Genomic DNA, 57671 nt, shown 5'->3' with positions numbered 1-57671 from the left:
GTGGACCATATATGGCGTGCTGCCGACGCACCTCTCGGTGTCCAGCCTGACCCCGGCCAGCCTGTACGGCTCGCTGGCCGGCTTCATCGGCTTCTACAGCTTGCTGCTGGTGGTGGAAATGTACCTGATGATCCGCTTTGCCCGACTAGGCCCCGCCAGCCTGGGCACTGGCCGCTACAGCGGCGAACGGACCGACACCGTCCTGCCGGCCAACGGCTGAACCGAGGAAGCGAACATGATCGACTACATCACTCTGAAACTGATCTGGTGGGCGCTGGTGGGCGTCCTGCTGATCGGCTTCGCCATCATGGACGGCCATGACATGGGCGTGGGTACCCTGTTGCCCTTCGTCGGTCGCTCCGACGCCGAGCGGCGGGTGGCGATCAACACCGTGGGGCCGCACTGGGACGGCAACCAGGTCTGGTTCATCACGGCGGGTGGTGCCATCTTCGCTGCCTGGCCGCTGGTCTATGCCACTGCTTTCTCGGGCTTCTACTGGGCCATGCTGGCGGTGCTCTGGGCGTTGTTCTTCCGCCCGGTGGGGTTCGACTATCGCTCGAAGATCGCCAATCCGCGCTGGCGTCAGACCTGGGACTGGGGCCTGTTCGTCGGCGGTGCCGTGCCGCCGCTGATCTTCGGCGTGGCCTTTGGCAACCTGTTGCAGGGTGTGCCCTTCCATTTCGACGAAAGCCTGCGGCCGTTCTACACCGGCAGCTTCTGGGGTCTGCTCAATCCCTTCGCGCTGCTCTGTGGCCTGGTCAGTACGGCGATGATCAGCACCCATGGTGCGCACTATCTGATGTTGCGTACCGACGGCGAGGTATTCCGCCGTGCCAGGCTCGCGGCAATCGGCTTTGCGCCACTGTGCCTGCTGTGCTTCGTCGCTGCCGGTTTCTGGGTCGCCCGCCTGCCGGGCCAGGTGATCGTCGCTGGCGCCGACCCGGCCGCGCTGCCTGACCCGTTGGCGAAGAGCGTAATGCTGGTGGCCGGTGGCTGGATGCGCAACTTCGAGCACTGGCCGCTGCTGTGGTGCGTTCCGCTTCTGGGTTGCCTGTGCCTGCTGCTTGGCCTGCTGCTGGCGCTGCTCAGGCGCCCGGGGCTGGCTTTCATCGCATCGTCCCTGTCGATGACCGGCATCATCGCCACCGCGGGCGTCGCCCTGTTCCCCTTCGTGATGCCCTCGTCCACCCACCTGAACTCCGGGCTGACCGTGTGGGATGCGGTGTCCTCGCGCCTGACCCTGCAGGTGATGCTGGTGGCGACGCTGATCTTCATGCCGCTGATCGTCATCTACACCAGCTGGGCCTACAAGGTCATGGCCGGCAAGGTGACCCTGGCGTTCATCCGTGAAAACGACAAGAAAGCCTACTGAGGAGGTTCGCCATGGCCCTTATCGCTATCGCTTGCCAGAACGCGGCGGCCGTTGCTGCGCACGCCGGACGTTGCCGTCGCTCCATGCTCTCAGGTCGCTACGGCCACCGGGTGCCGGATGAGATCGTGCAGCACTGCCTCGGTGGCGCACCTGCTTCGCTGGAGGCGCGGACCAGCCGTTGCCTGTGTGGACAACCGGACTAGAGGACAGATCATGTGGTATTTCGCTTGGATTCTCGGACTGGGCCTGGCGCTGCTGTTGTCGGTGCTCAATACCCTGTATTGCGACGCCAGAGAGTCGAACGACGAGCCGTTCCGCTAGCTCCTGTGCGAGCCGGCTGGGGTGCGTCCCGCGTCCCAGTGTCGGACCGTGAAGTCAGACCCGCTCCCACACCTCGAACGCATACGCCGGCGTCTCGCCTTCCGCCTCGTGCTCGATGCTCGACGCCAGGTGCCACTGGCGCTCGTTGACCTCGGGGAAATGCGCATCGCCGGCCGGGCTCAGGCCGACGCGGGTCAGGTACAGCCGCTCGGCGCGCTGCAGCGCTTCGCCGTAGAGCTGCGCGCCGCCGATCAGCATCAGTTCCTCGGCGTCCTCTTCCTTCGCCCACTGCGCGGCGCGTTCCAGCGCGGCGTCGAGGCTGGTGAAGACTTCAGCGCCCTCCAGCTTCAGGCCCTGCTGGCGGGTGACCACGATGTTCAGCCGGCCCGGCAGCGGGCGGCCGAGGGAGTCCCAGGTCTTGCGGCCCATGATCACCGGCTTGCCCAGGGTCATGGCCTTGAAGTGCTTGAGGTCCTGCGGCAGGTGCCAGGGCAGGCGGTTGTCGACGCCGATCACGCGGTTCTCGGCAAGGGCGGCGATCATCGCCAGGGGCAGGGCTTGGGACATCGTGGCTCCAGGGGTGAACATCAGCGGGAACTCCCGTTGCCAGAGGATACCAGCCGCTCGCCCGCGGCGGGGCCGGGCGACGGCGGAACGCGCATGAAGAAGGTGCCGTCCTCGTTGACCTGGGTGATGCCGGTGGCCAGCACCCTGCGATAGTCCTTGAGGTTGAAGGCCAGCGTCTGCTCCGGGCGCTCGGCCTTGAGCAGCACCTGGGCGTAGGTGATGAGGATCTCGAAGATCTTCAGGTCGCCCGATTGCAGCCAGATGTACGACGGCCCGGCCTGGCGCGGCGGCTCGAAGGCCAGCGCGGCGGCGCCCGGTTCCGGCGCGAATTTCAGGTGCAGGCCGCTGGCGTCCAGCCAGCTGGATTCGACGCGCCCGCCGATGCCCACCAGCGGGAAGACCTTGTGGTAGTCCAGGTGCATCACGTTGCCCCGCAGCAGCGCGCCGGGGCGCTCCAGCGTCACCAGCGAATCCAGGTGCAGGCCCACCAGGCCCATGGCGCCGTAGCTGGGCACGCCGAGCACCTTCACGCTGTCGGGCCGGTAGTCGAGGCTGTCGCCGTTCAGCGTCAGCGTGCCGGACAGCCGCAGCGGCAGCCACGGCCCGACACCCAGCGGCTGCACCTCGCCGGCCACCAGCAGGCGGTCGCCTTCCACGCTCAGGACGAAGTTGCGCAGCATGCTGTCCGGGTAGGCGAGGATGTGCTGGTTGAACAGGCTGGCCAGTTGCGCGGGATCGAGGATCACCTCGCCCTCGGAGACTTCGATGCGCATGTCCTGCGGGCGGTCGAAATCCACCGGCTCGCCGGCCCTGAGCGGCACCAGCCAGCCCTTGAGCCGCGGGCTGTGGAAGCCGATATCGCCCTGGAAGTACATGTCCACGTCGTTGAGCAGGATGCCCACGCCGTCCTGGCCGGAATCGCGCACGCCGCCAGGGCGCGTGGCCCGGTAATCGGCGGCCGGCGGCGTCTGCTGGAACCAGCCCTGGCGCAGCACGCCCAGTTCGCGCTGCTGCCTGTCGATGGCGCTCTCGGCGGCGGCGGTGCCGGCGAGAGCCAGGCAGAGCAGGGGGACGAGGAGGATTTTCATAGGGCTTTCTCCTCCGGCACGGGCGCCTTCACCGGCGCTTTTGTGGGAGAAACGGCGATATGCACCATGCCGTCCTCGCGCAGGCGGATTTCGCCGTACTGCAGCTGGCGGCGGTAGTCGTAGAGGTTGAACAGCAGCGGCGCGTCGGGGCTGAGGCTGGTGAACAGCGCGTAGGCCTTGACCAGAATGGTCCGCGTCATCTTGATATCGCCGCCCTCGATGAACATGTAGCTCTCCGGCGCCTTCAGCTGTGGCCACTCGAGGTCGGCCAACTCGCCGCCCAGCAGCAGGTCCATGCCACCGTCGGCGAGCTTCAGGCTGCGCACGCTGAAGTCCAGCCGTGGCGGCGGGAACAGCCCGTCGAGGTCGACCAGGATGCGGTTGCCGAGCAGCTGCATGTGCGCGGTGTGCAGCTGCAGCACCTCGGACATCTCGATGGACGCGGCGCTCAGCGACGGCGTGACATCCACCCCGTCGACGAAGATGCGCTGCGGCACCAGCGCCACCTTCAGCGGGCCGGCCTGCTCGATCCCGGTGAGCATCCGCAGCGGCCGCCAGCGGCCCTTGCGCAGCAGCTCGCCGCGGACTTCCTGGCCGTCCTTGCGGGTCTTGAGGGCGAGGTTGCGCACCGGCGCGCCGGCGTTGCGCAGCTCCTCGTTGAGCAGCGTGGCGAGGGTGGCGTCGGCGACGAAGATATCCCCGGCCTGGATGCGCGCGACCATGGATTTCGGGTCGTCGAGCATCAGTGGCGTGCCGGCGCCTGCCAGCGGGCTCATCCGGATCAGCATCCGGCGGATGAAGAAGCCGATGTCGTCGTGCAGGCGGAAGTCGGTGTGGCTGATCCACAGCTGCGAGGTGTTGCTGTCGGACTGCCGCGCGCGGACGCTGGCGTCCAGCACCCGCGGCGGCACGGCCCGCATCAGCGGGGTGTCCGGGCCCCAGTCGGAGGGGCGCACCGGGGGCGTTTCCACGGCCGCCGCGGTGGCGGCGGCCAGCAGCAGGGGCAAGGCACTGAGCATCGGGCGCAGCATGGCGAGGTCTCTTTATTTTTCTTGTCCGGCGAGTCTGAGGCCGTGGCGGCCCGCCGCGAGCCCCTCCTTGGTTGGGTTGGCGCCGCCGGGTGTTACCGGCGGTGCCGGGACGCCACCGCACGCAGCGGTTATGCTTTGCCCTCAGTACCGATTGTCGGAGAACCCGTGAGCGAAACTCCCGCTTCCGCCCTCGAATCCCTGTGGCTGTGCGAGGCCGTGCGCCTGCGCGAGGAACAGGTCGGTCCCCTGGAAGACAGCGAAGCCAACCGCCGCGCCGTCGTCGCCGGCGGCAATCTCGCCCGGCGCCTGCAGCACCGCGCGTTGCTGCTGGCCGAACGCGACGGCCAGCGCGCCGCCCTGCGCACCTGGGTGCAGGGCTCGCGCCTGGCGCTCTACCTGCTGCTGGCGCTGGCGCTGTTCACCGGCGGCGGACTGGCCATCGCCGCGCTGGGCGACGGCCTGCGCCCGGTGAACGTGTTCTGGGCCCTGGCCAGCCTGCTCGGCCTGCACCTGATTACCCTGCTCGGCTGGGCGCTGGCCTTCTGCGCCGGCGGCGAGGCGGCCGGCGCGCTCGGGCGTTTGTGGCTCTGGCTGAGTGGCAAGCTGGCCCGCGATGCCCAGGCCGCGCAGCTCGCACCGGCGCTGCTGGTGCTGCTGGATCGCCAGAAGCTGACCCGCTGGGCGCTCGGCCTGCTGGTCCACGGCCTGTGGTTGGTGGCGCTGGGCAGCGCGCTGGGCGTGATGCTCGCGTTGCTGGCGACGCGGCGCTACGGCTTCGTCTGGGAGACCACCATCCTCGGCGGTGACACCTTCATCGGCCTGACCCACGCTCTCGGCACGCTGCCCGCGCTGCTCGGCTTCCCGCAGCCGGACGCCGAGCTGGTGCGCGCCAGCGGCGATGCCCTGGTGGCCAGCGAAAACGCGCGCCACGCCTGGGCCGGCTGGCTGGTCGGCATCCTGCTGGTCTACGGCGTGCTGCTGCGCGGCGCGCTCTGGCTGCTCTGCCTGTGGCGCTGGAGGCGCGGCCGCGCGCAGCTGGCGCTGGACGTCTCGCTGCCCGGCTACGCCCTGCTGCGCGAGCGCCTGATGCCCGCCAGCGAGCGCCTGGGCGTCAACGACGCCGCGCCGGACGCGCTGCTCGAACCCCAGGCGCAGGCCCCGGCGGCCGCCGCCGAGGGCGCGCTGCTGGTCTCCATCGAGCTGTTCGACCGGCCCCACTGGCCACCGAAACTGCCGGCGAGCATCGCCAATGCCGGCGACCTGGACGACGGCGCCCAGCGCCGCCACCTGCTGGAGCAGCTGACCCGCTACCCGCCGGCGCGCCTGGCGATCGCCTGCGACCCGCGCCGCTCGCCGGATCGCGGCACCCTGGCGCTGATCGCCGAGCTCTCGCGCTGCGCCGCCGCCACGCGCATCTGGCTGCTGCAGGCGCCGCCGGGCGAAGCGCTGGACGCCGAGCGCCTGGGCGACTGGCACGCCGCCATCGAGCGCCTGCACCTGCCGCACACCTCGGCGTCGCCGCTGGGCTGGCTGGAGACCGGGCATGACTGATGCGCTGAAACTGGCCGTGGTCGGCCACACCAACGTCGGCAAGACCTCCCTGCTGCGCACCCTGACCCGCGACGTCGGCTTCGGCGAGGTCTCCCATCGCCCGAGCACCACGCGGCACGTGGAAGGCGCGCGGCTGTCGGTGGACGGCGAGCCGCTGCTGGAGCTCTACGACACCCCCGGCCTGGAGGACGCCATCGCCCTGCGCGACTTCCTCGACGGCCTGGAACGCCCCGGCGAACGCCTGGACGGCCCGGAGAAACTGCGCCGCTTCCTCGACGGCAGCGAGGCCCGTGGCCGCTTCGAGCAGGAGGCCAAGGTGCTGCGCCAGCTGCTCGCCTCCGACGCCGGCCTCTACGTGATCGACGCCCGCGAACCGGTGCTGGCCAAGTACCGCGACGAACTGGCGGTGCTCGCCGCCTGCGCCCGGCCGCTGCTGCCGGTGCTCAACTTCGTCGCCAGCCCGCAGCACCGCGAGGAGCAGTGGCGCGAGGCGCTGTCCCGCCTCGGCCTGCACGCGCTGGTGCGCTTCGACAGCGTGGCGCCGCCGCTGGACGGTGAACGGCGCCTGTACGAAAGCCTCGCGCTGCTGCTGGAGCGCGCGCGCCCGCAGCTGGACCGCCTGGTGGCCGACCACGAGGCCCAGACCCTGGCCCGCCGCGAAGCCGGCGCGCGGCTGATCGCCGAACTGCTGGTGGACGTCGCCGCCTGCCGCCAGCTGGTGCCCGCCGGCAACGCTGCCGTGCGCGCTGCCACCGAGACGCTGCGCGATCAGGTGCGCAAGCGCGAGGACAGCTGCGTGAAGGCGCTGCTCAGCCTCTACGCCTTCCGCAAGGACGACGCCCGCGCCGCCGACCTGCCGCTGCTGGATGGCCGCTGGGGCGACGACCTGTTCAACCCGGAAACCCTGCGCCAGCTGGGCATCCGTCTCGGCGGCGGCGTCGCGGCCGGCGCGGCGGCGGGCGCGGGGATCGACCTGCTGGTGGGCGGCATGACCCTCGGCGCGGCGACGGCGCTCGGCGCCATCGCCGGCGGCGCCTGGCAGACCGTCGGCCACTACGGCCAGCGCCTGCTGGGCAAGCTCAAGGGCAGCCGCGAACTGTCGGTGGACGACAGCGTCCTGCGCCTGCTGGCGCTGCGTCAGCGGCAACTGCTGGCGGCGCTGCAAAGCCGGGGGCATGCGGCGGTGGAAGCGATCCAGCTGCGCTCGCCGGAAGACCGGCAGTGGCGCGAGGGCAAGCTGCCCGAGACCCTGCGCAGGGCGCGGGCGCATCCGGAGTGGTCGAGCCTGAATGGCGGCAAGCGGGTCGAGAAGAACGAGCGGCAGGAGGCGGTGGCGCAGCTGGCGGCGCAATTGCTGGAACCATAATTGCGTGCCCTGCACGCCTTTCGCGGACAAGGTCCGCTCCTACAGGGAGTGGGGCGCTGCTTTCGTAGGAGCGGACCTTGTCCGCGAAACCGCCGATAGGCGGCGCTCGCACAAACCCAATCGCGGACCCGCCGTAGGATGGGTGGAGCTTGCGATACCCATCAGCCGAGCCTGCCGGAAAAACGATGGGTATCGCTTCGCTCCACGCCATCCTACGAAAAGCCGCGCGCCTGCAGGCGCGGACTCCGCCGCGATGTTCGCCCTTTCCCGTTGGCTCAGGTGGCGGGCTTTTGATCCCGTAGGAGCGGACCTTGTCCGCGAAACCGCCGATAGGCGGCGCTCGTGCAAACCCAATCGCGGACCCGCCGTAGGATGGGTGGAGCTTGCGATACCCATCAGCCGAGCCTGTCGGGAAAACGATGGGTATCGCTTCGCTCCACGCCATCCTACGAAAAGCCGCGCGCCCTGCAGGCGCGGACTCCGTCCGCGATGCGCCTAGACCAGCGAAACTCTCTCCACCACCGGCCGCCCCGCGCGAATCTCCAGAATCGCCAGCGCAACCGGCAACTTGAACCGCCTTGGCCCGGCGCTACCGGGATTCAGGTACAGCACCCCGTCGCGCACCTCGTTCAGCGGCTTGTGCGAATGCCCGGCCAGCACCACGTCGATGCCCTCGGCCGCCGGATCGATGGCCAACCGCTTGAGATCGTGGATCAGGTAAAGCCGCAGCCCGCCCAGCTCCAGCAGCAAGGTTTCCGGCAGCGCGCCGGCCCAGTCGTCGGTGTCGTTGTTGCCGCGCACCACCTCCAGCGGCGCCAGTTCGCGCAGGCGGTCGAGCAGCGATTGGGGGCCGATGTCGCCCAGGTGCAGGATGCGCTCGCAGCCTTGCAGCGCCGCCAGCGCTTCGGGGCGCAGCAGGCCGTGGGTGTCGGCGATGACGCCGATGCGCAGGGAAGTGTTCATGCCGGGAGCATAAACGACGACGCCACCCGGAGGTGGCGTCGTGGCGGGGTCAGGCGTTGTGCGAGGCCCTGGCGGCGTCGGACTCGGGCAGGAACCAGTTCAGCAGCAGCGCGCAGATGCCGCCGGTGGCGACGCCGGACTCCAGCACGTTGCGCAGCGCGCCGGGCATGTGCGCGAGGAACTCCGGCACCTGCGACACACCCAGGCCCAGCGCCAGGCTGACGGCGATGATCAGCAGGGCGCGGCGGTCCAGGTGGGTGCCGGCGAGGATGTTGATGCCCGAGGCGGCGACCGCGCCGAACATCACCATCACCGCGCCGCCGAGTACCGGCTCCGGCACGGCCTGGATGACCCCGGCGACGCTGGGGAACAGGCCCAGCACGACCAGCATCGCGGCGATCCACAGGCCAATGTGGCGGCTGGCCACGCCGGTCAGCTGGATCACCCCGTTGTTCTGCGCGAACACCGAGCTTGGGAAGGTGTTGAACAGGCCGGCCAGCAGCGAGTTGGCGCCGTTCACCAGCACGCCGCCCTTGATCCGCTGCATCCACAGCGGGCCTTCCACCGGCTGGCGGGAGATCTTGCTGGTGGCGGTGATGTCACCGATGGCTTCCAGCGAGGTCACCAGGTAGATCACCAGCATCGGGATGAACAGCGCCCAGGAGAAGCCCAGGCCGAAGTGCAGCGGCACCGGCACCTGGAAGGCCGGCGCTTCGTGCATGCCGGTGAAGTCCAGGCGGCCCAGGTAGCCGGCCAGCGCGTAGCCCACGGCCAGGGCGATGACGATGGCGCCGCTGCGCATCCACACCACCGGGATGCGGTTGAGGATGACGATGATCGCCAGCACCAGGCCGGACAGCATCAGGTTCTCGCCGTTGGCGAAGGTGCCGTTGCCCATCGCGGAGAAGCCGCCGCCCATGCTGATCAGGCCGACCTTGATCAGCGTGAGGCCGATCATCAGCACCACGATGCCGGTCACCAGCGGGGTGATCAGGCGCTTCACGAACGGCAGGATGCGCGACACGCCCATCTCCACGAAGGAGCCGGCCATCACCACGCCGAAGATCGCCGCCATCACCGCTTCCACCGGCGTGCCGTTCTTCACCATCAGCGCACCGCCGGCGATCAGCGGGCCGACGAAGTTGAAGCTGGTGCCCTGGACGATCAGCAGCCCGGCGCCGAACGGGCCGAAGCGCTTGCACTGGACGAAGGTGGCGATGCCGGAGATCACCAGCGACATCGATACGATCAGGTTGGTGTCGCGCGGCGACACGCCCAGCGCCTGGCAGATCAGCAGGCCGGGGGTGACGATCGGCACGATGATCGCCAGCAGGTGCTGCAGCGCGGCGAGCAGGGCGACGGGCAGGGACGGGCGGTCTTCCAGGCCGTAGACCAGGTCGGGCTGGTTCTTCTCGGCGAGGACGGGGGTTTCTTGGGAACTCATGGCGGCGGTCCGGGAAAAAGAGCGCGATTTTACGGGGATGTGACGCGATCGCACAGTGCCATGGGGCGGTTCGCCGCGGTTTGCGCGGGGGCGGGCTTTTCGCAGGAGCAACCGTCCCGAGGGCCCCGTAGGATGGCGTGGAGCGCAGCGATACCCATCGTCCGGGCATCGACCACCGCGCCGGCAAGGCCGGGTCGGCACCAACTACGCCTGATCAGCGCGTGAACGCGCGGTAGGGTGGAAGTCGATTTTCACTTCCACCATTGGCACCCGCGTGGAGGTCGAAGGTGGATCGGTGAGGCGTGATCCACCCTACAGGCTACACAAGCTTCTTGCGCGGAAGACGTGGCGAAAATACGGAAAAAGATATCCGCAAAAAAATCCGCAAATAGAAGCGAGATTTTCTACCAGGCTAGCCGCGTAACCCTTGATTCATGTGGTTTACAGAGGTAAACGTTTCCGCAAAAATTTCCGCAGAAAACCAGGCTATGCTGTCAGCCAAACGCCCGTAGAAGCCTCCGATGATCACATCCAAAAGCTATCTCGATCCCGTTCTGCCGGAGAACCTGCCTGACTCGATCATCCAGGCGGCAGACCAGTTGCCACGAAAGGCGGAATTCCTGGCCGGACGGCTGGCCGCGGAAACCAGCGATCAGCTGGCGGGCCTCTTGAGGCTTACCAACACCTACTACTCGAACCTGATCGAGGGGCATCGCACCGAGATTGCAGACCTTCAAGCTGCCCGTTCAGTAACCAAACGGACCAGAAAGCAGCTCACGGATCTCGCCGTCCATCACATGTATGTGCAGGAGTTTCTTGAGCGGTTATTGCGCAAACGCCCGCCAGAGAGCTTTGCGAGCCTCTTCGATCCAAACCTCATACGGATGATCCACTACGGACTGTTCAAGGACGCGACTGAGCAGGACCTCACCCTGGATGATGGTCGCCAGATGACTCCGGGAAGGCTGCGGGGCGAGGAGAATGAGCAGGTGCAGGTCGGCGCACACATAGCGCCGGCGGCGTCGGCTGTGCTTCCGATGCTCAAGCATCTGCAGGAGCACTTTGGCAGGATCAGGGACCCCAGGCGGCAACTGATTGCAGTGTTGGCGAACCATCACCGCTGTGCCCTGATCCACCCATTCCTGGATGGCAACGGGCGCGTTGTCCGCCTGCTCACCCATCTGCAACTGGTGCAGTTGGGCATGCGGCCCATCCTCTGGTCCCTTTCCCGTGGTCTGGCTCGCCGGCAGGAGGACTACTACCAGTTCCTGGCCTTGGCCGACAGACCGCGAGAGGGCGACTACGATGGTCGCGGCCAGCTTTCCCAGCACCACTACTTCAGCTTCATCGAATTCATGCTGGACGTCTGTCGTGATCAGATCGACTACATGACGCAATCGCTCAACCCGGCGGAGCTGCGCGAACGGCTCACCCATGCGTTCGCAACCGATCTTGAGCTGCGGCGAGCCGGGATCAGGCCGACAAGCGCGCCCGCGGTGCTCGCGCTTTTGACGCAAGGCTCGATGCCCCGGGCCGAGTTCAAGGTGTTTACTGGCTTGAAAGATCGCTTGGCAACCGAGGAACTGGGCCGCCTTATCGAAGCGGGGATTGTGATCAGCGAATCCCCTCGCTCTCGCTCTGTTAAGGCGGGTCTGCCGGCCCGCTTCGCTGGCCTGATCTTTCCCAACCTTCACTTCCAGATGGCCACATGAATTAGGCATCAGGGGGCAGTTGGGGACTCACCTTGCAAATCTAAGATCAGCTTTTGGCCGCTCCCTGCCTGCCGCGACCAGCAGAAATCGACCCAATGCGGAAATTCAGGCTTTCGGCTTGTTGGACTTTCTCAAATTCCGATCGAGATAAAGGCGCAAGCGAGTGTCTTCTTGAGCCGCGCATAACATCGAAGCCGTTGGCGGGCTACAGATCGATGCCGGTCAGAACACGCGTCGGGAACGCATTGCAGAGATACTCCACGAAGGCGCTGATCTTCGAGCTGACCAGGCGGCGGGAAGTATGCAGGACCCACAGTTCGATGGGGCGATCGAGCATGCGGCCCCAGACGACGAGGTCACGCCTGCCCACCGCGGTTTCCGCCAGCGACCTGGGAAGCAATGCCGCGCCCGCGCCCGCGATCACCGCATCACGTATCGAAAGCATCGACGACATGCGGATCTGCACGTCGGGCACGACGCTGTTCAGCGTGTCGCCATCCTGATAGCGCCACACGCCGCCGTCATATCTGCTTGCGTATACGACGGCGGGCACGGATGGCGCCTCCCCGCCGGGCGCAGCAGTCGGGCGCTTGAGCGAAGGCGCCGCGACCAGCAGCATTTCGTCCCGTGCGAAACAGCGTCCTACCAGTGTCGCATCGGGGCTCGGGTTGATGCGTATCACCACGTCGTAGCCGTCCTCCACCAGGTCCGTGACGCGGTCGTCGGCCGTGATCTCCAGACGCACGTCGGGATAGGCCCTGGCAAAGCCGGCCGCCAGGCGACCGAGCAGGGTGGACGAGAACAGCACGGGTGCGCTGACGCGCAACCGGCCGCGCGGCGTTGACAGGCCGGCGGCCGCCATTTCGCCGGCCTCGACAATTTCCCCCAGCGGGCCCTGGATGCGCTCCAGCAAAGCCTGCCCTTCCTCCGTCAGGCGCAGCGAGCGCGAACCGCGCTCAAGCAGCCGTATCCCGAGGCTGTGTTCCAGGTCCATGACCCGTCTGGACAAGGTGGCCTTGGGCCGTCCGCTGGCGCGGCTGGCTTTGCCAAAACCGCCTTGAGAGACGACCAGATGAAAATCAGCCAGCGCGGACAGGTCCATAAAGTGATCCATATTTGAGACATGCTGTCCAAACAATACCGTCTTTACCGCTAAAACTGGAACAACCTATTGTGTGGTCCATGCGCTTCACGCGCTATTTCCCGACCTCTTGATAGCGGAGTACGACAAGATGACCACGCTTTGGGACCCAATTCGAATCGGCCGCATGAACCTTCCGCATCGCCTGGCGATGTCCCCGCTGACCCGTAGCCGCGCGCTGCCCGGCGGCACGCCGAGCGAGTTCGCTGCCGAGTACTACTCGCAGCGTGCCTCGCTGGGCCTGCTGATATCCGAAGGCACCCAGCCGTCCGAGGATGGCCAGGGCTTCCTCAACTCCCCGGGCATTCATTCCGACGCCCATGTGGCTGGCTGGCGCGAAATCACCGACGCGGTGCATGCCAAAGGCGGGCATCTGTTTATCCAGGTCATGCACGCGGGGCGCATGTCCCACCCGGACAACACGCCGCATGGGCGTCGGGCGGTCGCGCCGTCCGCCATCGAGCCCGATGCGCAGATCCACACGCCCACCGGCCTGAAGCAGGTTCCCGAACCGCGGGCGCTGTCCCTTGAGGAAATCCGCGCCACCGTCGCCGATTTCCGCCAGGCCGCCGCCCGTGCGATCGAGGCGGGCGCGGACGGCGTGGAAATCCATGCCGCCAATGGCTATCTCATCCAGCAATTCCTTTCGCCCAATGCCAATACCCGCGACGACGCCTACGGCGGGTCGATTGCCAACCGCATGCGCTTTGCCCTGGAGGTCGCGACGGCGGTGGCTGAGGAGATCGGCGCCGACCGCACGGGCATCCGCCTGTCGCCGGGCTCGCGCCTGGGCGGCATCGATGAAGGTTCGGGCTATGGCGAGCTGTACCGCACCTTGGTGGCGGAGCTTGCGAAACTGGACCTGGCTTACCTGCACATCGCCCACAACGGGGACGAAGCGCTCCTGAAGGACATCCGCGCCCTGTGGCCCAATGCCCTGCTGGTCAACCGGGTGAACCGGCCACTGGAGCTCATCGGGCAGGACGTCGAGACCGGCTTGGCGGACGTGTCTCCGGTCGGCAGGTGGGCGCTCGCCAACCCTGACTTCGTGCTGCGCCTGCGCGCCGGCCACCCGCTGAACGAACCTGATCCGCAGACCTTCTACGGCGGTGGCGCGCGCGGTTACACGGACTATCCCCAGCTGCAGGATCAGATGCAGGTTGTTGATTGATCTTCTGCGCAGTCTGCCGCTGGGCTGTTGGTTCGATGAGTGCCGGGCGGCAGGGCGAGTGGCCTTCTAAAACGATGGAAGGCCACCCCCGGAAAGCAATCAAAGGTTTTGTCCTCTGTATATGGCCCCGGCTTCGCCGGAATCTTGCTTTCGTTTTTCATCGGTGTTGCTCTCCTTTTCAGAGACGAAAGGGTAATTTCATTTTTGAGTTTCCCCCCCGCACTGAATTTGAAAACGAAGCCATAGTTTCGTTTTCCTCAACTTTGTAAACATCATTCTTGTAATCGAAAACAAAACTTAGATTTTCAGAGGCAGACCATGGCCAGCTACGTTCAGGTGCGCACTGCCGAAGACATCGGCAACGTCGTGAGAAAAACCAGAAAAGCGCAGAAAATTCTTCAGGAAGACATGGCTGACATAATCGGAAAAAGCCATGTTCATCTGCGCGACATCGAAAAGGGGAAGGGTACCGTTGCACTGAGCAGCGTGCTGAAGCTGTTTGAGGAGTTGGGTATCCGTGTTTACCTGGATGTGCCGAATCCATGAGCAGTAGTAGGGTGGAAGTCGTTTTTTACTTCCACCATAGGCACCCGTGTGCGGAGCTAATGGGATTTATTTTTCTACTCTAAAGCCAGCCGCGCTGGTCAGGGTTAGAGCGCTCAAATGAATTTGTTTCAATTCCTGCGCTTTTGCTCAAGCCTTGGTGTTCCAGGCAATTGCGCACAGGGCGATGCCGGCAATATTGAGTGAGACGGGATTGAAGGCATCAATCAGCATTGCTGGATTGAAAATCGCAACATCCAGCAACAGAGCAAGTAGCGCTGACGCAGCGACTGCAAGTGGCCAGTAACTGCGTGGTGCGAGTAATAGACAAAAGGCCAGGGCAATTTCTGCGGCTCCGGCAAGATTGGCGAAGAGCTCAACCTGGGTGATCCCGTGAGACTGGATCATGGTCCGCTCGCCTGGGCTTAGCCATAGCAACTTGGGAACGAGGCCGTGGTAGGCGAACATGAATGCCAGAGTTCCTCGGGCGATCCAGTTAATGCGCGCCAAGGTCCTCACTTTGGGGCCTTCAAAAAACGTTGCTCGTGATCGGGATCAGGCAAGAGGCACGTGTCGTATTTTCCGAAGAGCCGATAACGATTCAGCGCAATGCGATCGTACGCCCAATCTCGAAGCGTGCGGGGGACGCAGCGGAGAAGTTCCACTGGACGCCAAGTGGCAGGCAGTTGAGCGATGACTTCGAAAAATGCGTCCGAACGCACCCAATAGTGGTGGTCGCGGATTACCGCCATGGTGTCGAACTGATCCACGGGCAAACCTGCCCAGGCAAGCAGTGCCTGCCCTTCGGGGGACTGCACTGCCGCCAACCGGACTCGCCGGTGGCGGTCATGACGGATCAGGAACTTCGCCCAGCCATTGCACAGCTTACATACGCCGTCGAACAAGACGACCGTTTCGCCTTGCATGAGTAATGGCGCGGGTGAGGGGCGGATTTGGGATGCTGGCATAAGCGTGGGTCCGATGATGCCCGGATAGCTCGGATCATACTCACGTATCAGCCATGAGGTCAGCTTTTGGCCGATCTCTGTCGGTCGCGAAGGGCAGAGATCGACCCTGAGCGGTCCGTCGGCTCGCCCGAGAGCAACATTCGACGTAATATCGTAGTTCCTCATTGTTCGAGCTTTCGCATCATGGCCAGATCCGATCTTATTAAGGTTGCAAACGCGTTCCTAGATTGGGAAAAGCCATGGACGTTCTATTCGGCCGTATTGAATCAACTATCCCATGACCCCGAGACCCCGGCCATTTTCTTGCAAATCTGGGCCGAGGTATGCCGCTCCGACCACTGGCAGCAAGTGGACATATCGAAGGGCTGTGATGCTTGCGATTGTGGGCTCAAGAAAGAGTTTTCATGGTTGCCGGAGGACGCCCGTGCGCAGTTCGTGCGGGCTGCATCGTACCAATGGAAATAATTCGCCCCAAAGCGGACATTGAATCTAACTTGACCAATGCTTGAGCTAGCCCTGACTACCTTTTCAGTTGTAAGCGGTAGCTACCGCAGTCGCCCCTTTTAACTGATAGGGGGGGATGGATCTACTTTACAGCTGCTTGCCCCTCACTGAATTGATCAATTATCTCTTTTACTTTTTCGCTATCCCATGCACCACCATCAACAAGAAAGAACTGGCCGGATTGGTTTAGGCGGTCAGCTATATGGCTGTTGGACAGCCCTGCCTCATGCATGGAAAGAATCTTTGTGACCTGTCGGTTTGCTGATATATCCTCCACGTACGCCGGAGATGTTTTTGCATTACAGAAAGAGCACTTTACAGTCCTTAGGCCTATTAATCCCTTGCATTTAGGGCATTCTCTAATGCCTCTCTTCCAGTATATTTTTGCCGACCTGCGTTTGCTCTTGTAATATATTTTTGCGTAAATCATCCCCATTACGTGTGAGTTTGGGATTGAAACCAGAGTACAGATTAATGCAATAGTCTCTCCTGCTCTTCCTAAAAATGCAAAATAAAACCCGATCAAGAATAGTATAAGCGAACCTGGGAGGGTCAATATTCCGATTGCTAGTAATATCGGTAATTGTAATTCCCCTGTCCCTCCTGAAAACATGAATGCAAGTGATATTGCTGTTGGAATACTTAAATAGAGCCCGGAAGGGAAAAAATCTTTCAGTTCGTCCTTTTCCATTTCTTCCATGCCTAGATGTAAAAGTCATAATTCGATTCGGATCTAAAAGGGAGCATGACCTTTGGCTACATCATGGAGTTTAGCAGCGTGCCCTTGGTCTGCTTTTGGCGATTCATTGCCAGCCCTCGCAGGCAGCTATTGGCCGGTCTGTGCCCATTGAAACCGGCAGAAGTCGACCCACTGCGGACATTGGCTACTCAAACTGAAACGATCCATTTTGAGAGTAGCCCGAAGCCGTCAGCGCTTCTGTTCTACGAAATGATTGGACTGCCATGCAAACCGACGTTGGACTGAGCGCTTTTCTCCATTCGGGCAGGTCTGTTCTGTGATTTTAAAGACCAGTGTTGTTTGGGGAGTCCCTTCGTTCTCAACGTTGATGGAGTCAATATTGGCTGCCACACCGTCTAGCATGCGTTCACCGCACATGCCGCACCCAGGGTCCTGGTTCACATAGAACAAGGATTCAAGCTCAAATGCTTTGCCTCCTTCTTTAGGCTTGAGGTAGAGCACTTCGTAGATAGCGTCCCAAATTCCGCCATGCAGATTATTGGTCAGCAAGAGAGCAAAATGCTTCTTGTTGGGGCCGTTGAACTCAAGCGGGACTGAAAGGTTGGCTCTGTAGTACCTATCCGGGAAAGCGTATGTGCCATCGGTTGCGTTGAAGTAATACAAACCCTGTTCGATCCGACCGGTGTCGATCTGTGTGACCAAGAACTCTCTGTCGTTAAGACGGAAGCAGAGTGTGGGTTTACGCACATCTGAATGGGAGAGATAGAAGTCATTCAGTTTGCTAAAGAGGCGCGTAGTCAGTGCCGCCTCGCACGGCTGGAACCAGGAACCGGCATTAGCGGTACTTGAAAGCAGCAACATCAAAAAGGTCGCCGCTTGAAGAAATCCTTTCATGGTCATTCGCCCTTGACCCCATCTCACTGATCTGAACGCCCAACGAGCAGAACATCGATTTTCGCACCGCAGAGAGCCGACCAAAGGATCATAGCTGTAATGGGGAAACAGAGAGAAAAGAGGCGAATCTGCTCCAACTCCGAACGTCCGCTCCTGGCCGATCTCTGCCAGCCACATCGCTGCGCCACGCCATCGTATGAAGAATACCCACAGTCCCAGGCGCCTGCGGAGTCTCGTCAGGTCGGTGGGGTGGAAGTCGCTTTTTACTTTCGCCATTGGCATCCGCGCGTAGGTTCTATGGTGGATCGGTGAAGCGTGATCCACCCTACAAGAGTTGGAAGGCGACATAAGTTGTCAGTTTCTGCTGTTGGTTGGGGCACTTTTTGTTATTGAGGGGTAGTTGGAGTGTGGGGGATTGCGGCTTGTTGAGTCGTTTTTGTTTGTCAGGAAATTTCTGAAGGCATAGGAGGATTTGGACTACATATCTGCTGTATCCGTGGGTCATTTAATCCACATCACCGGGAGTTCCGGGTGGAACTTTCTGGATTAATTGAATGATCCTCGGAGATAAAATCGTGAGTACATCACAAAAGGGTTTCACACTTATCGAGTTGATGATCGTCGTGGCGATTATTGGCATTTTGACGGCGATTGCTATTCCGGCCTATCAGGACTACACGGCGCGTGCGCAACTATCTGAAGCTCTGTCTCTTGCTGACGGGCTAAAAGTCGCAGTTAGCGAGACCTTTTCCCAGGACGGCAGTTGCCCCGACAATAGCGGCGGGGCAGCGGATGGGCTTTCTGCTGCTGGTGATATCAATGGAAAGTACGTTGACAAAGTAACGGCGGGCGGTACTGCTGCAGCAACTGGGGGTTGCACCATCGAAGCAACCATGAAGTCGACAGGTGTGGCGTCAGGTATTGCTGGTGAAACTCTTACGCTGACGTTGATTAATGCTGATAAAGGCTCCTATGTTTGGACCTGTGCCTCCAGCGCAGATGATAAATATGTACCGAAGGCTTGCCAGTAATTGATATTTAAAAAAGCCCGGCATGTGCCGGGCTTTTTTATTGGCTCAAGAATATCAGCCGTCGAGCAACGCCTTATTCCGCACCGCACCCTTGTCGGCGCTGGTCGCCAGCAGGGCATAGGCCTTCAGCGCGGTGCTGACCTTGCGCGCACGCGGCTGGGCCGGTTTCCAGCCCTTCTTGTCCTGCTCGACACGGCGGGAGGCCAGTTCTTCATCGCTGACCAGCAGGTTGATGCTGCGGTTGGGGATGTCGATCAGCACCTTGTCGCCGTCCTGCACCAGGCCGATGGCGCCGCCCGCGGCGGCTTCCGGCGAGGCGTGGCCGATGGACAGGCCCGAGGTGCCGCCGGAGAAGCGGCCGTCGGTGAGCAGGGCGCATTGCTTGCCCAGGCCCTTGGACTTCAGGTAGCTGGTCGGGTAGAGCATTTCCTGCATGCCCGGGCCGCCTTTCGGGCCTTCGTAGCGGATGATGACGATGTCGCCGGGCTTCACTTCGTCGGCGAGGATGCCTTTCACGGCGGCGTCCTGGCTTTCGAAGATCTTCGCGCGGCCCTCGAAGACGTGGATGGATTCGTCCACGCCGGCGGTCTTCACCACGCAGCCGTCGAGGGCGATGTTGCCGTACAGCACGGCGAGGCCGCCTTCCTGGGAGTAGGCGTGCTCGACGCTGCGGATGCAGCCTTCGGCGCGGTCGTCGTCCAGGCTCGGCCAGCGGGTGCTCTGGCTGAACGCGACCTGGGACGGGATGCCGGCGGGGCCGGCCTTGAAGAAGGTGTGCACGGCTTCGTCGCGGGTCTGGGTGATGTCCCACTGGGCGATGGCCTCGGCCATGCTCGGGCTGTGCACGGTGCTGACGTCGGTGTGCAGCAGGCCGCCACGGGCCAGCTCGCCGAGGATGGAGAAGATGCCGCCGGCGCGGTGCACGTCTTCCATGTGGTACTTCTGGATGTTCGGCGCGACCTTGCACAGCTGCGGCACCTTGCGCGACAGGCGGTCGATGGCGCGCAGGTCGAACGGCACGTCGGCCTCCTGGGCGGCGGCCAGCAGGTGCAGGATGGTGTTGGTGGAGCCGCCCATGGCGATGTCGAGGGTCATGGCGTTCTCGAACGCCTTGAGGGTGGCGATGTTGCGCGGCAGGACCGAGTCGTCGCCTTCGCCGTAGTAGCGCTGGCACAGCTCGACGGCCAGGCGGCCGGCGCGCAGGAACAGCTGCTCGCGGTCGGCGTGGGTGGCCAGGGTGGAGCCGTTGCCGGGCAGGGACAGGCCGAGGGCTTCGGTCAGGCAGTTCATCGAGTTGGCGGTGAACATGCCGGAGCAGGAGCCGCAGGTCGGGCAGGCGCTGCGCTCGTATTCGGCGACTTTCTCGTCGGAGCAGCTGTCGTCGGCGGCGACGACCATGGCGTCGACCAGGTCCAGGCCGTGGCTGGCCAGCTTGGTCTTGCCGGCTTCCATCGGGCCGCCGGAGACGAAGACCACCGGGATGTTCAGGCGCAGGGCGGCCATGAGCATGCCGGGGGTGATCTTGTCGCAGTTGGAGATGCAGACGATGGCGTCGGCGCAGTGGGCGTTGACCATGTATTCCACGGAGTCGGCGATGATTTCGCGCGACGGCAGGGAATAGAGCATGCCGTCATGGCCCATGGCGATGCCGTCGTCCACGGCGATGGTGTTGAATTCCTTGGCCACGCCGCCGGCTTTCTCGATCTCGCGGGCGACCAGTTGGCCCAGGTCCTTGAGGTGCACGTGGCCGGGGACGAACTGGGTGAAGGAGTTGGCGATGGCGATGATCGGCTTCTTGAAGTCTTCGTCCTTCATCCCGGTGGCGCGCCAGAGGGCGCGGGCGCCGGCCATGTTGCGGCCGTGGGTAGAGGTTTTCGAGCGGTAATCGGGCATGACACGTTCCTGCGGCTGATCAGGTATCGGTGGGAGTCGCTGCGGTGGCGGCGTGCTGCGGATGGCGCTGGCCGGCAAGAGCGCGAGCGGACTCGACAATTCGTATCGTGAGCACGGTATGCACCGGATGCAAACGGCAGGTGGCGTCGCATGGGCATCGGGGCGCGGAGCGTGGCGGGGTCGCCGCCTGCTTGGCCGGGGCTCACTGGCCCGCCTGGGGATAGGTGGCAGGAATGCCCGGATTCTACGACGGCCCTTGCCGCCAGGGAAAGGCTGGCGGTCGATGCCGGCGGGAGCAGGCGTTGGATTGATGCGTAGCCCGTAGGATGGCGTGGAGCGAAGCGATACCCATCGTTCCCGGCAGGTTCGGCTGATGGGTATCGCAGGCTCCACCCATCCTACGGGCGCCGGGCGGTGTTCGGCTCGTCTGTGCGGGGGGATTAGGGGCGCGTCACCCATCCTGCGCGCTGGACGCTTTTCGTAGGATGGCGTGGAGCGAAGCGATACCCATCGTTTCCCCGACAGGTTCGGCTGATGGGTATCGCAGGCTCCACCCATCCTACGGGCCCGCGCGGTGTTCGGCTTGTCTGCGCGGGGGATGAGGGCGTCATCCACCCTATGCGCTGCCGGCTGGCGCAGGCCGCGACGGGTGTCAGCCGTTGGGCAGCAGGCGGACGGTGAGGCTCTTGATGTAGCGGGTTTCGGGGATGGCCAGATGGACGGGGTGGTCCGGGCCCTGGCCGCCGCGTTCCAGCAGCTGGATGTTGCGGTCGAGGTGGCGGGCGCTGCCGAGCAGGATGTTCTGCAGGTCGTCCTCGGGCAGGTGCATGGAGCAGGAGGCGCTGACCAGGATGCCGTCCTTGGACAGCAGGCGCATGGCCTGTTCGTTGAGGCGGCGGTAGGCGGCCTCGCCGTTCTTCAGGTCCTTCTTGCGCTTGATGAAGGCGGGCGGGTCGGCAACGACCACGTCGAAGCGTTCGTCGGCGGCCTTCAGCTCGCGCAGGGCTTCGAACACGTCGCCTTCGACGCAGGCGACCTTCTCGGCGACGCCGTTCAGCGCGGCGTTGCGCTCCACACCGTCGAGGGCGAAGCCGGAGGCGTCCACGCACATCACTTCGCTGGCGCCGAAGGCTGCGGCCTGGATGCCCCAGCCGCCGATGTAGCTGAACAGGTCGAGCACGCGCTTGCCCTGCACGTAGGGCTGCAGGCGCGCGCGGTTCATGCGGTGGTCGTAGAACCAGCCGGTCTTCTGGCCGGCCAGGACCGGAGCCTCGAACTTCACGCCGTTCTCTTCCAGGGCGACCCATTCCGGGACTTCGCCGTAGGCGTTGGCCACGTAGCGCTCCAGGCCTTCGGCGTCGCGGGCGCTGGAGTCGTTCTTCCACAGTACGGCGCTGGGCTTGAGCACTTGCAGCAGGGCGGCGAGGACGTCGTCGCGGTGCTTTTCCATGGTCGCCGAGGCGAGCTGGACCACCAGCACGTCGCCGAAGCGGTCCACCACCAGGCCCGGCAGCAGGTCGGAGTCGCCGTAGACCAGGCGGTAGAAGGGCTTGTCGAAAAGGCGGTCGCGCAGGCTCAGCGCCACGTTCAGGCGGTGAACCAGCAGGGATTTGTCGAGAACATGCTTGGTATCGCGGGAGATCAGGCGGGCGCAGATGAGGTTGTTCGGGCTCATCGCGACGATGCCCAGCGGCTTGCCGTTGGCCATTTCGAGGATGGCCTGCTCGCCGGCGCCGAAACCGTTCAGCGGGGTGGCGGCGACGTCCACCTCGTTGCTGTAGACCCACAGGTGGCCGGCGCGCAGGCGGCGCTCGGCGTTGGCTTTCAGACGCAGGCTGGGCAGGGTCATGGGAAGGGCTCCGGCAAAAGTGCGCGATTATAACGCAGCGGCGCGCGCCGCCGGAGCGCGGCGCGTGCCTTTCCATCGGCTGTTCAGGCGGCGAGGCTTTCGATCAGTTGCCTGCTGAAGACGGGGATGTCGTCCGGCTTGCGGCTGCTGATGAGGTGGCCGTCCTTGACCACCGGGCGGTCCACCCAGTGGCCGCCGGCGTTGTTGATGTCGTCCTTGAGGGAGTTCCAGCTGGTCAGGGTGCGGCCGTTCACCAGCCCGGCGGAGACCAGCAGCCAAGCGCCGTGGCAGATCACCGCGATGGGTTTGCCGGCCTGGTCGGCGCGCCGCACCAGTTCCTGGGCCTTGGGCAGGCTGCGGATCTGGTCGGAGTTGATCACGCCGCCGGGCAGCAGCACGGCGTCGTATTCGTCGATGTGGGCGGTCTCGAAGGTGCCGTCGACCTTGAAGTTGTCGGCGGGGTGGTCGTGGTTCCAGCCGCGGACCTTGTCGGTGTTGTCGGAGAGTATGCGGACCTTGGCACCGGCCTGTTCCAGGGCGTTGCGCGGGCCGGTCAGTTCCACTTGCTCGAAGCCGTCGGTGACCAGGATGGCGATCGTCTTGCCGTTGAGGGTGTGGTTCATGGTGGATCTCCCGTTTCGTCCTTTCTGGGCGTAAAGATTCCGACACTGCCGCCGATGAAAGTTCAGTCAAAAGAGCCGGTCCCAGAACGTTGCGCTCTGGGTAGACTGTGCGCTCCGTCAACTTTCAGCCATGTCCGCCATGTCCCAGGAACTTTCCGCCGAACAGATTCGCCAGGTCTTGCAGGGCATCAGTGTGCCGCCGCAGCCGCAGATCATGGTCGACCTGCAGATGGAGCAGGTCATGCCCAACCCGGACCTGAAGGCGATCGCCCGGTTGATCGGCCAGGACCCGGGGCTCTCCGGCGCGTTGCTGAAGCTGGTGAACTCGCCGTTCTTCGGCCTGGCCAACCGCATCACTTCGATCCAGCGCGCGGTGAACCTGCTGGGCAGCCGTTCGGTGATCAACCTGATCAACGCCCAGTCGATCAAGGGCGAGATGAGCGACGCCACCATCGTCACGCTCAACCGCTTCTGGGACACCGCGCAGGACGTGGCGATGAGCTGCCTGACGCTGGCCAAGCGCATCGGCTACGAGTCGGCGGACGAAGCCTATGCGCTGGGGCTGTTCCACAACTGCGGCATTCCGCTGATGCTCAAGCGCTTCCCGCACTACATGGCGGTGCTGGAGGAGGCCTACGCCAGCGCCAGCGACGAGCGGCGGGTGGTGGATACGGAGAATCGCGTGCTGAACACCAATCACGCGGTGGTCGGCTATTTCACCGCGCGCTCCTGGCGGCTGCCGGAGCATGTCTGCGAGGCGATCGCGAACCATCACAATGCGTTGTCGATCTTCAGCGACGACAGCGCCCGCGACACGCAGTTGAAGAACCTGCTGGCGATCCTGAAGATGGCCGAGCACATCTGCGGCTCATATCGGGTGCTGGGCAACCAGCCGGAAGACCACGAGTGGCAGAGCATCCGCGCCAGGGTGCTGGATTACGTGGGGCTGTCGGAGTACGACTTCGAGAACCTCAAGAGCAGCATTCTCGAGTTGGGCGTGGGGCAGGGGACGTACTGAACCGCCACTCTCCGTAGGATGGCGTGGAGCGCAGCGATACCCATCGATTACTGGATTGGTGGCTGGGACGCTTGGCCCTGGCTCCGTAGGGTGAATAACGGCTAAAGCGTTTCCGCCGTCTTGGTCGGTGTTTTTGCGCCGCTTCGGCGTGTGCTGGGACTTCTTGTTTCGCCCCCTCGGGCGACCCACTTTGGCAAACGACCCAAAGTGGGCAAAGGTCTGTGCCCCTGCATCCGGTTTTTCGCTTAGGCGAAAAATTCCCTCGTTCCATCGAAGTTTCAGGGGCCCGCGTTGACGGGCCATCCCTGGCCCGACAACGCTCTCGCGGCATCCATGCCGCTCGACCCCTGAAACTCCGATTCCACTCGGCCTCCTGAAGGGGCGCTCCGGAGTGTGCGGATATTTCTCTGGAAGTCTTCAAGAGCCAAAGCCCAAAGCCCAAAGCACAGCGCGCCCGGGATTTGCTCGTGTAGGAGCGGACCTTGTCCGCGATCAGCCCGGCTCAAGAGCTTCGCGGACAAGGTCCGCTCCTACAAAAGCCGCACGTTCCGTAGGAGCGGACTCCGTCCGCGATGCTCTTGCTTTGCGCAGCGTTATCTACCTGATGGGTATCGCTTCGCTCCACGCCATCCTACGACGCGCAAATCCTTCAGCCGCAGCTCTGCCTGTCACACCGAAACATCCGGCGCGCGCAGAGTCCCGTCAGGAGGCCGAGTGGAGGTATTGCGCAGAGGGGCGAGCGGCATGGATGCCGCGAGAGGCTTGAAGGGCCATGGATGGCCCTTGCAAGCCGACCCTCGGAGCGATACCGGAAGGAGGGCAGTCTGAGCGAAGCGAAGACCCGGATGTCGGGACGGGCCTTTTTGGTTCCTTTTGGGGCCCCAAAAGGGACTCGCCCGGGAGGGCGAAACCAAATATTCCAGTACACGCCGAAGCGGCGCAGAAACACTGAACAAGACAGCGGATTAGTCACTCAGCAAACCACAGGTGCGGGTTCGGTGGCGAAGGCCGGCGGTGCGCAGGCATGAAAAAGCCGGGCATCTGCCCGGCTTTTTCGTTCAACGTCGGTGATCAGTCGAGCATGTCGCTGAAGCGTTCATCCTTCTTGTAGGCGATGGCCTGGCTGAAGCCGGGGACCTGCACGCCCTTGTCGCTGATCTCGATGCCGTGCTCGTCGATCATGTCGTTGCCGAAGTTGTAGATGATGTCGAAGCGGCCCTGGGTCGCGGCTTCGTCGTACTGGCGGGCGGCGCTGCGGGTGGCTTCGCGGCGGGCCTGGTAGGCGGCGAAGGCGGCATCGCCGTGGCGCTTGCGCAGCATCTTCTCGGTGACGGCGGGGGACAGCAGCACGCCGGTGGCGTTGTTGCCGCCGAAGCCCTTTGAGTTGATGAAGCAGACTTCCAGGTCGTCGCGGCGCACGTCGGTGTTGGACAGGCTGATGTGGTCCTTGAACACGTCGTCGGCGAAGGTCTCGACGGTCTTGATGCCGGGGATCACGCCGTAGCGGAAGGTGCCGAGGGCGGAGATCAGCTGGTCGGCGCTGGCGGTGGCCAGGGAGTGGCCGACGAAGGCCTTCGCCGCGGCGATCGGCCAGTCGCTGATGCCGAAGGCGGTGGCGACGCGGTCGAGGATTTCCGATTCGGTGACGCGGTTGGCCGGGGTGCTGGAGCCGTGGGCGTGGACGAAGCTGTGCTGGCGCACGCTGTCCGGGCCGACGATCTGGCTGGCGGCGGCCACGGCCTTGGCCATGGTCAGGTAGTTGCCCGGGCCGGGGGCGGAGATGGATTTCTTGAAGCCGTCGGCGTTGATGAATACGTCCGGCACCGAGCCGTGGATCTCGGCGCCCAGCTCCAGGGCCAGGGCGTCGTCCATCAGCACCACGTACTGCGCGGATTCGGCCAGGGTGAAGCCGCAGTTTTCGCCGAACGGGCGGCTGGCGCGGCGGAAGTCGACGTCGTCGCGGCCTTCGATGTGGCGCAGGCCTTCCTCGGTGGCCAGCGCGCCCATGGCGGCGTAGCCCTCGATGATCTCGGAGGTGAGCGGGGCCTCGGCGTTGCCGACGATGACCACGCGGGCCTGGCCGCTGGTGATGACGTCGAGGCCCTTCTGCAGGTTGTAGAGGAAGGTGGCGCAGGCGCCGGTGATGCTGCCGGTCATGCCGACGCTGCCGAGCACGTAGGCGTTGATGAAGTCGGTGGGCATGCTGTTGAAGCCCAGCGGCAGCTGCTTGGCCGAGACGCGGTGGCCGCGCAGGCGCGATTGCAGCAGGCCGCCGTAACCGTTCTCGTCCAGCTGGCTCATGATGCTGCTGGAGAATACGGCGATTTCGTCGGGCTGCACGTGATTGCAGATGGTCTGCCAGTCGATGCCGACGGAGCGCACCGCGTCGGTGGCGGCGACCACGGCCATCTGCAGGCCGCGCGGGTGGAAGCGCGAGTTGTACAGCTCGCCCGGCTCGAAGCCGGTGGGCAGCTGGCCGGCGGATTTCACCGGCAGCGCGCGGTGGCTGTCGACCTTGAATTCGCAGCTGTCGTGTAGGGTGACGCGGACTTCGCCGTCTGCGAGTTCTTCCACCGACCAGTTGGCCGGCAGCGGCTCGGGCAGTTGCTTGCGCAGGGTGCTGAAGGTGACGGGGCTGCCGGCGGCGCTGACGGTCAGGCTCTTGTGGCAGTGCGCGGCATCGACGTCGAGGTATTGCAGTTCGATGCGGCGGATCAGGGTGGACTGGCAAATCTGTCCGGCGAAGCGCTGTTCGATTTCGGCGAGGGTCAGGGCCCGGCCGTCGGCGTCGAGGTATTGCCCGGCGTCGAACTTCACCAGTTTCATCATCACCGCGAGGCCGGCGAGGGTTTCCTGGCGGGCGGTGTCATCCATGGATTCGAGGACGGTGCGGCGGAACCCATGGTGGAACGAGCTGCGGCCCGCAGCGTTATACCCACCAAAACCAACGATGACCGGTAGTCGAGACATCTCTCGGAAACTCCTTCAGCAAGTCCATCTTGTACGTCGGGGCGGCGGTTGCCCGTGGCGGGTCGGCCCGGCGGCACAAAGCCAGGGGTGGCTTCTAGCGATTCAATGCTTTAGCTGACGAGAATGATGACCGCCGAGTCACGCCAACGCCAGGAATTGGCGGAAGAAGTCGACGAATTTCCAGTGGGATCGTGCAGGAATTTCGGAAGGGAACCGGGAGCCGGCAGGGGCCCCCGGGGGTATTGCGGGTGTCGCTCAGCGGTACTCGATGCCGGCTTTCTTGGTGCTGACGCGGGTGCCGGACTTGCCTTCGGTGATCGCCACGATGTTTTCCAGCGAGCCGATCACCGCGTCCTTGCCGGTGTTGCGGGCGAACTCGATGGCCGCCATGACCTTCGGGCCCATGGAGCCGGCGGCGAAGCCGAGGCGTTCCAGTTCGTCCGGGTGGGCCTGGGCGATGGCCTTCTGGGTCGGCTTGCCCCAGTCGACGTAGGCCGCGTCGACGTCGGTGGCGATGATCAGGATGTCGGCGGCGAGCTCCTGGGCCAGCAGCGAGGAGCAGAGGTCCTTGTCGATCACCGCTTCGACGCCGGAGAGTTTCTTGCCGGCTTCGTCATACATGGTCGGGATGCCGCCGCCGCCGGCGCAGATGACGATGGTGCCTTTCTCCAGCAGCCATTTGACCGGGCGGATTTCGAAGATGCGCTTGGGCCGCGGGCTGGCGACCACGCGGCGGAACTTGTCGCCATCGGGGGCGATGCTCCAGCCTTTTTCCTTGGCCAGGGCTTCGGCTTCTTCTTTCGAGTAGACCGGGCCGATGGGTTTGGTCGGGTGCTGGAAGGCCGGGTCCCTGGCGTCGACTTCGACCTGGGTGAGGATGGTGGCGAACGGCACTTCGAACGGCAGCAGGTTGCCCATTTCCTGTTCGATCATGTAGCCGATCATGCCTTCGGTCTCGGCGCCGAGGACGTCCAGCGGGTAGGGGGAGACCTTTTCATAGGCTGCGCCCTGCAGGGCCAGCAGGCCGACCTGCGGGCCGTTGCCGTGGGCGATCACCAGTTCGTTGCCCGGCGCGACCTTGGCGATCTGCTCGGCGGCGATCCTCACGTTGGTGCGCTGGTTGTCGGCAGTCATGGGTTCGCCACGACGCAGCAGGGCGTTGCCGCCCAATGCGACGACGATACGCATATTCATTTCCTCCGAAAGGGTGGAAACGCCCCCGGACCGGCGACGGCGTCGCGGTCCGGGGGCGCCCGGCGTTACATGTCGGCGAGGGTCGAGACGAGGATCGCCTTGATGGTGTGCATGCGGTTTTCCGCTTGCTCGAAGGCGATGTTGTAGGGGGACTCGAAGACGTCCTCGGTGACCTCGATGCCGTTCTTCAGCGCGGGGTACTGCTCGGCGATCTGCTTGCCGACCTTGGTTTCGCTGTTGTGGAAGGCGGGCAGGCAGTGCATGAACTTCACGCGCGGGTTGCCGGCGGCCTTCATCATGTCCATGTTGACCTGGTAGGGCAGCAGTTCCTTGATGCGCTCGCCCCAGGCTTCCACCGGCTCGCCCATGGAGACCCACACGTCGGTGTGGATGAAGTCCACGCCCTTGACCGCGACTTTCGGGTCTTCGGTGATGGTGAGGCGGGCGCCGCTTTCTTCAGCGAACTTGTTGCAGGCGGCGATGTGCTCTTCGGTCGGCCAGAGTTCCTTGGGCGCGGCGATGCGCACGTCCATGCCGAGCTTGGCGCCGATCAGCAGCAGGGAGTTGCCCATGTTGTTGCGGGCGTCGCCCAGGTAGGCGTAGCTGATGTCGTGCAGCGGCTTGTCGCTGTGCTCGCGCATGGTCAGCACGTCGGCCAGCATCTGGGTCGGGTGGTACTCGTCGGTCAGGCCGTTGAACACAGGTACGCCGGCGAACTTGGCCAGTTCCTCGACGATATCCTGCTTGAAGCCCCGGTATTCGATGGCGTCGTACATGCGGCCGAGTACGCGGGCGGTGTCCTTCATGGACTCCTTGTGGCCGATCTGCGAGGAGTTCGGGTCGATGTAGGTGACGTTGGCGCCCTGGTCATAGGCGGCCACTTCGAAGGCGCAGCGGGTGCGGGTCGAGGTTTTCTCGAAGATCAGCGCGATGTTGTTGCCCTTGAGGTGCTGCTGTTCGGTGCCGGTGTACTTGGCGCGCTTGAGGTCGCGGGACAGGTCGAGCAGGTAGCGCAACTCGCGGGTGCTGTGGTGCATCAGGCTGAGCAGGTTGCGGTTGTGCATGTTGAAAGCCATGTTCTTTCTCCTGGTGGGATGGAAGCCTTGGCCCCGTCAGTACAGCTTGTGGCTGGCGAGGAGGGCGGCCGGGTCGGGCCGCCCCTGAGGTCTGTGCGCTCGGTTGGGCGATCAGTAGTCGATCGGGTCGCGGATGATCGGGCAGGTCATGCAGTGACCGCCGCCACGGCCCCGGCCCAGTTCGCTGGCGCTGATGGTGATGACTTCCACGCCGGCCTTGCGCAGCAGGGTGTTGGTGTAGGTGTTGCGGTCATAGCCGACCACCACGCCCGGTTCCAGGCAGACCACGTTGTTGCCGTCGTCCCACTGCTCGCGCTCGGCGGCGAAGCTGTTGCCGCCGGTTTCCACGACGCGCAGTTTCTTTAGGTTCAGGGCTTCGCCGACCACGCTGATGAAGTCCTTCTCCTCGCGGTGGATGTTGAGGCCGTAGGGGCTCGAGGTATCCGGGCGCAGGCTGAAGGGCACGATCTCCTTCACCACTTCCGGGAAGACGGTGACCAGGTCGCGGTCGCAGAAGCTGAACACGGTGTCCAGGTGCATCGCGGCGCGGGACTTGGGCAGGCCGGCGACGATCACGCGCTCGGCCGCGCCCTTGGCGAACAGGTTCTGCGCGACCTGGCCGATGGCCTGGCGGGAGGTGCGCTCACCCATGCCGATGAGGACGACGCCGTTGCCGATCGGCATCACGTCGCCACCTTCGAGGGTGGACATGCCGTGGTCCTTGTCCGGGTCGCCGTACCAGATTTCGAATTCGGCGTTGATGAATTCCGGGTGGAACTTGTAGATCGCGGTGGTCAGCAGGGTTTCCTGACGTCGCGCCGGCCAGTACATCGGGTTCAGCGTCACGCCGCCGTAGATCCAGCAGGTGGTGTCGCGGGTGAACTGGGTGTTGGGCAGCGGCGGCAGCAGGAAGCTGGAGTGGCCCAGGTAGTCGCGGTACATCTTCAGCGCCTTGGCGCCTTCGCTGTCCGGAATGTCGTCGGCGGCGACGCCACCGATGAGGAATTCGGCCAGCTTGCGCGGCTCCAGGCTTTCCAGCCAGCCGCGCAGTTCCTGGGTCAGGCCCAGGCCGACGCTGTCGTTGGTGATCTTGCGGTCAAGGATCCACTTCAGCGCTTCGGGGTTCTGCACGGTCTCGGTCAGCAGGTTGTGCATTTCCAGGACGTCGATGCCGCGCTCGCGCATCTTGGTGACGAAGTCGAAGTGGTCGCGCTTGGCCTGGTTCACCCAGATGACGTCGTCGAACAGCAACTCGTCGCAGTTGCTCGGGGTCAGGCGTTGGTGGGCGAGTCCAGGCGAGCAGACCATCACTTTGCGCAGTTTGCCGGCTTCGGAGTGGACGCCAAGTTTGGTTTTTTCCGTGCTCATGAGAGGTCTCCAGGAGTTACAGAGAAAGGAAGCCGTCGTACAGACCGTAGGCCGCGATCAGGAACCCGATCGCAACGCCTGCGAAAATCAGCTTCTCGACATTGGTGAAGACGGGTTGCCCCACTTCACGTTTTGCGATGGCAAAGAGGATTACCCCCGGCGCGTACAGCAGCGCCGACAGCAGCAGGTATTTCAGGCCACCGGCGTAGATCAGCCAGATGGCATAGATGACCGAGATGGCCGCAATGATCAGGTCCTTGCTGCGGTCGGCCGGGTCCTTGTCGTAGGTCTCGCCTTTCACCGCCAGCAGCAGGGCGTAGGCCGCGGACCAGAAGTACGGGATGAGGATCATCGAGGTGGCCAGCAGCAGCATCTTGGTGTACGGGTCCATGCCGTCGGAGCTGCCCGAGGTGAAGAAGGTGATCACCAGGAACACCTGCACGCAGATGTTGGTCAGCCACAGGGCGTTGGCCGGCACCTGGTTGGCGTTCTCCTTGCGGAGGAACTCCGGCATGGTGTGGTCCTTGGCCGCGGCGAACATGATCTCGGCGCACAGCAGCACCCAGGAGAGCAGGGCACCGAGCAGGGAGATCAGCAGGCCGACGCTGATCAGCACCGCACCCCAGTGACCGACCACGTGCTCCAGCACCAGCGCCATCGACGGGTTCTGCAGCTTGGCCAGTTCCGGCTGGGTCATCACGCCCATGGACAGCACGTTCACCAGCACCAGCAGCAGCAGCACGGTGATGAAGCCGATGACCGTGGCCTTGCCGACGTCGGTACGTTTTTCCGCACGGGAGGAGAAGATGCTCGCGCCTTCGATGCCGATGAACACCCAGACGGTGACCAGCATCATGTTGCGCACCTGGTTCATCACGCTGCCCAGTTCCGGATTGCTCGCGCCCCAGAAGTCAGCGGTGAAGATGTCCAGCTTGAAGGCGAACAGGCAGATCAGGATGAACAGGAACAGCGGGACGATCTTGGCGATGGTCGTGATGGTGTTGATGAACGCCGCCTCCTTGATCCCGCGCAGCACCAGGAAGTGCAGGGCCCACAGCAGCACCGACGCGCCGATGATCGCCGCGAGGGTGTCGCCCTTGCCGAAGACCGGGAAGAAGTAGCCCAGGGTGCTGAAGAGAAGGAGGAAGTAACCGACGTTGCCGAGCCAGGCGCTGATCCAGTAGCCCCAGGCCGAGGAGAAGCCCATGTAGTCGCCGAAGCCGGCCTTGGCGTAGGCGTACACGCCGCCGTCGAGCTCGGGTTTGCGGTTGGCCAGGGTCTGGAAGACGAAGGCGAGGGTCAGCATCCCGACTGCGGTGATGGCCCAGCCGATGAGGATGGCACCGACGTCGGCGCTGGCGGCCATGTTTTGCGGGAGGGAGAAGATACCCCCGCCGATCATGGAACCAACGACCAGGGCTGTCAGCGCGCCGAGTTTTAGTTTTTGGCTGCTTTCTTGCGACATTTATGAATCTCCCTATAGGTATTTGGAGAGTTGAGGCTATTAAGCGCCTGGGGTCAGGGAGGCTCCCTGACTCAGATCAATAGCTTGCTATCCAATGTATTGAGCGGCACTCCAGCATCCGCCCACCCCGCAGATAAGATAGAAGGGGTTTTTCAATAACGCCTGATTTAGAGGGGATTTCTTGAAAGTTTAATAACCGGGATGTGGCCGCTGTGTGGCAGCGACGGAGTGCCGTCGCTCTGGCCCGCGCGAAGCGTCGAGGCTACAGATGGTCTGTCAGGCGTGCGGAGCGTGCAGGAGGCGGCCGAGGCGCAGCAGGAATGCTGGCGTCATGCAGGGGAGGGGGATTGGCCGGGGCAGGATCACTGCGCCCGGCGAAGCACCCTGCGAAACGAGGGCGCGAGATGGCCAGTAGCCGAAGGACACCGCCGGGTTCGTGGCCCGACGGGCGCGGCGAGACGGGCACGCCGCGAAGATGTGATGCGCAAGGCAATCGCACCCATGTCGCAGAACAGGTGTATGCCGGGGATGAAGACTACGCGAGACCTCGCGGCAGCGCTGTTCGCCCTTGGTCGCAGATGCGGGGCGGCGGGCTGCCGCTCAACCCTCGGCGTCGTCGGCGGAACCTCCGCCACCGGAGAACAGCAGCCCATGCTTGCGCAGCTTGTCGTGCAGGGTCTTGCGCGGTATGCCGAGGGCCTCGGCGAGGCTGCGCAGCGAGTTGTGCGGGCGGCTCATCTCGGCGGCGATCAGCGCGCGCTCGAAGGCCTCGACCTGTTCGTTCAGCCCTGTGCCGGCAGTGGCTGGAAGCGCCTGGGAACCAGTCTCGTCCAGCCCGAGGTCGAGCCCCAGCGCGTAGCGCTCCGCGGCGTTCTGCAGCTCGCGCACATTGCCCGGCCAGCCGTGGGCCAGCAGTTGCGCGCGCTGCGCGGAGTCCAGGGGGCGTGCCGTCAGGCCGTGGCGCTGCGCGCCCCGCTCGGCGAAGTGCTGGAACAGCAGGAGGATGTCGTCGCCGCGCTCGCGCAGCGGCGGGATGCGCAGGCTGGCGACGTTCAGGCGGTAATACAGGTCGGCGCGGAAGCGGCCTTCGTCGGAGGCCAGGCGCAGGTCCTCCTTGGTCGCCGCGACGATGCGGATGTCCAGCGGGATCAGCTGGTTGGAGCCCAGGCGTTCGACAGTGCGCTCCTGCAACAGGCGCAGCAGCTTGACCTGCACGTCCAGGCTCATGCTCTCGATCTCGTCGAGGAACAGCGTGCCGCCATTGGCGTATTCGAACTTGCCGATGCGCCGCTTCTGCGCGCCGGTGAAGGCGCCCTGCTCGTGGCCGAACAGCTCGCTTTCCACCACCGACTCGGCCAGCGCCCCGGCGTTGATGGCGACGAAGGGGCCGTTGCGGCGGCTGGACAGGTCGTGCAGGGCGCGGGCGACCACTTCCTTGCCCGAGCCGGTCTCGCCGAGGATCAGCACGTCGGCCTGGATCGCCGCCAGCGAGGCGACCTGCTGCTGCAGGCGCTGCATGGGCGCGGACTGGCCGACCAGGCGGCCGCGCAGTTCCTTCTGCTCGGACAGCGCCAGGCGCAGGCTGCGGTTCTCCAGCACCAGGCGGCGCACGTCGAGGGCGCGGCGCACGCTGTCCAGCAGGGCATCGCTGGGGAAGGGCTTTTCCAGGAAGTCGTAGGCGCCGGAGCGCATGGCCTTGACCGCCAGCGGCACGTCGCCGTGGCCGGTGACCAGGATCACCGGCAGTTCGGCGTCCTGGGCGTGCAGCTGTTCCAGCAGCTGCAGGCCGTCGATGCCGGGCATGCGGATATCGCTGACGATCACCCCGGGCCAGTCCCGCGCCTGCTGCGTGTCGAGCTGGCGCGCGTCGGCCAGGGCGACGACCTTGAAGCCAGCCAGGTCGAGAGTCTGGCTCAGCGCCTGGCGCAGGTGCGGATCGTCGTCGATCAACAGCACCTGGGTGGTGGAATCGAAGGGCGCTGCCGAACTCATGCGCGGGTTTCCTCCTGCGGCGTCGAAGTCACGCCGGGGATGCCCGGCAACAGGTGCAATTGTACGAGAGCGCCGCCCTCGGGGTGATTACCCAGTTCCAGGTGGCCGCCGAGGGTGCGCAGCAGGGTGTCGCAGATGGCCAGGCCCAGCCCCAGGCCCTTGGCGCTGGTCTTGGTGGTGAAGAAGGGCTCGCGGGCATGGGCCAGCGCCTGCTCGGAGAAGCCGGGGCCGTTGTCGCGCAGGGACAGGATGATGCGTTCGGGCGTCTGCTCGGCGGTCAGCCAGATGCGCCGCGGCGGCGCCTTCTCGGCGAGGGCGTCGAGGGCGTTGGAGAGCAGGTTGGACAGTATCTGACGCAGCCGGGTCTCGCCGGCCTGCACCCAGATCGCCGCGTCCGGCAGGTCGCGCAGCAGCTCGACGTTCATCGCCTGCCGGCGTGGCGCCACCAGGGCCAGGGCGTCGTTGAGCGCCGGCTGCAGGGCGACGTTCTCCGGCGCGCGGCGCGCTCCTCGGGCGTAGGCCTTGAGGTGGCCGATGATCGAGGCCATGCGCGCGGTCAGTTCGCCGATCTGCTGCAGGTTGCCGCGCGCGTCGTCGTAGCGCTCGTGGTCGAGCAGCACGCGGGCGTTGTCGGCGTAGCTGCGGATCGCCGCCAGCGGCTGGTTGAGCTCGTGGCTGATGCTGGCGGACATGGTACCCAGGGCGGTCAGCTTGCCGGCCTGCACGACTTCGTCCTGCGCATGCATCAGTTCGCGCTGCGCCTGCTCGCGGTTGCTGACCTCCTCCTGCAAGCGGGTGTTGGCGCCTTCCAGCGCCTGGGTGCGTTCCTGTACGCGCAGCTCCAGCTCGTGCTTGGCCTGCGCTTCGAGCTCGATGCGCTCCAGGTAGTGGCGGCGGCTGATGGTCAGCAGCGAGAGCAGCAGGAGCAGGGCGACGAGGGTGGCCGCGCCGATCAGCACGACGCTGCGCACCGGGCCGTCCACCTGGGTGCGCGGGGTGTAGATGCTGACGGTCCAGCCGGTTTCCGGCAGTTCGCGGCTCTGGCTGATCCAGCGGCGCTGGTCGATCTTCAGCGGCAGTGGATTCAGCACGGGATAGGGAATGTTCTCGGCGATCTCGCGCTGCTTGGCGGGCGACAGCTCGCGGCTGGCATGGAAGCGCCAGGCCTTGTTGGACGACAGGATGACCACGCCGTTGCTGTCCATCACCAGCAGCTGGTCGGGCGTATTGCCCCACAGTTGTTCCATGTGCTCCAGGTCGACTTTCACCACCAGCACGCCCAGTAGCGTCTCGCCGTCGCGCACCTCGCTGGCGAAGAAGTAGCCGCGCCGCTTGGAGGTGGTGCCCAGGCCGAAGAAGCGCGCCGGCCGCCCCTGCATCGCTTCCTTGTAATAAGGACGGAAGGAGAAATTGATACCGACGAAGCTGTCGGACTGGTCCCAGTTGGAGGCGGCGCGGGTCAGGCCGTCCGGCTGCATCAGGTAGATGACGTCGGCGCCGGTGCGCTCGCGGATGCGCGCCAGTTCGAGGTTGGCGGCGCTCTGCAGGGCCGGGTCGCCGGGGGACTGCAACGCCGCGCGCAGGGTGGGCAGGTCGCCGAGGATCGGCGGCAGGTCCTCGTAGCGGCGCAGCGTGCCGAGCAGGTTGGCGACGTAGAGGTCGAGGGTCTGCTGGTTCTGCCGGGCGATCTGCTCGCTGTAGTAGCGCTCGGCGACGTGGTGCAGGGGCCAGAGCAGCGGCGCGAGCAGTAGCGCGAGAAGGGCCAGCGAGCGCCAGCGGGTGAGGTGTAGGTTCAAGGCGGCGTATATCACATGCGGTTGCTTCCGCCGCCGATGCTACACCGATCAGCGTTGAAAGGGCTGCGTCTCAGGGGCTTTCAATCGAAGAGTTCGGCGTCCGCCAGTCGACGGCCTTCGCGATCCTTCGCGGAGAGAGTCGGTTCGCCGTCGAGAGGCCAGTCGATCGCCAGCTGCGGGTCGTCCCAGGCGATGCAGCGCTCATGCTCCGGTGCCCAGAAATCCGTGGTCTTGTAGAGGAACTCGGCATTTTCGCTGAGCACCAGGAAGCCGTGGGCGAAGCCCTCGGGAATCCATACCTGCCGCTTGTTCTCTTCGCTGAGGACCTGTCCGACCCACTGGCCGAAGGTCGGTGAGCTGCGGCGGATGTCCACGCTGACGTCGAACACCGCACCCTGGATGACGCGCACCAGTTTTCCCTGAGCCTGGCGGATCTGATAGTGCAGGCCGCGTAGGACGCCTCGGGACGAGCAGGAGTGGTTGTCCTGTACGAAATTGACCTTGCGGGCGATCGCCTGCTCGAATTTCTGCTGGTTGTAGCTTTCGAAGAAGAAGCCACGGCTATCACCGAAGACCTGGGGCTCGATCATTAGAACATCGGGGATGGCCAGCGGGCTGATTTTCATCGGTACACCGTTTGTGTCAGGAGGCGTTGGAGATACAGGCCGTACCCGCTTTTGGCCAGCGGCGCGGCCAGCCGTTGCAGGACTTCCGGGCTGATCCAGCCCTGGCGGAAGGCGATCTCCTCCGGGCATGCGACCTTGAGTCCCTGCCGGTTCTCCAGGGTTGCGATGAATTGACTGGCTTCGAGCAAGGACTCATGGGTACCGGTATCCAGCCAAGCATAGCCGCGCCCCATGATCTCTACCGACAACTCGCCCTGTTCCAGGTAAATGCAATTGACGTCGGTGATTTCCAGTTCGCCGCGTGCCGAGGGGCGGAGGCTCTTGGCGATCTCGATGACACGCTGATCGTAGAAGTACAGTCCGGTCACCGCATAGGTGGATTTTGGCTGCCGGGGCTTTTCCTCAAGGCTGACGGCCTTGCCGTGCGGGTCGAACTCCACGACGCCGTAACGCTCGGGGTCATGCACGTGGTAGGCGAAGACAGTGGCACCTCCTTCCCGTTGCATGGCGTTGGCCAGGAGTTCCTGCAGGTTGTGGCCGTAGTAGATGTTGTCGCCCAGCACGAGGACGCTGAGGCTGTCGCCCAGGAACTGCTCGCCGATCAGGAATGCCTGGGCCAGGCCGTCCGGCGATTCCTGGATGGCGTATTGCAGTTCGATGCCCCATTGATTGCCGTTGCCCAGCAGTTGCTGAAACCGGGGAACGTCCTGTGGTGTAGAGATGATCAGCATTTCCCTGATGCCTGCGAGCATCAGGGTGCTGAGCGGGTAATAGATCATTGGTTTGTCGTACACCGGCAGCAGTTGCTTGGACACCGATAGTGTGGCCGGGTGTAGTCGGGTGCCTGCGCCTCCGGCGAGGATTATGCCCTTGCGCTTCATGCGGGCTTTTCTCCTGCCAGTTCGATCAGCATCCGCTTCATGTGAGTTTCCCAGGCGGGCAGGGTCAGTCCGAAGGTCTCCCGTAGTGTGCGGGTGTCGAGTCGAGAGTTGTGGGGGCGCATTGCCGGCAACGGGTACTCTCGGGTCGGTATCGGCAGCACCTGCTCTGGCGAGGTGCGTAGTGGCAATCCCAGGCCGATGGCCTGCTCGATCACGAAGCGCGCGTAGCCGTGCCAGCTGACCGCGCCATCCGCGGTCAGGTGATAGAGGCCTGCGAGCGCTTGGGCGTCAGGACGATGGCGCAGTTGTGCGAGTACCTGGGCGGTAACGTCGGCGATCAGCTCGGCACTGGTCGGCGCGCCGAACTGATCGACAACCACGCGCAACTCCTCGCGATCCGCCGCCAGGCGTAGCATGGTCCTGGCGAAGTTCGCACCGCGCGCGGCGTAGACCCAACTGGTACGGAAGATCAGGTGGCGGCAACCGCTGGCGAGAATCGCCTGGTCGCCTTCCAGCTTCGTTCTGCCATAGACGTTGAGTGGTCCGGTGGGGTCGTTTTCGCGGAAGGGCTGGGTGCCGCTGCCGTCGAATACATAGTCGGTGGAATAGTGCACGAGCCAGGCATCCAGATCGGCGGCAAGTTCAGCCAGTACTCCGACAGCCTCGGCATTCACCCTCCGTGCCCGGTCGATGTCGGTTTCCGCCTTGTCCACTGCGGTATAGGCGGCCGCGTTCACGATGATCGAGGGGCGTTCCGCGTTTACCAGGGCGCGCAGGCCCGCCAGGTCTTCCAGATCGCCGCGCCGGCGATCACAGACGATCAGCCGCCCCAGGGGAGCAAGGGCGCGCTGCAGCTCCCAGCCGACCTGGCCGTTGGCACCGAGGATCAGGATGTCGTTCATATGTACTGTTGGCTCAGCCATTCACGATAGGCACCGCTGGCAACGTTCTCGACCCAGGACTGGTTGTCGAGGTACCAGCGGACGGTTTTGGCAATTCCACTATCAAAGGTCTCTGCTGGCTTCCAGCTCAGCTCATGCTCCAGACGCGTGGCATCGATGGCGTAGCGTCGGTCGTGGCCGGGGCGGTCCTTGACGAAGCGGATCTGCTCACGGTAGCTGCGACCATCGCTACGCGGGGATTCCCGGTCGAGCTCGTCGCAGATGCGGTGTACCACTTCCAGGTTGGATTTCTCGTTCCAGCCACCGACATTGTAGGTCTCGCCCACTTGCCCTGCCGCCAGTACGCGGCGAATGGCGCTGCAGTGGTCCTTGACGTACAGCCAGTCGCGAATCTGCTGGCCGTCGCCGTAGATCGGCAGCTTCTCTCCGGCCAGGGCATTGCGGATCACCAGGGGGACCAGTTTCTCCGGAAAGTGGAACGGCCCGTAGTTGTTCGAGCAGTTTGTGGTCAACACCGGCAGCCCGTAGGTGTGGTGATAGGCGCGGATCAGATGGTCGGAGGCGGCCTTGGATGCAGAGTAGGGGCTGTTGGGCTGGTAGGGGTGTTGTTCGGTGAAGGCGGGGGCCTCGGGGGCGAGGGAGCCGTATACCTCGTCGGTGGATACATGCAGGAAGCGGAACTCTTCCTTGCGCCGGTCATCCAGCGTGATCCAGTAAGTGCGCACTGCTTCGAGCAGGTGGAAGGTGCCGACCACGTTCGTCTGGATGAAGTCCTCCGGCCCGTGGATCGAGCGATCAACGTGCGATTCCGCAGCGAAGTTGACCACGGCCCGCGGCTGGTACTCGGCCAGAAGACGATCCACCAGTGCAGCATCACCGATATCTCCATGCACGAAGGTATGGAGGGGGTTTCCTTCCAGGCTGGCGAGATTCTGCAGGTTTCCGGCGTAGGTCAGTTTGTCCAGGCTGATTACGGTTTCAGAGTGTGCAGCGAACCAGTCGAGGACGAAGTTGGAACCGATGAAGCCGGCACTACCTGTTACGAGGATCGTCATGGATCAGAGCCCCTGTAGGAGCGATACGGCAACCTGCAGGGGTTGTCGGGAAACATCGGTTGGTAGGCGCCTGACTGGTTGATCAGCGACAGTGCGGTTGCGGCTGGTCAGGACTGGACAACTCGAAGATTAGCTGGTTCTCGGGAGTCGAGCGTCGGTGCTTGAGTTAGTGCCAATCAGGTATGTTGCCATGCTGATGGTAGTTGATCGTGGGATATTCATCGTCATGCGCTTACCTTGATCAACTGAAGGACTGGTCGGACAAGACAAGACCCAGCCGCAGATCGTCGGGCAGACACCTTGGGTAAGGCCATGAACTACTCGGCCAGCAGCTGGGGCCGCTTGGCTGCGCTACATCCTCAAACGCCTGCCAGCCGCCAGCCGCGTCGGATATTACGAAGCGCTATTGTCGTGGAACTGCTCACTAGCTTCTGCATCTTAAAAAGAGGAGGGCTATGGCTCGCCTACGGCGCGAGCTACAGCAGGAAGTCTTGAGAGCAATGTGCGACGTTCACGTGGCTACCTCCTTGAATATCGCCGATCAAACCATCCGCCTCACATGTCCGTTCGGCGTTGGATATAGATGTGATCGACGATGTCGCCATCCGGCACATAACCGCTGACGGTTTCACGTAGCAGCTGCCGAACCTGAACGAAATCATCCGCTTCAACAGCCGCGAGCAATGCTGCCAGACGCTCCTTGAGCACGTCCCAAGAAAGGTACTCCTCGTTGGCGCGCATGATCATGGGATGCTCGGTTGGCTGCACGTTGTCGCCAATCAGAAGCTCTTCGTAGAGTTTCTCGCCCGGACGCAGCCCGGAAAACTCGATGGAGATATCCCCGTGCGGATCGGACTCGGAGCGCACGCTAAGTCCCGACAACCTGATCATCTTCTCGGCCAGGTCGACGATTTTCACCGGGCAACCCATATCGAGCACGAACACATCGCCGCCCTGCCCCATGGACCCCGCCTGAATGACCAACTGCGCAGCCTCCGGAATGGTCATGAAGTAACGCGTGATATTCGGGTGAGTGACCGTGACCGGGCCACCCCGCTTGATCTGCTCACGGAAAAGCGGAATCACCGAGCCGGAAGACCCCAGGACATTGCCGAAGCGCACCATGGTGAAACGGGTCTTGTTCACCTGGTGAACGCTACCCTCGCCATACAATGCTGGCGCCGCCTCTCGGCTCAGCGCCTGCAGTACCATTTCCGCCAGCCGCTTGGTGCTGCCCATGACGTTGGTCGGCCGCACCGCCTTGTCGGTCGAGATCAGCACGAAATTCGCCACGCCTGCCTTGATCGCCGACTGTGCGGTATACAGGGTGCCCAGCAAATTGTTCAGTACCCCCTCGGCGATGTTGTGTTCCACCATCGGCACATGCTTGTAGGCCGCTGCGTGATAAACGGTATTCACCTGCCAGGTTCGCAATACATCCTGCAGCCGCACCGGATTGCGGATCGAGCCAAGTATCGGCACCAGCTGGATCTTCAGCGATTCGCGAACGATGCGCCGCTCCAACTCGCTGTGAATGCTGTAGAGGTTGAATTCGGAATGCTCGAACAGAATCAGCACCCGAGCCCCGGAAGAAAGAATCTGCCGGCACAACTCCGAACCAATCGAGCCCCCGGCCCCAGTAACCAGCACCGATTGCTTCTTGATGCAACGCTCGAACAACGCTTGCTGTGGCGGCACGGCATCGCGCCCGAGCAGGTCGGCAATATCGACTTCCTGCAGATCGTCGACCTTGACCTTGCCGCTGGCCAGGTCCATGACCCCTGGCACCGAGCGGACGTGCAGCGGATAGGCTTCGAGCATCCCCAGCATTTCACGACGACGCCCACGAGAAGCCGACGGAATGGCCAGCAACACCTCGCTCGCCGCCGTCTCATCGATCAACTGCGCGATATGCTTGGGCTTGTATACCTGCAACCCGGCAATGACCCGCCCGGCAATGGACGAATCGTCATCGATAAATGCCACCGGCAACAGGGTGCGGCCCATGCGCAAGGCTGCCACTAGCTGATTGCCCGCGGCGCCGGCGCCATAGATGGCCACGCGTATGCGTCCGTCACCCCGGGTGATATTGGCTCTTGCCCGGGGGTCGAACCAGTCGCCCATGAAGAACTGGCGCATCGCCAGGCGCAAACCGCCCAGTAGCACGAGGCTCAGCCACCAATAGTTGAATACCATCGAGCGTGGCACATTCACCGGGCTTCCACGGTACCAATACACCACCAGAGCCAGCAGCAACGCCGAAAGCGAAACCGCCTTGGCAATGGCGACCAACGCATCGTTGCCCAGGTAGCGCATCACCGCCCGGTACATGCCGAAACGAACGAAGAGTGGCAAGGCAATCAGCGGCGCGGTAACGAACAACCATCCATGGCCATTGAAAGGGCGAACGGCATCGAATTCGCCCAGGCGGATGACGAAAGCCAGCCACAGGGCAATCCAGACCAGGAAAATATCGACAGTGACTTGAAGGATGCGCTTGTAGCGACGAGGCATCCGAAGCAAGCGCGTGCGCATTGATTCAACTAATCTCAGCATGACGATTCTTATATAACCATATGAATTTCAGTGCCGAACGCGGTCGCCAGTGCCCTTTCCAGCAACCGTTTGAAAAATGAAGCTGAAATAATTTCGCACGGACATTTCGCAGATCATTCTAGCATCGGTTTCTGCCAACTGCTTTGGGGTAGACATATCGATCTCGTTCACCTGAGCCAAGCCGGTAATGCCTGGTCGTACGGCATAGACGCCCAACGCTTCACGCTCAGCAATCAACTCATCCTGATTGAATAAGTTAGGTCGCGGGCCGACAAGACTCATCTCGCCCTTTAGCACGTTCCACAGTTGCGGTAACTCATCGAGCTTGGTCTTGCGCAGAAAACTCCCCATTTTCGTAATGGAAGAGGCAGATGCGAGATGACTGGCAACAGAAGCGGTATCCAGTTTCATGGTTCTGAACTTAACAAGAGTAAAAGGCCTTTTTGCTCGCCCGACACGCTCTTGCATGAATAATGGCGAGCCAGTGTCCAATAAACCAAGCACATAAATGAGCAGCAAGACCGGAGAGCCAACAACCAGCCCCAGTAAAGAAAAAACGACATCAAAAAATCGAATCATCAAGCACCCATTGAATCCAATCCATTTAGAAACTGGGCAGAGACCGATCTATGGTCAACACCCTATCTCACTCGTCCCGGCCAGGTCTTACAACCCGCATCGCTCGGGGAGCACTGCCTAGAGGCCGCAACGACGAGAGTATTCGCTCCCCGCCTCCAGCAGCGCCTGGCGAGCCAACTTTCGGGGTTGCCACCCAAGCACACTCCGCGCCTTCGAGGCGTCGACACGCAACGACTCAAACAACTGCGTATACATGGCCCGCTTACCAAGGAGGGTCGCGCCTATTGAGAGCAACCGCGCTGGCATGGGAAATAGCCGTGCCCGGCGCCCCATTCCTTCTGCCAGAATATGAACTAACTCCTCAGTAGAGAGATCATCACCATCCGCCGCTAGGAAAAGCTCCCCTGCTGCAGCCGGATGCACTACACATGTGGAGACTAACTCAACCAGGTTATCCAGAGCGATCATGCTGCGCTGGTTATTCAGACCTCCAAACGGCAGCGGCATCCCCTTTTCAACTACCCGCAGCAACCGGGCGAAATTGCCAGGAGCATCAACCCCATAGACAAGCGGTGGGCGAATGATCACCAGCTCCGTCTCAGAACCCGCAAGGAGACTCTGCAGCCCCTGCTCAGCCTCAAGCTTTGAAAGCGCATAATCGGCGTGAGGATTGGGTTCGGAGCTCTCATCAAACGGTTTAGCTGAAGTCTTTGCTCCATTTACACCGATAGAACTGAGGAAAACAAAGCGTTTAACCCCAGCCCTCCGTGCGGCGCGCGCAAGCTCCAAGGTGGCATCGCGATTGATCGCACGGAAAGTCGCCAACGGATCGCGGCTCTCATCGTGCATAACATGTGCCCGTCCAGCCGAATGAACTAAACAATCCATCCCGCTCAGACAATTGAGGAGAAATGCACCATCTTCCAGTGAGCCCTTGTGGTAGGTCACTCCGGCTTTATCGGGGACATCCGTACGAACAAGGCCATGAACAGAAAATTCTCTACTTGCCAAGTTCTCACACAACGAAGTGCCGATGAATCCATTGGCTCCGGTTACGAAAACCCTCATTACATCTAAAGTCCAGTCAGAAAGTTCTATTTGAATGAGTTAAGTGCCTTAACTACAACCTTAACCTCATTGAGCGTTAGCGATGGCCCCATAGGCAAGCTCAAGACCTCCTCATGAATCGCTTCGGTGAGTGGCAGGCTGAGTTCAGAATAGTCACGATAGGACTCCTGCTTATGCGGGGGAATCGGGTAATGGACCAGGGTCTGCACCCCCGCTGCCTGTAAGTGATCCTGCAACGCCTGGCGCCGCTGACTGCGTATAACGAAAAGATGCCAGACGTGCTGCTCCTCGCTCCCCCAGGCCGGAAGCTGGATCAATGGGGTGTTTACTTCCGCCAGGTAGAATTCGGCAATCTTGCGACGATGTGCTGTTTGTCGGTCCAAATAGCGGAGCTTGACACTCAGCATGGCAGCCTGAATTTCGTCCAGACGGCTATTTACTCCCTGGTAGAGGTTCTTGTACTTCTCGTGCGAACCATAGTTACGTAGCGCGCGCAGAGTTTCCGCCAAGCGATCATCGTTGGTCGTAATGGCACCTGCGTCGCCCAGCGCGCCTAGGTTCTTGCCTGGGTAGAAACTGAAGCCCGAAGCATGTCCCCAGCTTCCGGCTTTGCGTCCATCAAGGCTTGCACCATGAGCTTGTGCGGAATCCTCCAAGACAAGCAGATGGTGCCGCTCGGCGATAGCCATCAACGCGGGCATATCTGCCAGGCGACCATACAGATGTACAGGCAGAAGTGCCCGCGTACGGCTAGTAATGGCCGCTTCGACATTGGCAGGGCTGAGGTTGAAGCTGTGTACATCCGGTTCGACGAAAACCGGAACCAGGCGGTTCTCAGTAATGGCCAGGACACTGGCAATGTAGGTATTGGCCGGAACTATTACCTCATCCCCCTCGCTCAACAGGCCAAGCTCTTTCCAGGCGCGCAAGGTGAGGATCAAGGCATCCAGACCGTTGGCCACGCCAATGCAGTGCCTTACCCCGCAGTACTCAGCAAACTCTTCTTCGAAGCGGCTCAACGCGTTGCCAGCGATATACCATCCCGAGTCGATAACGCTGGCACAGGCAGCTAGCAACTCATCTCGATATTGGTTATTGATCGCCTGTAAGTCCAAAAACTTAATCATGATTCAACTTCCTGATGACACGCGCGGGGTTTCCGGCGACGACGGAGTGAGCCTCTACATCTTTGGTCACCACAGCTCCCGCACCGACCATTGCGAACTCACCGATTGTAATGCCCGGTAATAAAGTTGCGTTGGCACCGATACTCGCGCCACGCCGGACAGTAATCCCCGAAAACACCTCTGGATAGACTTTCGATCTTGGCATGAGGTCATTGGTGAACGTAGCATTAGGGCCAATAAATACATCATCCTCAATGCGTGTGCCGTCCCAGAGAAATACCCCTGACTTGACTGTCACCCTGTCGCCAATAATCACATCGCCCTCAATCAAGGTATGTGCGCAGATATTGCAGTCAGCGCCAATCCGAGCGCCACGCAGAATCACGACAAATTGCCAGACCCGGGTTCCGCTGCCAATACTGGCCTCAGCGATATCGGCCAGAGGATGAACGCTAGCCATGCTTCACGGCCTCCAGGAATCGCTCGTAGTCACGTATATAATCAGACTCATCGTAGTACTCGCTAGCCAATACCATCAGGACGCAGTCCTGACTGAAATCATGCATTTCTCGCCAAACCATGTCCCCGATCATCAGCCCTTTAGCGGGCGAGTCGAGCCAGACTTCTTCCCGGCAATTGCCATCATCAAGGATGAAGCGGCAGTACCCAGTGACACAAATCGCGACCTGCTGCAATTGGCGATGAGCATGGAAACCACGGGGAACCCCTGGTTTCATTCCGGTCATGTAATAGACACGCTTGATGTCGAAGGGAATATTCTTGTTGCCCTCAAGGGCGATCAACTGCCCGCGACCATCGCCGATGGCATCGAATGATACCCACTTGCTCAGCGTCATGATCAATGCTCCGTAACGAGAGAAAGCAAGTACTGGCCGTAGCCATTCTTGCTGAGGCCCTGCCCTGCTTGTAGCAGCTCATCCGTGCTGATCCAACCATTGTTGAAGGCGATCTCTTCCAGACAGGCGACTTTTAGTCCCTGCCGGTGTTCGATGGTCTGCACGAACATGCCGGCCTCCAACAAGCTCTCATGTGTACCGGTATCCAGCCAGGCGAAACCGCGTCCGAGCACTTCAACATGCAGGGCGCCTCGCTCAAGGTAGGCCTGATTGATGCTGGTGATTTCCAACTCACCACGCTTCGAAGGCTTCACCTGCTTGGCAATTTCCACCACATCGTTGTCGTAGAAATACAGCCCGGTGACAGCATAGCTGGACTTCGGCTGCCTAGGCTTTTCCTCGATTGAAACCGCCCGCATCTGCTTGTCAAAAGCGACGACACCGAACCGCTCGGGGTCTTTGACCTGATAACCGAAAACCGTTGCGCCCTGACTACGACTTGCTGCCTCACGCAGCATGGGAGTGAAGCCCTGCCCATAAAAAATGTTGTCCCCAAGGACCAGACAGACGGAATCAGACCCTATGAATGACTCGCCAATAATGAAAGCCTGAGCAAGACCATCCGGACTCGGCTGCACCGAATAACTCAGAGATATCCCAAATCTAGCACCGTCTCCCAGCATGCGCTCGAAACTAGCTAGGTCTTCGGCAGTGGTGATGATCAATACCTCGTGGATCCCTGCCAGCATCAGGATCGATAATGGGTAATAAATCATCGGCTTGTCATACACAGGCAGCAGTTGCTTGGATACGCCCATGGTGACTGGATAAAGCCGAGTACCGGAGCCCCCGGCAAGAATGATACCTTTCATATAAAGTCTCTCGATTAGCCAGTAATGCCGAGGCGCTCACGCTTATAGGAGCCATCTTGGACACGTTGCCACCAGTTGGAATTCGCTAAAAACCATTCGACAGTTTTTCGGATTCCACTCTCGAAGCTCTCTTGTGGGAGCCAGCCCAGTTCGCGTTGGATCTTGCCCGCATCAATGGCATAACGCTTATCGTGACCGGGCCGGTCCTGAACATAGGTGATTAAATCCTCGTAACGTGCCAAACCAGCAGGCTTCTCTGGAGCCAGTTCCTCCAGTAAAGAGCAGAGTGTACGCACAACCTCCAGATTCTGTTTCTCGTTGTGCCCACCAATATTGTAGGTCTCTCCCACCACACCTCGAGACACCACTTCATACAGCGCTCGAGCATGATCTTCCACATACAACCAGTCACGCACTTGGTCGCCTTTTCCATACACAGGCAAAGGTTTCCCCTCTAATGCATTAAGAATCATCAGCGGGATAAGTTTTTCCGGAAATTGATAAGGACCGTAATTATTCGAACAATTGCTAATCAGTGTCGGTAAACCGTAAGTGCGCTGCCAGGCACGCACTAGATGGTCGGAACTGGCCTTGCTTGCAGAATAAGGTGAGCTAGGCGCATAGGGCGTCGACTCGGTGAAGAGGTCCTCAGGAGATTCCAAGTCACCATACACCTCGTCAGTGGAGATGTGGTGAAAACGGAAAGTTGCCTGCTTCTCTTCCGTCAGTGTTCGCCAGTATCCCCGAGAGGCCTCTAGCAAGGTATAGGTGCCAACGATATTGGCCTCGATAAAGGCAGCCGGTCCATCGATAGAGCGATCAACATGTGACTCGGCAGCCAAGTGCATGACTGCATCGGGTTGGTAGGTTTTGAAAACCCGGTCAAGTTGCACTCGATCACAAATATCTACCTGCTCGAAGCTGTATCGGTCATTTGCTGAGACCTCCGCAAGTGACTCTAGGTTACCGGCATAGGTGAGCTTGTCCAGATTGACCACACGATTCTGTGTAGTGCGAAGGATATGCCGAATAACAGCGGAACCGATAAAGCCGGCACCCCCAGTAATAAGAATGACCATAATTTATTTCGCTTTGACCTTGGAGATGAATGGGCGAAAGACTACATCGAGAACAAAATGCAGACAGGTTGAGCAATATCTTAAGACTGGATTTAGAATGTCCTTGTTTTTCCGGAGGACCTTCATTTTTTCCTCGAATAGAATGCCTCGCTCACGCATCTTCGCGATGGAGCTTTCATCATGTAGACGATAAAAAAGTAGTTCTTCATCTAGATAACAAAAGAATGTGACGGCTGAGGCTCTCAATAAAAAGTCCCAATCCTCAAGACGCAGACCTGTTTCATCGAAGCCGCCGATTGAGTCGTAAAGCTTACGAGTGAAGAGGATCGTGCCAGCCGGAATGAAGTTGTACAGTGTCAACTTATTCCTAACGTTGCCGGCAAACAGAAACCGTGAAGCCTTACCTTCGCGACGATCCCGACCAAAGGTGCGAGCATTGCTATAGCACAAATCAGAAAGCGGATGCTTGAGAATATACTCAAGCTGCCTCTTCAATTTTTCGGGATGCCACATATCATCCGAGGCAATAATAGCAATGTATTCACCGCTGGCGTGTTCCCTGACGGCTCGGTTGAGGGTTCTGCATAGCCCTTCGTTACCCTTCAAGATAAGCTTAAAAGAATACCTCTTCGACTCCTCAAGTCGACGAAGAAATTCCGCACTCCCATCGGTAGAGCCATCATCGATCACGGTGAGTTCAATCGAAAAAGTATCTCTGAACTGTTCAGAAACACTCCTTATTGCCTCGCCTACATAATCTATATGGTTATAGCTAGGAATGATTACGCTGATGACCGCTGAATTGCTAGTCATGACTATTTACTCAAGATTTCCTGATAAAGTGCTATTAACTTCTTGCCCTCACTATCCCAATTGTATTTCTCCAGCACAGCGATACGCCCCCGCTTTCCCATTTCACGAGCTTCAGATTGGTGAGTGAACAAATGGTCGATAGCCGTTGCTATTTCAACTGGATCGGCAGGGTTGACACATACACCGCACTTATTACCTTCGATAATGGTTCTCCAAAGAGGAAAATTCGAGCCTATGACAGGAATACCCGCCGACATGTACTCGAACATCTTGTTAGGCTGGGCATCGACGTGATTGGGCGCGGGGAGGAACGTTACAACACCGGCGACCGAACGGCTCATGATCTCTCGGACCTCGCCACGATCGACAAAACCGTGGTCATTGACCGAGTTCCAACCTGGACTTTCCTTGCAGCGCTCGCCAGTAGGCGGCTCACTGAAATTTCCCACCAAGGCAAGGCGTGCACCGGATTTGGTATATGCCATGGCATCAACCAACTCAGGAACTCCACGAACGGCGGTCATCGCGCCGATGTAGCAGATGATCGCTCGATCAGTATCCCATGGCAGAAGCTCCCCCAGCTCGTCGAGCAAGGGGTAGTTGTTCACATCAAGGGACTGACAAGAAATTGATATAAATTTGTCCCGAATGGCAGGTGTAGCAGAAATAATATAGTCTAATTTTTTGCAGACACGCTTTTCATATAAAGAGAACAATGTGGACACTGCCACACGAGCAAAACGCCCAAGATAAGGTTTGCTCATGATATCGGCGGGAAAGTCTTCATGAGAGTCGAATATTACTTTTTTGCCGAGCGCTTTGAGTTTTACCGCAACAGGCAATAATTCAGGGTCATGCAGATGATAAAGGTCCGCGTCCAGTTCGAGCGCTTTATTGAGGATACGCTTTGTACTTTTGGTCATCCGGGAAAGGCGGCCACCGTCATGAGCACCCACATCAATAATATTGACGCCACTCTTTTCCTCATTCCCTTTGCCGTCAGCTACAACGAGAAACATGGAGTATCCAGCAGTCGCGAGTGTCCTGCACTCTTTCCAGAAAATCCGAACATCATACCGCGGGTGAACGGATGTCAAATGAGCTATTCGTCTCACAGGAACCTCTAAATATTATTTTTTGACACAAAAGCTCAAGGTGTCATCTGGAAAAAAATACCCGGCTGGGCAATAAGCACTTCTTTTTGAAATGCATTATCTAGGGTGCCGAGCTCAATTTTGTATATTATATAAGGCGTCGTGTCCGAAGTGCTTAGATAGAATCCAATCCGACTAAGCGAATTGTAATCATCGGAGTCGTAGTTATGGAATCCCTTGACGGAAAAAATGATTAGCTTGCATTCGTTTCCAGTAATTTTCGGCCAGTATCTAACTATTGTTTTATTTAGAGTGTTAGTTGCGCGAATGATGGGAGTGAACTCCTCTTTATTTGTGCACACTTTTATATACACCAAACTAGAATCATTTAACCTAATCGTCGTCTCTGGCACTAGTTCAATGAGTGCGATTTTAGAGTTTGGTCCATCCAGCAGTCTCGCTGGATCCACTTTTACACTCCCACCATCTGTAATGGCATCATAATGAGATGTAATTTTAAACTGAACTTCGCCTGGGTCCATGGCAGCAACGACCTCGCTGGGAGGTTCTATCTCTTTATATAAAGTAACTACATTTCCATTGTAGCTGCTATTTAGGGAGCAGTCGTCTAGTGGTTCTTCGGTTTTTATTTTTAAAAACGCCTTATCTTTAGTGGATGATGCACCTTTGTTATTGGTCATATATGTGCGCCCTGTCCGACTTCCCTTGCATGATAAATGCGTTTCAAAAGTATCTTTCAGGTATGGGTGCGGGAAAGAAATAAGTGAGACAATATATTCATATGAAGAACCATCTCTCCGGAACTGAATTGGGTACGCTTTCCTGAAGATATTTTCTCTGTATTCAGCTTCTTCCTTGTAGAAAACGTCGCCCGACATTTCATAAAGTGATCGAAACTCAAGCAGTTCGAATGTGAGGTACGAAATCATATTTACTTGGCGCGGGTTAAGTTGGTAGTAGGCATACCCAGTGCTGCGGAATGACTGAGATAGTGCTTTTGTTTTACGCAAGGCGCACTCATAAAGCTCCGTTGCATCGTCTTTTGTTTCTGCGTGCCGAGTAAGGATTAATAATGACTGCAAGGCAAGTAGATGGCCATTCAAGACAACAAGGACTTTGTTATAAGGAATGGATTGATGTGCGTATTCAACGAGATGGCAACCATCTGGATCCCGAATAACCACACCGCCGTCACTCATTTCTCTAATGCTGCTTTTGAATAAATTTATAGCTGCCTCAGAAAAATCCTTACGCCCACCATCTTTGCTTAAATCAAGAAGCAAAAATGATAGAAAGAGGTTCCCCATTCCAGAGTACCAGTTTTCTGGATATATGCCGTGAGGATCGGGATAGTTAAGCGTAGGGCTTGGTTGCAGAAGGGAGTATTTATCAATCAAAGCACTGGCAAATGCTTCAGAACTCCCAGTGTCATCGCGCATTTTTCTGAATAATTCGCCAACCTCTTTAAGCGGGTGTTTGCTTTCATTGATGTTTTCGATCGTGAGCGCGCCATTGTGGTCATGGACCCATGTAAATGGAGCATAATAAGAGTCGGCATAGAATTCCTTGTGCACAAATAGCATATATATAGCAAGCGTCGATACTGTAACTATTGTTGCTCCTAAAATTAATAAAGCAGTGCTTCTATGCATTAGGTCTCCTTGGGGTATCACCAAGATCTACTGAGTTAACAGTCGGCAACTGACGCTTAGATATAAAGAATAATAGTGCTAAAACAACCATGTGACTCAAATTGTACGATTCGCTTTTTCAAAGCTCAGGGAGCCTAATCGGCTTAAAACATAACAACCCACGATCATCAATCCTCCTCCCCCAGTCAACAACAAGGTAGGCAGAGGGCTGTTAATCGCCTGCACAAAAATGGGAACAAGAAGAACTATGTATTTGGTGCCACGAAAAAGCGTGCGCAGCATGGTAAAGAACAGCAGCAAAGGAATAATTGAAAACCAGCCAAGATTGACGTAGGCGTCCGCTAGGAAATTAACATTTGCATTGTCGCCACCTGTATAATAAGTGTCACCAATTAACCTTGCCGGCAGTTCTGAATGCTCATATTCAACAAAGGATGATAAGAAGCTATAGCTATAAAGCAGTAGGTCGTCGGCGAAATAGTCAATATAGCTAAATGAAACATCTGCAGGAAGAATGAGAAATCTGTGCACGATCGCCGGAGTCCATACATCGCCAAAAAACTTGAACGTACCTGCTCCCAAAATAGTTAAAAAGATTAACGCGCACAAAATAGTGGCTGACCTGCCTCTTTTTGATGCAGATGTTAGAAAGTATATCAACGCTAATAAGAATAAATAAACCTTATCACCAGCAACTGCATAAATAGCCACGACATATAAAATTCCAATCAAATTAAAGAGCTTGATTCTGCTCACAAAAATCAAATAAACCGCAAAGACATATACAGACCAAGCATAGAGATAGACCCAGAGACCACTACCCTCTAACCATTCCGCAAAAGATCTACGTCGTTCATAGACCGAGTCAAAGCCAATCCCTACGGAGACATTGAAATTCTTTAACAGAATCGCCCCGAGCAGAAAAAGTATTAGTGTATACAGGGCTCCAATGGCAAGCTCAGGTTTGTTGTTGTCGAAAGATGATAGCCAGGTGTTTCGATGCAGAACGGAAAGATAAAGAGAGAAAAATAACAAAAACCAAAAAACCGAACAAAATGCCAAGTAGAGAAAATCATCCTGTTCGATCCAGTAAAGAGTTCCCATAGGGGTAAATATGGAAAAAAACAAAAAGCTTAACGAGCAGTCAAAAATATCAAGCTGCTTGGTCATATAAAGAAGATACGAAGGTAATACTAAAACGTACGAAACCCAAGAGATCCAGTATTCGGTTGAGAAAAAATATCCTTTAGACTCAACGCCATATACTCCAAATATGTGCGAAACTGAAAAAACAAAGTAGTCTACGCATGACTTGAAAATCATGCCTAAAACCATAAGAGCGATTGTGCCGTCGAAGCGAACACCTATCTTCATCCCCCTCACAGCACACCCTACTTGAATGACATGAGCTGATGAAGAACTTCTAGGGCGGCAGCTCCATTCCCATATGGTGCAACATTCGAGACGCCAGGTTCATACACTTTATCAAAGAAGCTTGCTAGGTCATGCCGCATTGGCGAGGCTAGCGTATTCCATCCTAGTTCAACCAACTCGGTCCATTCGGTTTCATCACGTAAAGTGACACAAGGTACACGATGGAAATAGGCCTCTTTCTGAACACCGCCAGAATCAGTAGCCACAAGAGCTGCGTTTTTTTCAAGCATGACCATGTCGAGATAGCCTAGCGGGTCGACGACTTTTACATTCTTGGGGACAGATAAACCAAAACTGACTATGCGTTTACGTGTGCGAGGATGTAACGGTAGGACAACAGGTAGACGTGCAGCCGCAAAACCGGCAAATATATTTTGCAGCCTCTCTACAACATCCGTATTCTCTTGGCGATGCACGGTGGCAAGAATATAGTCACGCATCTGAAGTCCTAAGTCTTTCAAGATACTGCTTTCTAGCTCCGCTTTTTTTCCAAAAAAAAGTGCCGCGTCATACATCACATCCCCGACATTGGCAACATGCGGACCAGAAATTCCCTCGTTGGCCAATGTATTCACCGCAGCGGCATTAGGAGCGAGTAAAAGATCGCTAGCATGATCTGTTAAACGGCGATTGATTTCCTCAGGCATAGATTTGTTAAAAGAGCGGAGACCCGCCTCAACGTGAGCCACTGGAATATGCAACTTGGCGGCTGCTAAGGCACCTGCCAAGGTAGAATCTGTATCGCCGTAAACCAAAACCCAGTCAGGTCTCTCCTCTAACAATACAGCCTCAATACCTTCAAGCATGCGACCAGTGTTCTGCCCGTGTCCTCCCCCGCCTACACCCAAATTAAAATGCGGATGAGGAATATCTAACTCATCAAAAAAAATATCGGACATGTTTGCATCAAAATGCTGTCCTGTATGCAGAATTTTTTCTTCAAACTCACTTGCATTACTAAGCGCCTTGGATACTATCGCGGCTTTGATAAACTGAGGTCGGGCGCCCACAACAGTAATAATTTTTTTCAATCTTAAATTCTCGCCAAGTCAATTAAGGAAGGTTTTATTTATTCGGCGGCAGCTTTCGTTGTGGCCGCTGCACGTTGAAAATTTGAGCGGCTTTCGAACTGTCCCTGCAAAAATTTCTCGCGGAATGCCTACTTCTCTGCGCCGCCAGCGCGTTACTTGCTCAGTTTGTCAACATCAGGAAACACCACGAGCATCGCAGACTAGCAGGTGCCTGTGGCCCAGCACCAGATTCGTCAAGTCGAACAGCGAAAACAGCTGCTGCGCCTCGTTCTTCGGTAAACTCCGATAGCGAGTCTTGTAATGCTTGCATAGGTTTTTGACCACATGGAACGGGTGTTCAACCTTGGTACGCATCCTAGCCTTGGCGTGCTCGAAAAGATCCAGTAATGCTCCATGCTCATCATTCGGCAGTGCCTTGCGCTGACCTCGCTTCATCGTAACGTGCCAGTCCACTTTTCCTTACGCTTCTCGATGCCCTGATGGCTCGCGCCGCCGAAGGCAATCGTTTCTTGGTTATGCCGCGACGTGTGAGCCTGGGTCACGCCCGTCGTCGTCGCAAGCACCCCATGCCCATGCACGAAGGCCGATTCGACATCGATGCCGAAGTGCCACCGATTGCCCTTCTTGGTCTGGTACATACCGGGATCACGTGCCCTCTCCCGGGGCTTCTTCGAGGGTGGGGCGGCGATCAAGGTGGTATCGACGATGGTGCTCTCACACCTCACCAGGTTTCTCTCGGCTAGGTGCCCGCTGATGACGTCGAAAATCCTATGCATCAGTTCATGGGTTTCGAGCAAGCGCGGCAACTTCAGCTGGGTGACAACCGGGGTATCTTCATGTTCCAGGTCGATACCGACGAAGGGGAGGATCGACTGGCTGTCGTAGATGACATCCTCGCTCCCCTCATCGGAGAGGCCGGGGCACTGCCGAGCGACGTACATCTGCAGCATGCGTTCAAGGCTAATCGGAGGGTGCCCGCATCGCTCGCCTGTGGGGTAGAAAAGCTCCGGAGTGGCCCCGTGGGTGACAGTATCGATTTCGGTCAGGAAGCGATCACGGCGGGTCAGCTTTTTCTTGGTGACATACTCGAGGTAGGAAAAGCTCGATTGCATGGCTAGGGCTCGTTGGGCGTGTGCGCGATTATCGCAAGCAGAGTACAGTTACGGAGCGGCTGGGGGCATTCGAATAAACCGTGTTTCGTTAAATAGCCATTCCTATTCCATGCTACATTGATTGGCCTTTAATATTACTACCGCACGGATTATAATTAAATTTTTTTATATGAAGAAGTAAGGCGGCTATAGCTAGCCCATATCCAACCGCTCCTGCTATGGAGAAGCAAATAATCGCGGCTGTCGAACTTTGGATTTCATATCCGTAAAGAATGGCGGCAGTTTTTGCCAGAAGCATAATGCCATGTATATATAAGTTTGTTTTCTGCCCATCTGTAACCAGTAAAAGCAGGGAGACAGGTGAATAGACAAATTGCACGGATAATCCCACTATCATCCATGCTGCATACTGCCCTGCGTCGTACCAGTCAGCCCCGAATATGAAAGCAAAAAGATCAGTCGCAAAGAAGAACACAACGAGGGTCGGGGTAATAGCAATGAGCGTTAATCCAAGCACCGCCTTGAGCGCCATTCTGTATAGCGCACCACTATCTCGGGCAGCACGGCTACTGCCAAATAGAACTTGTCCTACGGCCTGCCCAAGTAACGACATTGGCATTGAAAGAGTGCGTTCAGCTAACATGTACGAGCCGGCGACAGTCGGATTGAAGAGTGCGGCCAGCAGTAGATTCGGTAGTTGCGTGCTCATCGTATTTACGAAGGCCGCTGGCACATCATAGATAGGAAAACGCCGATATTTATGGAGTAGCGCAAGCATCCGGGGTTTACCGATACCGCTACGCAATACTTTCGGCAACTCTGCGCCCCGCCCCAATCTGAGCGCGCCTGCAGCCTGTCCAGCCAATTGCCCAAGAATCAGCCCTAAGGCCCCGAGCCCCCAAAAGCCAGTAGTAATCTGCGTAATTACGTTAGCAAGACTTTGCAGCATCTTGGTCCGGGCAATCGACGTATATTGCTGTTTACGCACAGCCCAGTAATTAAATGCTTTGTAGATGCCGGCGCAGAAAATGACAATTGGTAACAGCCACAAGTGTTTAGTAAGTTCAGGAATACCGCTTAGCTGCGCAATCTCCCCACTAAAAAAAGCAATCAAAACTAGGCTCAGGACTGCTATCCCCGCATTGATCGCAAGAGATAAAAGCAGCAGGATTTGAGCACTCTGTTGATTGCGTGGCAGTGGAATGGCGAACTCATATCGCATGCTAGAGATGACGAGAATAACGGACATCACTGCTGTAAACACTGCCAGTACACCAAATTCATCGGGCGTATAAAGGCGTGTCAGCAGAGGCATCGCCAGCAACAATATCAATTGCCCTGCAGCTGTGGCTGAAGTGAGAGAAAATACGGCTCTGAAAAAATGATTGCTCAGCAGCCGTTCTCTCAAATTAGAAAGGCTCATTCTTTCCTGCCGAGCTTATCCACTATAGTTGTCACCTGCTTTGAGCTCAGATAGGGATGCATAGGCAGGCTGATCACTTGCTCTGCCAGCGCATCACCAACCGGCAAGTCGACGGTTGAGTCCGCTACAGCAGGTTGCTTGTTCAGAGGGATCGGATAGTGGATGGCTGTTGGAACCCCACCTTCTTTGAGCTTGGCTTGTAGCACTGTACGATTTTTGACTCTCACGGTGAACTGTGCATATACGCTAGAATTGTGTGCCTCTATATAGGGTGCCTCAATGCCAACATTATTTAGCGCATCGCTGTAAGACTGGGCAACCTTTTGTCGCAATTCCAGTTCTTCAGAAAATATTTCCAGCTTGGGTAAAAGAATTGCCGCCTGAAGCGTATCGAGCCGGCTATTAACACCGATGCATATATGGTGATAGCGACGATCTTGACCATGACGGGCGATCTGACGTATGACTTTGGCCAGCTCTTCGTCATTAGTAAAAATCGCGCCGCCGTCGCCATAGCATCCTAGCGGTTTGCTAGGGAAGAAACTGGTGCAGGCAATAGTGCTCAAATTACAAGAGCGCTTGCCCTTGTAAGTGGCACCAAAGCTCTGTGCAGCATCCTCGATAACGGGAATACCGTGCTTGGAGGCAATAGCGTTGATAGCATCGAAGTCGGCGCACTGACCATACAGTGAAACTGGGATGATTGCCTTAGTTCGTGGGGTGATGGCCGCCTCGAGCAATTTTGGATCAAGGTTATATGTGCGTGGATCGATATCGACATAAACCGGTTTTGCACCCAATAGAGCCACAGTCTCTGCCGTCGCTATATAGGTGAATCCAGGAGTAATGACTTCATCGCCAGGGCCAATTCCTAAAGCCATCTGCGCAATCTGCAGAGCATCGGTACCGTTGGCACAGGTAATGCAGTATTTGGCTCCAGTGAAGGCGGCAAGCTTTTCCTCGAGTTCAGCCACTTCCGGGCCGAGGATATATTGGCCATGAGCCAAAACTCGCTGAATACCGGCATCAATCTTGTCCTTGATACGGGCTTGCTGGGCTTTCAGATCGATGAATTCAATCATTTACTGTGCATCCACTTTATTCAGTCTATTGCCACTCAACACATAGCATGAGCCCGTGTGCGGACAGACCGCCTGCCCTTCACCATGAACCGGCAACTCCAGTTGCTCGCCAAACTCGCTCATCCAGCCGACTTGGCGCGCCGGTACGCCGACCATTAGAGCGTAAGCAGGTACATCCTTGTTGATCACCGCACCTGCCCCGACAAATGCGAACTCACCAATGGTCACGCCACAAATGATGGTGCAATTGGCACCAAGGGTGGCGCCGCGCTTCACCAAAGTGTCTCGGTATTGACTCTTGCGCTCGATTAAAGAGCGTGGGTTGTAGACGTTGGTGAAGACCATACTTGGGCCGCAGAACACACCTTCTTCGAGGGTGACGTTGTCGTAGACAGAAACGTTGTTCTGCACTTTGCAGTGATCGCCAATTACAACCTTGTTGCCAACAAATACGTTCTGACCCAGAGAGACGCCCTTGCCAACGCGCGCGCCGCTGCAGACATGCACGAAGTGCCAGACTCGCGAACCATCGCCGATCTGCGCGCCATCATCGATGATGGCGGAGGGATGCACCTGATAGCTCATGGATACCTCAGCGATTCAGGTTCTTGAGGAACGGATGACCTTCATCGTTCTGTACGCCTACGATCGCGGAGGAGCGAATAGTATTGACGGTCTCCACGCAATGGCGTGCATCCTCGATACCATAGCCTCGCCCTGCGAGTATTTCCTGGTAACTGGTGGTATGCAGATCCGTGAAGCCTTCCGAAAACTCCATTTCCTCGCCATTGACAGT

General features: G+C 59.8%; 52 protein-coding genes (2 of these 52 only partly in view). 10 read left to right on the top strand and 42 right to left on the bottom strand.

What is annotated here, in order from left to right; all coding sequences use genetic code 11:
- From AC3B6A_RS25695 to cydX, 3 genes are all read left to right on the top strand, one after another.
- Positions 1-220, top strand: partial view of a cytochrome ubiquinol oxidase subunit I gene (locus AC3B6A_RS25695; RefSeq protein WP_488399918.1) — the 3' portion only. 1367 nt of this gene lie to the left of the window's left edge; 220 of the gene's 1587 nt are visible here — the last part of the coding sequence; its start codon lies beyond the left edge, outside the window; it ends in the stop codon at positions 218-220.
- 15 nt (positions 221-235) lie between these two features.
- Positions 236-1372: a cytochrome d ubiquinol oxidase subunit II gene (cydB, locus tag AC3B6A_RS25690; protein WP_488399917.1), complete on the top strand. Its 1137-nt coding sequence runs from the start codon at positions 236-238 to the stop codon at positions 1370-1372.
- A 213-nt stretch (positions 1373-1585) separates the two neighbouring features.
- Positions 1586-1693 carry a cytochrome bd-I oxidase subunit CydX gene (gene cydX, locus AC3B6A_RS25685; RefSeq protein WP_488399916.1) on the top strand — a complete coding sequence of 36 codons (108 nt, stop codon included), beginning with the start codon at positions 1586-1588 and terminating at the stop codon, positions 1691-1693.
- Positions 1694-1747: 54 nt separating this feature from the next.
- On the opposite strand, the gene AC3B6A_RS25680 is transcribed toward cydX, so the two are convergent.
- Genes AC3B6A_RS25680 through AC3B6A_RS25670 form a run of 3 tightly spaced genes read right to left on the bottom strand, consistent with a single transcriptional unit; the run spans position 1748 to position 4379 of the window.
- Entirely contained in the window at positions 1748-2260 is a 513-nt protein-coding gene (locus AC3B6A_RS25680; RefSeq protein WP_488399915.1) for a dihydrofolate reductase, read from the bottom strand.
- A 20-nt stretch (positions 2261-2280) separates the two neighbouring features.
- On the bottom strand, positions 2281-3348 hold the full coding sequence (locus AC3B6A_RS25675; protein ID WP_488399914.1) for a hypothetical protein: 1068 nt from the start codon (positions 3346-3348) through the stop codon (positions 2281-2283).
- Positions 3345-4379, bottom strand: coding sequence for a hypothetical protein (locus AC3B6A_RS25670; RefSeq protein ID WP_488399913.1), 1035 nt, complete (start codon positions 4377-4379; stop codon positions 3345-3347). The genes AC3B6A_RS25675 and AC3B6A_RS25670 overlap by 4 nt, the downstream gene beginning before the upstream one ends.
- Positions 4380-4544: 165 nt before the next feature.
- Here AC3B6A_RS25670 and AC3B6A_RS25665 point away from each other — a divergent pair, with 165 nt between their 5' ends.
- A complete protein-coding gene (locus tag AC3B6A_RS25665) occupies positions 4545-5930 on the top strand; it encodes a DUF2868 domain-containing protein (protein ID WP_488399912.1) in 1386 nt (461 codons plus the stop codon).
- Positions 5923-7296 carry a GTPase/DUF3482 domain-containing protein gene (locus AC3B6A_RS25660; RefSeq protein ID WP_488399911.1) on the top strand — a complete coding sequence of 458 codons (1374 nt, stop codon included), beginning with the start codon at positions 5923-5925 and terminating at the stop codon, positions 7294-7296. The genes AC3B6A_RS25665 and AC3B6A_RS25660 overlap by 8 nt, the downstream gene beginning before the upstream one ends.
- A gap of 495 nt (positions 7297-7791) precedes the next feature.
- On the opposite strand, the gene AC3B6A_RS25655 is transcribed toward AC3B6A_RS25660, so the two are convergent.
- Entirely contained in the window at positions 7792-8259 is a 468-nt protein-coding gene (locus AC3B6A_RS25655; protein ID WP_488399910.1) for a metallophosphoesterase family protein, read from the bottom strand.
- A gap of 49 nt (positions 8260-8308) precedes the next feature.
- The gene (locus AC3B6A_RS25650) at positions 8309-9703 is read right to left on the bottom strand and encodes a nucleobase:cation symporter-2 family protein (protein WP_488399909.1); all 1395 of its coding nucleotides are present in this window, start codon (positions 9701-9703) and stop codon (positions 8309-8311) included.
- A 521-nt stretch (positions 9704-10224) separates the two neighbouring features.
- Between AC3B6A_RS25650 and AC3B6A_RS25645 the strand changes: the two genes are divergently transcribed.
- Complete coding sequence (locus AC3B6A_RS25645; protein WP_488399908.1) at positions 10225-11415, top strand: Fic family protein; 1191 nt, start codon at positions 10225-10227, stop codon at positions 11413-11415.
- A 205-nt stretch (positions 11416-11620) separates the two neighbouring features.
- Here the strand turns inward: AC3B6A_RS25645 and AC3B6A_RS25640 are convergent, their stop codons facing one another.
- Positions 11621-12517, bottom strand: a complete 897-nt coding sequence (locus tag AC3B6A_RS25640; protein ID WP_488399907.1) for a LysR family transcriptional regulator — start codon at positions 12515-12517, stop codon at positions 11621-11623.
- Between the two features lie 130 nt (positions 12518-12647).
- Between AC3B6A_RS25640 and AC3B6A_RS25635 the strand changes: the two genes are divergently transcribed.
- Both AC3B6A_RS25635 and AC3B6A_RS25630 read left to right on the top strand, forming a co-directional pair.
- Positions 12648-13727, top strand: a complete 1080-nt coding sequence (locus AC3B6A_RS25635; protein ID WP_488399906.1) for an alkene reductase — start codon at positions 12648-12650, stop codon at positions 13725-13727.
- 318 nt (positions 13728-14045) lie between these two features.
- Positions 14046-14273: a helix-turn-helix domain-containing protein gene (locus AC3B6A_RS25630; RefSeq protein ID WP_488399905.1), complete on the top strand. Its 228-nt coding sequence runs from the start codon at positions 14046-14048 to the stop codon at positions 14271-14273.
- 147 nt (positions 14274-14420) lie between these two features.
- On the opposite strand, the gene AC3B6A_RS25625 is transcribed toward AC3B6A_RS25630, so the two are convergent.
- From AC3B6A_RS25625 to AC3B6A_RS25610, 4 genes are all read right to left on the bottom strand, one after another.
- Positions 14421-14789, bottom strand: coding sequence for a DoxX-like family protein (locus tag AC3B6A_RS25625; protein WP_488399904.1), 369 nt, complete (start codon positions 14787-14789; stop codon positions 14421-14423).
- Entirely contained in the window at positions 14786-15238 is a 453-nt protein-coding gene (locus AC3B6A_RS25620; protein ID WP_488403716.1) for a thiol-disulfide oxidoreductase DCC family protein, read from the bottom strand. Before AC3B6A_RS25620 ends, AC3B6A_RS25625 begins: the two co-directional genes overlap by 4 nt.
- A gap of 586 nt (positions 15239-15824) precedes the next feature.
- Complete coding sequence (locus tag AC3B6A_RS25615) at positions 15825-16433, bottom strand: hypothetical protein (protein WP_488399903.1); 609 nt, start codon at positions 16431-16433, stop codon at positions 15825-15827.
- 237 nt (positions 16434-16670) lie between these two features.
- Complete coding sequence (locus AC3B6A_RS25610) at positions 16671-17342, bottom strand: hypothetical protein (protein ID WP_488399902.1); 672 nt, start codon at positions 17340-17342, stop codon at positions 16671-16673.
- Between the two features lie 548 nt (positions 17343-17890).
- Here AC3B6A_RS25610 and AC3B6A_RS25605 point away from each other — a divergent pair.
- Positions 17891-18367, top strand: coding sequence for a pilin (locus AC3B6A_RS25605; RefSeq protein ID WP_488399901.1), 477 nt, complete (start codon positions 17891-17893; stop codon positions 18365-18367).
- A 54-nt stretch (positions 18368-18421) separates the two neighbouring features.
- On the opposite strand, the gene ilvD is transcribed toward AC3B6A_RS25605, so the two are convergent.
- From ilvD to AC3B6A_RS25590, 3 genes are all read right to left on the bottom strand, one after another.
- The gene (gene ilvD, locus AC3B6A_RS25600; protein ID WP_488399900.1) at positions 18422-20260 is read right to left on the bottom strand and encodes a dihydroxy-acid dehydratase; all 1839 of its coding nucleotides are present in this window, start codon (positions 20258-20260) and stop codon (positions 18422-18424) included.
- 652 nt (positions 20261-20912) lie between these two features.
- A complete protein-coding gene (locus AC3B6A_RS25595; protein WP_488399899.1) occupies positions 20913-22109 on the bottom strand; it encodes a class I SAM-dependent rRNA methyltransferase in 1197 nt (398 codons plus the stop codon).
- An 83-nt stretch (positions 22110-22192) separates the two neighbouring features.
- Complete coding sequence (locus AC3B6A_RS25590) at positions 22193-22732, bottom strand: type 1 glutamine amidotransferase domain-containing protein (RefSeq protein WP_488399898.1); 540 nt, start codon at positions 22730-22732, stop codon at positions 22193-22195.
- A 193-nt stretch (positions 22733-22925) separates the two neighbouring features.
- Between AC3B6A_RS25590 and AC3B6A_RS25585 the strand changes: the two genes are divergently transcribed.
- On the top strand, positions 22926-23750 hold the full coding sequence (locus tag AC3B6A_RS25585; RefSeq protein WP_488403714.1) for an HDOD domain-containing protein: 825 nt from the start codon (positions 22926-22928) through the stop codon (positions 23748-23750).
- Between the two features lie 1071 nt (positions 23751-24821).
- Here AC3B6A_RS25585 and AC3B6A_RS25580 read toward each other — a convergent pair.
- The 29 genes from AC3B6A_RS25580 to wbpB form a co-directional block, all read right to left on the bottom strand.
- Entirely contained in the window at positions 24822-26720 is a 1899-nt protein-coding gene (locus tag AC3B6A_RS25580; RefSeq protein WP_488399897.1) for a beta-ketoacyl synthase, read from the bottom strand.
- Positions 26721-26975: 255 nt separating this feature from the next.
- Positions 26976-27908 carry a carbamate kinase gene (gene arcC, locus AC3B6A_RS25575; RefSeq protein ID WP_488399896.1) on the bottom strand — a complete coding sequence of 311 codons (933 nt, stop codon included), beginning with the start codon at positions 27906-27908 and terminating at the stop codon, positions 26976-26978.
- A 71-nt stretch (positions 27909-27979) separates the two neighbouring features.
- Complete coding sequence (locus AC3B6A_RS25570) at positions 27980-28990, bottom strand: ornithine carbamoyltransferase (protein ID WP_488399895.1); 1011 nt, start codon at positions 28988-28990, stop codon at positions 27980-27982.
- A gap of 111 nt (positions 28991-29101) precedes the next feature.
- Positions 29102-30358, bottom strand: coding sequence for an arginine deiminase (gene arcA, locus AC3B6A_RS25565; protein WP_488399894.1), 1257 nt, complete (start codon positions 30356-30358; stop codon positions 29102-29104).
- 16 nt (positions 30359-30374) lie between these two features.
- A complete protein-coding gene (arcD, locus tag AC3B6A_RS25560; protein WP_488399893.1) occupies positions 30375-31823 on the bottom strand; it encodes an arginine-ornithine antiporter in 1449 nt (482 codons plus the stop codon).
- 600 nt (positions 31824-32423) lie between these two features.
- The gene (gene dctD, locus AC3B6A_RS25555) at positions 32424-33815 is read right to left on the bottom strand and encodes a two-component system response regulator DctD (RefSeq protein WP_488399892.1); all 1392 of its coding nucleotides are present in this window, start codon (positions 33813-33815) and stop codon (positions 32424-32426) included.
- A complete protein-coding gene (locus AC3B6A_RS25550; RefSeq protein ID WP_488399891.1) occupies positions 33812-35626 on the bottom strand; it encodes a sensor histidine kinase in 1815 nt (604 codons plus the stop codon). The genes dctD and AC3B6A_RS25550 overlap by 4 nt, the downstream gene beginning before the upstream one ends.
- Before the next feature lie 65 nt (positions 35627-35691).
- Complete coding sequence (gene rfbC, locus AC3B6A_RS25545; RefSeq protein WP_488399890.1) at positions 35692-36237, bottom strand: dTDP-4-dehydrorhamnose 3,5-epimerase; 546 nt, start codon at positions 36235-36237, stop codon at positions 35692-35694.
- Positions 36234-37118 carry a glucose-1-phosphate thymidylyltransferase RfbA gene (gene rfbA / locus AC3B6A_RS25540; protein ID WP_488399889.1) on the bottom strand — a complete coding sequence of 295 codons (885 nt, stop codon included), beginning with the start codon at positions 37116-37118 and terminating at the stop codon, positions 36234-36236. Before rfbA (AC3B6A_RS25540) ends, rfbC begins: the two co-directional genes overlap by 4 nt.
- Entirely contained in the window at positions 37115-38020 is a 906-nt protein-coding gene (gene rfbD, locus AC3B6A_RS25535; RefSeq protein WP_488399888.1) for a dTDP-4-dehydrorhamnose reductase, read from the bottom strand. The genes rfbA (AC3B6A_RS25540) and rfbD overlap by 4 nt, the downstream gene beginning before the upstream one ends.
- Complete coding sequence (rfbB, locus tag AC3B6A_RS25530; protein ID WP_488399887.1) at positions 38017-39075, bottom strand: dTDP-glucose 4,6-dehydratase; 1059 nt, start codon at positions 39073-39075, stop codon at positions 38017-38019. Before rfbB (AC3B6A_RS25530) ends, rfbD begins: the two co-directional genes overlap by 4 nt.
- Positions 39076-39630: 555 nt before the next feature.
- Entirely contained in the window at positions 39631-41610 is a 1980-nt protein-coding gene (locus tag AC3B6A_RS25525; protein WP_488403713.1) for a polysaccharide biosynthesis protein, read from the bottom strand.
- Between the two features lie 48 nt (positions 41611-41658).
- Positions 41659-42210, bottom strand: a complete 552-nt coding sequence (locus AC3B6A_RS25520) for a sugar transferase (protein ID WP_488403711.1) — start codon at positions 42208-42210, stop codon at positions 41659-41661.
- A gap of 117 nt (positions 42211-42327) precedes the next feature.
- On the bottom strand, positions 42328-43278 hold the full coding sequence (locus tag AC3B6A_RS25515) for an NAD-dependent epimerase/dehydratase family protein (RefSeq protein ID WP_488399886.1): 951 nt from the start codon (positions 43276-43278) through the stop codon (positions 42328-42330).
- Positions 43279-43304: 26 nt separating this feature from the next.
- Complete coding sequence (locus tag AC3B6A_RS25510) at positions 43305-44405, bottom strand: DegT/DnrJ/EryC1/StrS family aminotransferase (protein ID WP_488399885.1); 1101 nt, start codon at positions 44403-44405, stop codon at positions 43305-43307.
- A complete protein-coding gene (locus tag AC3B6A_RS25505; RefSeq protein ID WP_488399884.1) occupies positions 44398-44865 on the bottom strand; it encodes an acyltransferase in 468 nt (155 codons plus the stop codon). Before AC3B6A_RS25505 ends, AC3B6A_RS25510 begins: the two co-directional genes overlap by 8 nt.
- Positions 44858-45262, bottom strand: coding sequence for a sugar 3,4-ketoisomerase (locus AC3B6A_RS25500; RefSeq protein ID WP_488399883.1), 405 nt, complete (start codon positions 45260-45262; stop codon positions 44858-44860). Before AC3B6A_RS25500 ends, AC3B6A_RS25505 begins: the two co-directional genes overlap by 8 nt.
- A 2-nt stretch (positions 45263-45264) precedes the next feature.
- Positions 45265-46134 (bottom strand): glucose-1-phosphate thymidylyltransferase RfbA, encoded by an 870-nt coding sequence (rfbA, locus tag AC3B6A_RS25495; RefSeq protein WP_488399881.1) that lies wholly within the window; start codon positions 46132-46134, stop codon positions 45265-45267.
- 14 nt (positions 46135-46148) lie between these two features.
- Entirely contained in the window at positions 46149-47213 is a 1065-nt protein-coding gene (gene rfbB / locus AC3B6A_RS25490) for a dTDP-glucose 4,6-dehydratase (RefSeq protein ID WP_488399880.1), read from the bottom strand.
- A gap of 3 nt (positions 47214-47216) precedes the next feature.
- On the bottom strand, positions 47217-48026 hold the full coding sequence (locus tag AC3B6A_RS25485; RefSeq protein ID WP_488399879.1) for a glycosyltransferase: 810 nt from the start codon (positions 48024-48026) through the stop codon (positions 47217-47219).
- A gap of 2 nt (positions 48027-48028) precedes the next feature.
- A complete protein-coding gene (locus AC3B6A_RS25480; RefSeq protein ID WP_488399878.1) occupies positions 48029-49045 on the bottom strand; it encodes a glycosyltransferase family 4 protein in 1017 nt (338 codons plus the stop codon).
- Positions 49046-49176: 131 nt separating this feature from the next.
- A complete protein-coding gene (locus tag AC3B6A_RS25475; protein ID WP_488399877.1) occupies positions 49177-50793 on the bottom strand; it encodes a D-glucuronyl C5-epimerase family protein in 1617 nt (538 codons plus the stop codon).
- Positions 50794-50889: 96 nt separating this feature from the next.
- Positions 50890-51963 carry a hypothetical protein gene (locus AC3B6A_RS25470; protein WP_488399876.1) on the bottom strand — a complete coding sequence of 358 codons (1074 nt, stop codon included), beginning with the start codon at positions 51961-51963 and terminating at the stop codon, positions 50890-50892.
- 221 nt (positions 51964-52184) lie between these two features.
- A complete protein-coding gene (gene wecB / locus AC3B6A_RS25465; protein ID WP_488399875.1) occupies positions 52185-53258 on the bottom strand; it encodes a non-hydrolyzing UDP-N-acetylglucosamine 2-epimerase in 1074 nt (357 codons plus the stop codon).
- Positions 53259-53432: 174 nt separating this feature from the next.
- Positions 53433-54370 (bottom strand): IS5 family transposase gene (locus tag AC3B6A_RS25460; protein WP_488399874.1). Its coding sequence is split into 2 segments (ribosomal slippage): positions 53433-53713 and positions 53713-54370, totalling 939 coding nucleotides; the frame shifts between segments, so codons are not numbered across the junction.
- Between the two features lie 112 nt (positions 54371-54482).
- On the bottom strand, positions 54483-55793 hold the full coding sequence (locus AC3B6A_RS25455; protein WP_488399873.1) for a lipopolysaccharide biosynthesis protein: 1311 nt from the start codon (positions 55791-55793) through the stop codon (positions 54483-54485).
- Positions 55790-56875 (bottom strand): DegT/DnrJ/EryC1/StrS family aminotransferase, encoded by a 1086-nt coding sequence (locus AC3B6A_RS25450; protein WP_488399872.1) that lies wholly within the window; start codon positions 56873-56875, stop codon positions 55790-55792. Before AC3B6A_RS25450 ends, AC3B6A_RS25455 begins: the two co-directional genes overlap by 4 nt.
- On the bottom strand, positions 56876-57460 hold the full coding sequence (gene wbpD / locus AC3B6A_RS25445; RefSeq protein WP_488399871.1) for a UDP-2-acetamido-3-amino-2,3-dideoxy-D-glucuronate N-acetyltransferase: 585 nt from the start codon (positions 57458-57460) through the stop codon (positions 56876-56878).
- Between the two features lie 7 nt (positions 57461-57467).
- On the bottom strand, positions 57468-57671 hold the 3' portion of the coding sequence (wbpB, locus tag AC3B6A_RS25440; protein ID WP_488399870.1) for a UDP-N-acetyl-2-amino-2-deoxy-D-glucuronate oxidase. Its footprint extends 747 nt past the window's final position; only the last 204 of its 951 coding nucleotides appear in the window; its start codon lies off the right edge, out of view; it ends in the stop codon at positions 57468-57470.

The organism is Pseudomonas sp. B12(2026) (genome assembly GCF_057767015.1).
Note: the sequence above shows the minus strand (reverse complement) of the source record. Positions and strands in the feature narration are given on the sequence as shown.

Bases quoted from the DNA above. Each gene is read 5' to 3' on its own strand.
- cydB (WP_488399917.1), top strand. From the start codon at position 236: ATGATCGACTACATCACTCTGAAACTGATCTGGTGGGCGCTGGTGGGC.
- cydX (WP_488399916.1), top strand. From the start codon at position 1,586: ATGTGGTATTTCGCTTGGATTCTCGGACTGGGCCTGGCGCTGCTGTTG.
- AC3B6A_RS25680 (WP_488399915.1), bottom strand. From the start codon at position 2,260: ATGTCCCAAGCCCTGCCCCTGGCGATGATCGCCGCCCTTGCCGAGAAC.
- AC3B6A_RS25675 (WP_488399914.1), bottom strand. From the start codon at position 3,348: ATGAAAATCCTCCTCGTCCCCCTGCTCTGCCTGGCTCTCGCCGGCACC.
- AC3B6A_RS25670 (WP_488399913.1), bottom strand. From the start codon at position 4,379: ATGCTGCGCCCGATGCTCAGTGCCTTGCCCCTGCTGCTGGCCGCCGCC.
- AC3B6A_RS25660 (WP_488399911.1), top strand. From the start codon at position 5,923: ATGACTGATGCGCTGAAACTGGCCGTGGTCGGCCACACCAACGTCGGC.
- AC3B6A_RS25655 (WP_488399910.1), bottom strand. From the start codon at position 8,259: ATGAACACTTCCCTGCGCATCGGCGTCATCGCCGACACCCACGGCCTG.
- AC3B6A_RS25650 (WP_488399909.1), bottom strand. From the start codon at position 9,703: ATGAGTTCCCAAGAAACCCCCGTCCTCGCCGAGAAGAACCAGCCCGAC.
- AC3B6A_RS25645 (WP_488399908.1), top strand. From the start codon at position 10,225: ATGATCACATCCAAAAGCTATCTCGATCCCGTTCTGCCGGAGAACCTG.
- AC3B6A_RS25640 (WP_488399907.1), bottom strand. From the start codon at position 12,517: ATGGACCTGTCCGCGCTGGCTGATTTTCATCTGGTCGTCTCTCAAGGC.
- AC3B6A_RS25635 (WP_488399906.1), top strand. From the start codon at position 12,648: ATGACCACGCTTTGGGACCCAATTCGAATCGGCCGCATGAACCTTCCG.
- AC3B6A_RS25630 (WP_488399905.1), top strand. From the start codon at position 14,046: ATGGCCAGCTACGTTCAGGTGCGCACTGCCGAAGACATCGGCAACGTC.
- AC3B6A_RS25620 (WP_488403716.1), bottom strand. From the start codon at position 15,238: ATGCCAGCATCCCAAATCCGCCCCTCACCCGCGCCATTACTCATGCAA.
- AC3B6A_RS25615 (WP_488399903.1), bottom strand. From the start codon at position 16,433: ATGGAAAAGGACGAACTGAAAGATTTTTTCCCTTCCGGGCTCTATTTA.
- AC3B6A_RS25610 (WP_488399902.1), bottom strand. From the start codon at position 17,342: ATGACCATGAAAGGATTTCTTCAAGCGGCGACCTTTTTGATGTTGCTG.
- AC3B6A_RS25605 (WP_488399901.1), top strand. From the start codon at position 17,891: ATGATCCTCGGAGATAAAATCGTGAGTACATCACAAAAGGGTTTCACA.
- ilvD (WP_488399900.1), bottom strand. From the start codon at position 20,260: ATGCCCGATTACCGCTCGAAAACCTCTACCCACGGCCGCAACATGGCC.
- AC3B6A_RS25595 (WP_488399899.1), bottom strand. From the start codon at position 22,109: ATGACCCTGCCCAGCCTGCGTCTGAAAGCCAACGCCGAGCGCCGCCTG.
- AC3B6A_RS25590 (WP_488399898.1), bottom strand. From the start codon at position 22,732: ATGAACCACACCCTCAACGGCAAGACGATCGCCATCCTGGTCACCGAC.
- AC3B6A_RS25580 (WP_488399897.1), bottom strand. From the start codon at position 26,720: ATGTCTCGACTACCGGTCATCGTTGGTTTTGGTGGGTATAACGCTGCG.
- arcC (WP_488399896.1), bottom strand. From the start codon at position 27,908: ATGCGTATCGTCGTCGCATTGGGCGGCAACGCCCTGCTGCGTCGTGGC.
- AC3B6A_RS25570 (WP_488399895.1), bottom strand. From the start codon at position 28,990: ATGGCTTTCAACATGCACAACCGCAACCTGCTCAGCCTGATGCACCAC.
- arcA (WP_488399894.1), bottom strand. From the start codon at position 30,358: ATGAGCACGGAAAAAACCAAACTTGGCGTCCACTCCGAAGCCGGCAAA.
- arcD (WP_488399893.1), bottom strand. From the start codon at position 31,823: ATGTCGCAAGAAAGCAGCCAAAAACTAAAACTCGGCGCGCTGACAGCC.
- dctD (WP_488399892.1), bottom strand. From the start codon at position 33,815: ATGAGTTCGGCAGCGCCCTTCGATTCCACCACCCAGGTGCTGTTGATC.
- rfbC (WP_488399890.1), bottom strand. From the start codon at position 36,237: ATGAAAATCAGCCCGCTGGCCATCCCCGATGTTCTAATGATCGAGCCC.
- rfbA (WP_488399889.1), bottom strand. From the start codon at position 37,118: ATGAAGCGCAAGGGCATAATCCTCGCCGGAGGCGCAGGCACCCGACTA.
- rfbD (WP_488399888.1), bottom strand. From the start codon at position 38,020: ATGAACGACATCCTGATCCTCGGTGCCAACGGCCAGGTCGGCTGGGAG.
- rfbB (WP_488399887.1), bottom strand. From the start codon at position 39,075: ATGACGATCCTCGTAACAGGTAGTGCCGGCTTCATCGGTTCCAACTTC.
- AC3B6A_RS25525 (WP_488403713.1), bottom strand. From the start codon at position 41,610: ATGCGCACGCGCTTGCTTCGGATGCCTCGTCGCTACAAGCGCATCCTT.
- AC3B6A_RS25520 (WP_488403711.1), bottom strand. From the start codon at position 42,210: ATGATTCGATTTTTTGATGTCGTTTTTTCTTTACTGGGGCTGGTTGTT.
- AC3B6A_RS25515 (WP_488399886.1), bottom strand. From the start codon at position 43,278: ATGAGGGTTTTCGTAACCGGAGCCAATGGATTCATCGGCACTTCGTTG.
- AC3B6A_RS25510 (WP_488399885.1), bottom strand. From the start codon at position 44,405: ATGATTAAGTTTTTGGACTTACAGGCGATCAATAACCAATATCGAGAT.
- AC3B6A_RS25505 (WP_488399884.1), bottom strand. From the start codon at position 44,865: ATGGCTAGCGTTCATCCTCTGGCCGATATCGCTGAGGCCAGTATTGGC.
- AC3B6A_RS25500 (WP_488399883.1), bottom strand. From the start codon at position 45,262: ATGACGCTGAGCAAGTGGGTATCATTCGATGCCATCGGCGATGGTCGC.
- rfbA (WP_488399881.1), bottom strand. From the start codon at position 46,134: ATGAAAGGTATCATTCTTGCCGGGGGCTCCGGTACTCGGCTTTATCCA.
- rfbB (WP_488399880.1), bottom strand. From the start codon at position 47,213: ATGGTCATTCTTATTACTGGGGGTGCCGGCTTTATCGGTTCCGCTGTT.
- AC3B6A_RS25485 (WP_488399879.1), bottom strand. From the start codon at position 48,026: ATGACTAGCAATTCAGCGGTCATCAGCGTAATCATTCCTAGCTATAAC.
- AC3B6A_RS25480 (WP_488399878.1), bottom strand. From the start codon at position 49,045: ATGTTTCTCGTTGTAGCTGACGGCAAAGGGAATGAGGAAAAGAGTGGC.
- AC3B6A_RS25475 (WP_488399877.1), bottom strand. From the start codon at position 50,793: ATGCATAGAAGCACTGCTTTATTAATTTTAGGAGCAACAATAGTTACA.
- AC3B6A_RS25470 (WP_488399876.1), bottom strand. From the start codon at position 51,963: ATGACCAAGCAGCTTGATATTTTTGACTGCTCGTTAAGCTTTTTGTTT.
- AC3B6A_RS25455 (WP_488399873.1), bottom strand. From the start codon at position 55,793: ATGAGCCTTTCTAATTTGAGAGAACGGCTGCTGAGCAATCATTTTTTC.
- AC3B6A_RS25450 (WP_488399872.1), bottom strand. From the start codon at position 56,875: ATGATTGAATTCATCGATCTGAAAGCCCAGCAAGCCCGTATCAAGGAC.
- wbpD (WP_488399871.1), bottom strand. From the start codon at position 57,460: ATGAGCTATCAGGTGCATCCCTCCGCCATCATCGATGATGGCGCGCAG.